Here is a 40604-nt window from a genome sequence, read left to right as displayed (position 1 = left end):
TCAGGAGTTTGTTATTATTTCATGAGATTGCCACGCAGCCTACGGCTGCTCGCAATGACGACTATCCTACAATGAAACTGTGGCTGCTTTCTCTACTTGCAATTCCTTATCAAGCTTAACATTTAAAGTTTTTATTTCTTTTTTAAATTGTTTAAATTTCTCTAAATTTTTTCCGTTTAATTCTATACCCGGTGTTGTTTTAACTGACATAGGATTAACATGTTTGCCGTCAATTTTAACTTCATAATGTAAATGTGGACCTGTAGCTCTGCCGGTACTTCCGACATATGCGATGATTTGTCCTTGTTTTACGATACTTCCCACTTTTAAATTTTTTGCAAAATTTGAAGCATGAGCATAAGCAGTAGATAGCGTACCGCTATGTTTTACCTGAATAAATTTTCCATAACCCGACTTCCAACCTATTTCCGTTATAACTCCGTTTCCTGCGGAATATATAGGCGTACCGGTTGGAGCTGCAAAGTCAACTCCCTTATGCATTTTAGTATAACCGAATATCGGGTGCTTTCTATTACCGTAATGTGAAGAAACTTTTATAACTTTTAGCGGAGTTTTAAGTAAGCTTCTTTTTACGCTTTTACCGTCTTCGGAAAAAAATGCATGATTATTTGCGTTATTGTCATGGGAATAACGATATATATTATATTCTTTCCCTGAAAGATTTAATGAAACATATAGAATTTTACCGTGGTGGGAAAATTTACCGTCTTCCGTTACGTATTTTTCCGTTATTACGGTTGCGGTATCACCGCTTTTTATTTGACGCTGAAAATCGATTTGATAAGCATAAGCATTAATCAGCTCTATTATACTATTATTCGATAAGCCCAGTTTTTTAAGGGCTGACATAAAATTTGATTCAATACTTACCGACGATTTGGCAACTTTTTTACTTAAAGGTACTACAATTTCTTCAACTTTAAAATTATCACCTTCTCTAATTACTTCAATAGTTTTTAGCTTATCGATAATTATAACGATTTTATTTAAGAATGTTACCTCTGAGGTTAAATCTTCATCTTCGTTTTCGGTAATTTTTGTTTCATATTCAAAAGTAATTTGCTGCCCTATTTTAAGAGCAGAAGATAATTTACCTTCTTTTACTAAACTTACAATTTTTTCTATTTCATTTTTAGGGATATTTTGTTCTATCAAAATTGACTTTATAGTATCGCCTTTTTTCACTACTACTTCTTTAAAGGAAATTGTTTCTTCTTCACTACTATCAGGTTGTACTAAAGTTATGGATAAAGTGTCGTTAACATAATTATTAACAGCAAAAGAGACAAAAATAACTAATGCTATAAATAATAATAAGGAGGCAGAGGTGAGGATTTTCCTGAGACGTGCACTAATAAAAGATGATGGTAATATGCCATTAAAATCATAAAATAGTGCAGTATCATTCATTAAAATTGCTCTGAAGATTATTTGAATCAATTTTTCATTACTAATAATAATATGAACTATATACGAACAAATTACAATAGAAAATTGTAATTTTTTTTATTTCTGTTTTATTAGTTTTTTATTGCTTAAAACTAAATATATATAAGTTAATTTTCGTTAACTTATATAGATGAAGATTATGCCTAGACTTTTCCTATTTTTATAAATCTTATGTCCTGCTCATCTAACCATAATGCTGTCAAATTACCCAAAATAGAATATTATGAGAATATTTCTTTAAATAAAAACTGTCCTATAAATAGCGAAATAGTTCTAGTAGGCGGTTGTTTTGATTTATTACATTACGGTCATATAAAATTTCTACGCAAAGCTAAAAAACACGGTAAATACTTAATCGTTGCTTTGGATGAAACAATTATTAAATATAAAAAACGTCAACCTATCCATAATCAATTACAACGAGCAAAAATTTTAAGTTCTTTCACATTTGTTGATAAAGTACTTATATTACCTAAATATTACCTAAACTAAAAGATTTTAATGATTACGCTCGGTTAGTGCAAAATATTTGTCCTTCTGTAATCGCTGTAACAAAGCACGATCCTCAGTTAATAAATAAGCAAATTCAAGCAAAAATAAATATAAATGCGAAAGTAATAGAAGTTATTGACTTACTGCAACATCCTAATATAGGCACACTTTCTAGCTCAAATATTATTAAAAATATGTAGTTTTTATAAAAATTTATCGATTTTTACTTTAATAAAACTGTATATACATTTATATTAATATATAAATAACTTTATATGTGCTATGAAAAATATTATTAGACATCTTTCCAAACGAGGATTTAGAGAGGAATTTAAAGAAGACACTTCACCTCGAACCGCAACGTACACAAGCGTACGTGAGGATTCGAGTACCGGATCGACTTATAAATTACCTCTAGAAACGAAGTTTGGGAAGATGTCTATTACTTTAATTTGTTTTTTGATTGTTAGTAGTAGCTGCTTTGCTTCCGAGCCGTTACCTTGGCAAATAACGTTCCAGCCGCCGGCAAGTCCGATTATGGAGGAATTACATCATTTTCATAATTTTCTGCTTTATATCTCAACAGCTATTGTTTTATTCGTTGCCGGATTACTTGGCTTTGTATGCATTAGATTTAATGCAAAAAATAATCCCGTACCGGCAAAATTTTCACATAATGTTTTAATAGAAATAATTTGGACTGTAATACCTATAATAATTTTAGTTATTATTGCAATGCCGTCTTTTAGAATATTGCGTCATGCCGAAAAAATACCCGAAACGGATTTAACTATTAAAGTAGTAGGTTATCAATGGTATTGGCATTATATATATCCTGATCATGATAATTTAGAATTTGATAGCGTAATGATCTCTGATGAGAATTTAAAACCTGACCAAAAAAGATTATTAGATGTTGATAATCGAATTGTTATCCCTGAAAATGCTACCGTAAGGTTTCTCATTACCGCAGGTGACGTAATACATAGTTTTGCCGTTCCGTCGCTTGGGTTTAAAATAGATGCAGTGCCTGGAAGAATTAATGAAACGTGGACAAGAGCTGCCAAGAAAGGTGTATATTACGGGCAATGCTCCGAACTATGCGGTATCAATCACGGCTTCATGCCGATTGCTATAGAAGTAGTAAGCAAAGAGGATTTTGACAATTGGGTTGCAAATAAAAATAAGGTTGCCGAGAATAACGGGAATCAGAAATTGGTTGCTAATTAATTATATGATAATGAGTGAGGAAGAATATAGAAATCAACCGGATGTAATTGATCTACCTGAATGGGAAAAAACTTTTTATTATCTTATATATGTAGGGCATTATAAGGATTATGACGATGCACTAGACATTCTAACACAAAATTTAAGAAATCCGGAAGAATTAATACAAGTTGAAGCAGTTGAAGCTATAGGTCGTTTGGTTGAAAGATTTTATAATATTAAAGAAGATTTAATATTGCCTTTATTGTTTGAAAATTTGAAAAGCACCAGTGAAAAAATTTTAAATGCAACTAATTTAACATTATTTAGCATTGTTATTTGTATACCAAGATTAGAAAGAAAAGTTTATTTAGAATATTTTAAAAATAATTTGAAATTTTTAAGCCATAAAAAATTAAAAATATTTATAGATAAAACATTAATAAATTCTTTAAAAAATGAGAAAGAAAAAATAGAGTTTATTTTAGGCTTTTGTCAAAATTCTTTAAATTACCAAGAAGCTTTAGAAATTTGCTTATACTTTCTTAAGAAAAATGAAAGTACAGAAATAAACAGTGTTGCTTTTGTTGGGCTTACTTATATAATAGCAAGATTTCAAAAAATAGAACTTAAAGCTATATTACCTTTTATCACAAAATATTTAAAACATTCTTCTATAGGTTCTGATTTATGGATGGATGCACGGATCTTTATTAGGGAACATTGTAACTATGATACCAAAATTACGCATACAAATAATTCCACCTTTGAAAAAATACTATTCTGTTCACTTAAAGACTTCGTCAATTATAGAGTATATAATGACTAAAAATAAACCAAAGAATCAAATAAAGCTTGAGAAAATGCTAAAATTATATGTAAATAACCTTAAGAGACAAAAAATTAAACTTAATGTTTCTAGTTTTCAAAAATCAACGTAAATTTTAAGAAATTAATTTAAATAAAAATTACAATTGCTATGCACTTACTTACAAATACAGAAGACCTAAACCACGATGACCACCATACCCCACACGGTTGGAGGCGGTGGCTTTTTTCTACTAATCACAAAGATATCGGCATTATGTATATCATATTTGCCGTTTTTGCCGGAGTTGTCGGCGGTTTGTTCTCACTGCTTTTTAGGTTAGAGCTTGCAATGCCCGGCGGCACTTTCTTAAATCATGATTTCCAGCTATATAACGTGCTTATCACGGCACATGCGGTTATTATGGTATTCTTTATGATTATGCCGGCTTTGTTCGGTGGCTTTGGTAACTATTTCGTACCTTTGCTAATAGGAGCTCCCGATATGGCATTTCCACGCCTTAACAATATCAGTTTTTGGCTACTAGTTCCTGCTTTCATCCTGCTTATGGGTTCGGCATTTGTTGACGACGGTCCCGGAACGGGCTGGACGCTCTACCCTCCTTTAAGTAATTTGAGCGGTCACCCGGGAGCAGCAGTCGATATGGCTATTTTCAGTTTACATTTAACCGGTCTATCGTCAATCCTCGGATCAATTAATTTAATTGTTACTATCTTTAATATGAGAGCTCCAGGGATGGGGCTTTTCAAAATGCCGTTATTCGTTTGGTCTATATTAGTAACTGCATTTTTAATAATTCTAGCTATGCCGGTACTTGGCGGAGCTATCACTATGCTACTTACCGATCGTAACTTTGGAACTAATTTCTTTAAACCGGACGGCGGCGGTGATCCTGTATTATTTCAGCATTTATTTTGGTTTTTCGGTCATCCTGAAGTATATATCGTAATACTTCCGGGCTTTGGTATAGTAAGTCAGGTTATTTCAACTTTTTCACGCAAACCTATATTTGGCTATCAAGGTATGGTCGGAGCTATGGTAATAATCGGTTTCGTCGGATTTATTGTATGGGCTCACCATATGTTTACTGTTGGGCTTTCTTATAATGCACTTATATATTTCACTGCCGGAACAATGATTATAGCAGTTCCAACGGGTATTAAAATATTTAGCTGGATAGCAACTATGTGGGGTGGCTCAATTACCTTCCCAACTCCTATGCTGTTCTCTATAGGGTTTATTATATTATTCACGATCGGCGGCGTAACCGGCATAATCCTATCAAATTCGGCACTTGATAGAGTTCTGCACGATACATATTATGTTGTTGCACATTTCCATTATACAATGTCGCTCGGTGCTTTATTTACAGCATTTGCAGGCTTTTATTATTGGTTCGGCAAAATATCCGGTAAACAATACCCGGAAATTTTAGGCAAAATCCATTTTTGGATTACCTTTATAGGCGTTAATTTAACTTTCTTCCCACAGCATTTCTTAGGTCTTGCGGGCATGCCAAGAAGAATACCAGACTACCCTGAGGCTTTCGCCGGCTGGAATATGGTTTCGTCGATAGGAGCAGGTATCTCTATGTTTGCTGCTCTTTATTTTGTATTTATCGTTTTCTATACTTTAAAGTACGGCAAAAATTGTCCAAACAATCCTTGGGGAGAAGGAGCAGACACATTAGAGTGGACACTTACCTCACCACCACCGTTCCATACTTTTGAAACACCACCACATATTGAGGGGTAATAGTGGCTTTGCTGCGTGGATACCAAGTCGTCATTGCGAGGAGTTGCGTTAGCAACAACGCGGCAATCTCATAAGATAATATAAAAAAAACTCCTGAGATTGCCACGCCAGCATAAATGCTGGCTCGCAATGACGGGACCTTTATGAACTGTCCGGTACTATGAGGAATGACATAGCTGAAAGAAAAATAGTAAAACGATAATAAAATGCATAAAAAACCGATAATAGGTGTTACACCTGATTTAGCTCAAAATTGTGAAAAATATACTTACGCTGCTTTTCCATGGTACGCCTTGCGAAGAAACTATACCGATGCGATTATTGCAGCCGGTGGTATACCGCTATTATTACCTTATCAAAGTGATACAATAAATCAGCTTATGGAACTTGTTGACGGTGTTGTAGTACCAGGCGGTGATGAGGACATACATCCTAAATTTTATGAGCCGGAATACGCCGAAGATGTAGTAGTTTCCAATGAAGAACGTGATAATTTTGAGATATTAGTTTTAAAGAAAGCATTAGAGAAAGATATTCCGGTTTTAGGAATATGCCGAGGTATGCAGCTATTAAACGTTATTTTTAAGGGTACGCTTATTAAACATATTCCTGATTATATTGAAACTATAATTAATCATACACAACCTTCGCCTAAAAACATAGTTTCGCATGCAATTAATATAGAAGCAAATACTAAACTTGTTAAAATGGCTAATAATCAGCTACAAACTATGGTTAATTCGACTCACCACCAGGCTGTTAAACAACTTGGTAACGATCTTATCGTATCTGCAAAAGCAGAAGACGGTATAATTGAAGCCATTGAATCAACTAAACATAAATTTGTTATCGGCGTTCAATGGCATCCTGAATATCTTAACGATAATGGAGTAGATTTAGAATTATTTAAAGAACTCGTAAAAGCTAGTACAGTATAACCGCCTAGCTTTTTACTTTAACTAAAACTCCATTCTATACCTATCTCGCCTAAAACTTTTTCAGCCTTATCAATATCAGACTTAAGAGTCTGATAGTTGTTATCATATTCTTCAAATACAGAGGCAATAAGAGAAATATTTAAAAAGTCTTTTACCTCCTTACATAATAAAGTAATATTTTTAACATTTTCTACCTCAGAACTATGTAAGCTTTCTTTCATTTTATCTGTTAATAGAGGTAATTTATCTACTAAATTTTGTTTGTCTAATGTTATATCTAAATCTGCTATTTCTAAACTTTTTAAATATTTCTGCCCATCTAAAATAACATTCAAACAAACTCCCACTGTCGATTTAGCTTTTATATAATGATTATTTAAAATATCTTTTATTTTAGAAAGCTTTACTTCATCATTTGCAGTTTTTAATAATACTAAATTCGGTACTAGATCTTGGTTATTTTTATAATACGCAATAGAATTTTCAATTATATTCAGGAACTTGAAATGTACTTGAAGCAGTAAAGAATTTCAAATTATTCTCTAGTAACTTCTTATCATTTTTATTAACTTCTTCTTCTTTTTTATTATCAATGGACCTTAAAAACACATTTTTAGGTAATATATTTTCAAGATTTGGATTTAATAATTTTTCAATTTCATTAGTTAATAGATCTACATTATCTTCGAAATTTTTTCCCCAATCTAAAAACTTAGATACTAATTTATCCTCAAATTTAATTATTTCCCTTATTTTATCACTAAAAGTATCTAATATTTTCTTAAAATTTTCATAAGTTTTACATTCTTCTACTAAGTATTTTTTTAAATTATTGTAAATATCATAATTGCTATTATTAAAACTAATAACCTTTAATAAAGCTTCTGCTTCTGAGTCTTTAGATATTTCAAGCTTTTCATTATTTGCTACTAAAAAGCAAAATCTTTTTAATGCTAAATCTTTTACAGTTACTATATCTTCATCTTTATAACTTAATAATTCCGATGGGTTATGTGCCAAAATAGATAATATCTTACTACTTTTAATAATTTGTAATATTTTTTCTTTAGTAGATTCTAACATTGCAACACCGTGAGACACAGGTGGAGTAGAACTTATGTCCTTTAAGGATATTAAAGAATTAATAAAAGACTTGTACTTATATAAACTAATTCCACTAACTAATATATAATAATTCAGTAATTGGTGCATATACTTCCTCATTTAAAATAATAATATGAGAATCATTAGGTAGCAAATATAAATCGTTATTAAAAATTTTAGCTACTAAACCTTTAATTTTACCTTTAGATAGCTTAGATAAGATTTCTTTATTTAAAACTAAATGTTGATCTTTTTCTCTCTTGTCCCTAATATATATGTTATATTAGACATATTACATACTCCTTAATTTAGATTAATAATTTTTGTATAGAATAGTTAATAAAAATTAATAATCAAGAATTATTATCATGAATTATGATTTTTAACAATATTTGTTTCATTTTACAAATGTGTTATACTAAGCATAAAACAAATATTTATGGCTTATTTAGAGATATTTGCTCAGTACATTATTGATAAATTAGGGAAAGGTACAGAAGTTCAAATAATATTGCCTAATAATTTCTCATGCCTAGAATTAAAGAAGATTTTAACCGATAAATATAAAATTAAATTACCTATCATTATTCCTTTTAATTCTCTTATTTCAAAAAAAACCGATTCGGATTATGTATCTAAAATAGAAGAACTTCTTATTATATCAAAAATAATTACAGAATATAAAGACTTACCATTTAATAAAAATGAATCGTTAAAAGCTGCAGAAATTCTAAGAAAATTGTTTAATGACCTTATAATAAATAATATCGATATAAAATTAATTGAAGTCTATAACAATTCTAACTATTGGCAAAAGATTTATAAATTTCTAGAATATTGCTTTTTAAGATGGCAAGAAGAAATATCGTTTACTCAAAAACAAACTAAAGCAGTTTATAAATTAAAGCTATTACAAGAAGAAATAATAAGGATAAAGAATAGGAATAAGCAAATAATACTCGCCGGAATATTCAAGCCTAATGTTTTTTTAAAAAGATTTGAAGAAGAATTAAAGGATTACATAATTTACTATAACCCCGCCTCCAAGCAGATTAGCAATGGTATATCTTATTTAGAACCCGCAAATATTTATGAAGAAGCTAAACAAATAGCTTATATATGTAGCCGTAATAAAGATAAACGGATTGCAATCATTACAAATAATAATAAGCTTAAGAGAGTATATTGTAATTTTTTAGATAAATATGAAGATCTACTAGGTAATGACTTAAGGCTTACTAATATCAGCGAATTACTAACTTCCATTATTAAAATATTATGTAATAATTTTGATTTAAAACTTCTATTTTTATTACTTAAAAATCCTTTAATTAATTGTCCTATAGGACAATTAAATTCACAAAGCTTCAGACAAGATGAATTTAAGAGTAAGTCTGCACAGCGCACAATAGTACGTGAGCACAGACTTAACTCAAAAAATTTGCCTGTATCAAGCTTTGTGAATGACGCTGTGAAAAAGTTAGAGTTAATGCTCTCTAATAAAAACCGTTTTATATCCTCGCCGAAATATTTATTGCAATTACAATTTGATAACGAGAATACAAAGGAGTATTGCCGTAACTTAATAGATATTTTATTTACCAATAACCCGCATAATATACCAGGTATTCTAATAGCGGCTAAAGGAATAGCTGAAAAACTTTTACCTACTATTTGGGAGGAAGAAGGAGGAGTAGAACTACTTGAATTTTTAACAAATTTAACCACATATCTCTCTACGTCATTCCCGCAAAAGCGGGAATCCGGTAAATATATAAATTTAACGGATAAAAAGGATTTTCCTAAAATTTTCTCTTTTCTACTTTCTAATATCAAATATTACAAAAATACCGACTCTGCTAGTATAATTATCGGTTCACCAGAAGCTTTAGCATTATGCGAATTCGACTTAATTATATTACCGCATTTTAATAATGAAAACTGGACACCTACCGCTAAAGCTCACCCATGGCTTAGCAAGAAAGCCTTGCAGATACTAAATATAGATTACAATGAAATCGCCCCTACTCTATATTCAGATTACTTCAATTTATTTCTACAAAATAAACAAATAGTTATACTGAATGCTAAAAAATATGATGGGAAGTTGTTAGTGCCGAGTAATTTATTTTTGAAACTGCGACTTAAACATGTCATACCGTGGCTTGACCACGGTATCCATACGATTAATAGAAGTAACAATATTTTTCTGGATCCCACGATCAAGTCGCGGGATGACAAAGTAGCAAGCAGCACCTTTTTTCCAGCCGTCTTATCAGTAACCGACATAGAAACATTAATAAGAAACCCATACGGTTTTTATGCTAAGAAAATTCTTGGACTACGTAAAAAAGATAATATATGGGAAGAGCCTAAAGTATCGGATTTCGGTAATTTTATTCATAAAGTTTTAGAGGAATATTCTAAAAATTACGACAAACAATATATTAATTTAAATTTGCTTGATAAACAAAATACTTTAATAAATATCGGTAATCATATTTTATATAGCACTATTTTACCAAGCTACACAAAAAAAACTTGGCAAATAAAACTCACGGCTTTCAGTAAAGCTTTTATTTTATTTGATATAGAACGCCGAAAAAACTGCAAAGAAATCTATTTTGAAACTAAAGGGGAATTACAGCTAAATATTGCAGGTCAAGATATAAAAATAATCGGTATAGCTGACCGAATTGAAATAAGTAAATCAAATAATATAACTATACTGGATTATAAAACCGGTACTATCCCAACTAAAAAAGAAATAGAACTAGGACTCTCTCCACAACTTATTATAGAAAGTTTAATGTTACTAGAAAACGGATTTAATACAGCGTCGTTCAGAAAGCTTGATACAAGCGAATTTTCTGACATTCGCCTTTGCTCACGTACTTTTGTACGCTCTGCAGGCTCAGTCGTCAATTCATCTTGTCTAAAGCTCTCTGAATCTAGCTGTATAAATAAAGAAATCACTATTGCTTATGTAAAAATAACCAGTACCGAACCTTATGTGCAAACAACGGAAATAGCTTTAAGCATCGAGACTTTAAATAGACATAAAGCAGGATTAGTAAAATTACTTGAACATTATATTACAAATAAGTTCTTTTCTTATGATTTGAATTTATCAAAGTATAATGATTATTTGCATTTGATGAGGTAGAGTTAACTGTAAAAATCGTCATTGCGAGGAAATTGCATAGCAATTGACGAAGCAATCTCAGGAGTTTGTTATTATTTCATGAGATTGCCACGCAGCCTGCTCGCAATGACGAGGTGGTATCCATGCAATAAACCTAGCCACGGGATAGCATAACGTTTATAGCCCCATTACTAACTTAAATCCTTTATTTTTAATAATCTTACTACTTGTATTATAAATAATCGGATCGTTAATTTTTTCATGACCGAATCTATTTGTTTTAAATACCGGTACATCTAAACTATCTGCAAAATTATGAAGCACTAACATTGTGCTTTCAGAATTTTTATCAAATGAACCAAATATTATGGCCTTAACATCCTCAAATAACCCTGCTTGCTTTAAGTGTAAAAGCTCACGATCTAATCTAAAAGCAACTATATTCACATCTTCTAAAAAAAGAATTTTGCCTTTAGTTCTTATCTGCCAATTTGTACCGATACTAGTCTGCACCATAGTTAAGTTACCGCCTGTTAGTTTGCCGTTAACAAGATCACTTGATTTTGCTATATCGTTAAGAGGCACTAAATTATCTATAGTAACCTGCTTTACTTTACCTTTTAATATTTCAGCAAGCTTGGTAAAATTACCTTGATCTTTTTCCGGCTTTAAGAGATCGGCTATATTACTGCCGTGAATAGTTTTCCATCCCCATTCTTGTGATAGAAAAAGATGTAAAGCCGTTACATCGCTATACCCTATAAAGAATTTCTCTTTATTTGGTTTTGGTAGCTTTAGTAAATCGGGAATTATTCTAGCAGAGCCGTAACCGCCTCGTAAACTCCATACTACATTATCAGACTTATCAAATAATGCATCCCGCAGGCAATTAAACCTTACTTCATCGCTACTTGCAAGAAAGGATAACTTACCTTTAGCAAAACACTTAGAAGGAATTTGTAAATTTAGTCCATTAATATTTTTTAAATCCGACAAGGTTTTATTATCCGCTCCTGTTGCCGAAGCAACAACAGTAATAGGGATATTTTTTAGACTATGACCAGCAGAAAAAGCTGATATTGAAAAGAATAATATTATTAGTAAAGATATATTTTTAAGAATCATGGAATTATATATTCAGTGTTATACCGTGGTCAAGCCATGGGGTGACACAGTGGATTTTATCGATCCACACAACAATGGCTACTCGCAATGACGACTTGATATCCACGCAGGCAATGCCTTACGAGAATGACATAAGAAACGAGAACAACATTAAAAAACCAGTCTAAATAAGAAGCGCCGCCAGTAAGTTCTACTTCTTTAGCTTTTATTTCTTCAATATTAAGGTCGCTATATTCTACAAACCAACTTAATAAGGTTGGTGCATTACTAAAAGAATTAATTACCTTAACAGTACTTGACTTATCGACACGACCTTCCTGTATATTATTATATACAAGCTGTAATGCTATTTCTTTTTGTAACAGTGTTCACTAGTATTAGGTTCAACTCTTTTTAAAGCCATATTCACAAACTCTTTATCAGATAGGTCTTTTAGAATAGCCTTAACTTCAATTTCAGTACCATTATTAAGCTTTACTTTTTCTCCAAGTTTATTCGCCGAAGCCTCTGATATTTCATCATCTTCAGATTCATCAGTTGAATTTTCGCTTATTCTAAGGTTTTCTATTTTAGTCCATAGCTGCTCAGCTGAATCACAACCACTATCAGCTAGATATTTGTTACTTTCCTCTCTAGGTGGTACAAAAGTATTATCAATAAATTCTTTAACTATCCACTTATTGTTAAATTTGTTATAAGCAGCTTTTATGAATAGTTCTAAATTATTAGAACCTAACTCTAAGAATTTTTGCTTAAGTTCTAGAGGGATATGACTTTTTGTATCTAGCCATGTTTGCATTCCTGATAATATTTCTGATACTACCTTATTAGTGTCTTGCGTCGGTACAGTAATATTATGCTTCTTAATATTAACATCAAGTGCATTTTTAGTACTAGCATCCAAGTTAGATATTAAGTTTTCTACTGGGCTGGGTTACGTTTAGCTTCTTTTAAAGTTCTTACTATTTTCTTAAATATTTGTACTATTTCTGAATGACTGACTACCCGTAGTGCTTGTCATCCAATCCCATTTAAAATATTCAAACCCGCCGGTAGCATGATTTGGAACTTCAACATGTGCAGATTTACGGTCATATCTAATGCCGATTACATCAAGATCTTTTTTATATTTCTTTACTTGAGTATCGGTATCATTACGCTGTTTCTTAAAGTGTTGCTCTAATTTTTTCATAATCTCCTCCTTAATTCATATTTTTAATTAGTGTCCATATCATACTTATTACTATATGTCAAAATAAAACACTAATAGAAATTAACTTTTTGCTATATCACAAGCATGTAAATCACGCTTAAAGTACAAGCTACTATTCTTATTTAAGATTACCCGATAAATCTGAACATTTTCAAGTACTCTTTGAACGTAATCTCTTGTTTCTCGATAAGGTATAAGTTCTATCCAGTCAATAACTTTTCTTGTATCTTTTATATCCCTTGGATCACCAAACCTATCTATCCATTTTACTACATTATGACTTCCGGCATTGTAAGAAGCAATGGATAGAATATAAGAACCTTTATGATCATCTAATAATTTTTTGAAATGATGCGAACCAAGTTTAATATTATATACCGGATTTTTAGTTAAGTCTGCTACATTACATTTAACATTTATAGATCTTGCGGTATCACAAGCAGTACCTTTAATAAGTTGCATGAGACCCATAGCATTTGCATAACTTACTGCTTTATGATCAAAAACCGATTCTTGTCTAATTATTCCATAAGTTAAATGAGGTGGGATAGGCAAACCTGCTAGATTATAAGGCGTTGGAAAAGCACAATCCGGAATAAAAGCATTATTTTGGGCGGCAATTTTTGCTACCTCAACCATATGATTAGTATTATTATTTGCTTTAATAATATTCGCAATTATTTGAATTTCTGCAGGATTTTTAGTGTTTTTAATCACTGCTTTGGAATATATCATGGCTAAGTAGTTTTTATTATATTTAACCAATAACCTTATTGCTTTAATAATCTCTTTATTTTCTATAGTTTTCCTTTCTTCAGAAGTTATTACGGGAACAGGAGGTAAAACTAACTTTGTCCTATTTAATTCAATATTTGCTACCTGCCCATAAAAGGTAAAAGAATATTTGGCTGCCTGCTCGTAAAATCTTCTAGCCGTTTGCTTATCGCCTTTTGCTTCATAAGTACGACCGAGCCAATAAAATCCACGTGCCAAACTAATCGGAGTCTTAACAACTTTAATAAATTTATTAAAATGCACTAATGCTTGATCAGGCTTTTTTAAAAAACTTAAAGAAAGCCAGCCCGCAAACCACTCCTGCTCCCTTATAGTTTCAGGACAAGTAGCAAAAGGAAGCGTTGCCATTCTATAGCTATTAGCAAAATCTTTGTAATCGATGAATTCACGAGCATAATAGGATTGAATACGACACCATTTAGCAAAATGTTTACGGTTATTTTTAGCTTTCTTAAACAAAATAATAACTTCCTTTGTCGGCTTTTGTGTTTTTTTAGAATCTAAATAACGATATAATAAACCGGAAGTATAGTATTTTTCAGGAACGCTTCTAAAAAGCTTTTCGGCATTCGGTGATTTACCTATAATAGAAATTTGTGCTTTAAAAGAATTACGATAGCCTTGATCTACATATTTTAACGATTGCTCAGCAGACCTAATATCATTTTTCCATAAATGCTCTTCTATTCGCTCTAAATGATCATTTGCAGTTAAATATTTATGCCACTTATTGTAATATGCATTTTCTTCTTCAGGAGTGAAATTGGCATATACCCAAGCTTCCTTAATAATGGGTAGTAATATTTTCTGATCTTTGATTAAACTACTTGCAGCAATTGCATAAAATTTATAACCTTTGCCGGTAAGAGGCGGATGTTTATTAAACCAATCAAAAATTATTTTTTTATTCGTACTATTACTTAGATACTCTTCCGCTCTTTCTTCAAGCAGCTTATTTTGAGGCCAACCCGGATTATTGCGTAAAAACCTTATTACCTGCTCAAAACTATTATCTGAATATTTATTATCTAAATATTTCTGAGAAAGTACAATTTTTGTTAAAACTTTACTATTTACTTCTAGAGCTAAATCTTCAGCTTGCGACCAATTTTTTTGATCGATATAGGTAAAAACTTGCTTAACATTATCTACAGGATCAGAATTAGCATTTACTTTTAAAGCTAATAACAGAAATATAGCAATTAATAATTTTATTTTCATAAGTTTTATGATTTGTTGCAGTTGTCATTCCGTGGTCAAGCCACGGGATGACAACTGTCAAACACCCGTAGAACCAAAGCCGCCGCTACCACGCATTGTTTCCTCAAGCGTGCTACTTTCTTCCCATAATATACGTTCGTACTTTGCGATTATCATTTGAGCAATTCGCATGCCTTTTTCTATAATGAAATCTTCTTTACCGAGATTAATAAGAATGACCTTTATTTCACCTCGATAATCTGCATCAATAGTACCAGGTGAATTAGCAACCGTAATACCGTGTTTAACGGCAAGACCCGAACGAGGTCTTATCTGTGCTTCAAACGAATCCGGTAGTGCTATAGCGATGCCTGTTGGAATTAGCTGTATTTCTCCTGCTTTTATTGTTATAGGTTGCTCGTTTGCGGCTATTAAATCCATCCCCGCACTATGCTCTGTAGCATATTCCGGCAGACTGTCGGAAAAATTTTCTAGTTTTTTAATTTTAACTTGTGTTATTGTCATATTATTTCATATCAAATTTATCGTTAATAATTTTATTTTCAACTGCATCAATTAAAGAATTAGCAAAATTATCTGCCAATATTTTACTTGACATACCGAGTTTCTTTTTAAGCCAAGGCTGCTTAGCACACAGATATTGAAACTTTATGTTATCGCCGAATTTTTCTTTCATTACGCTATACATATCACCTATGCCGTCAATTAAACCGTAATCAAGAGCCGTTTGTCCTGCCCAAAATTCACCGTTAAATAAAATCTCGTCTTGCTGTGTTAACTTCCCTACCCTTCTTGTTTTTACATATTCTACAAAATGCTCGTAAACCTGCTTTTGCAAATCTTTAATAATTTTAAGGTCATCTTTATTAATAGGTTTAAACGGATCCAAAATTGCTTTATTCTTTCCTTCCGTATAAACTCTTCTCTCTATTCCAAGTTTATTAATCGCTTCATGAAAACCGAATCCGCTTGACACTACTCCGACACTACCTATAACTGAGCTATAAGAAGCATATATATGGTCTCCACTGCAAGCAAGCCAATATCCGCCTGAAGCCGCCATATCTTCAATAAAACTATAAATTTTTATTTTATTTTCTTTAGCAAGGTTACGAATACGTTTTGCAATAAGTTCAGATTGTACCGGAGATCCACCTGGAGAATTAATAATTAAACATAACGCTTTTAATTTCTTTATTTTAAAAGCCTTTTCTATTAGTTCATTTAATGATTCTAACGTAAGTCCCGATTGCATAGTACTTACTTTACCGATAACGCCGCTAAGGCGTAAAACGGCAATCACCTCTTTAGAATCACCAAAAACCGAAGCAACTAATTGATCTAATTTACTTATCTGCCGTTTGGTTATTATCTGATCAAATTCTGCATTCGCCATAGTTGATTTATTCACTTCATTCATTAATTTTACTCATTTTTAATTTGTGCTGTACTTTCCTTAATTATATCCTTTTTTATCGGCGGCAAAGGCTTAGCCGGTTTATTCAGAGATTGCTCGTTATAACTATTTTTAGGTTCAGAATAATTTCCGGGAATGGCAGATAAAATAGTATCTCTAACTTTTTCGTCATACCAATTTGTATTGCCGACAAAGCTAGTTACTATTTTGCCGTTTGGGTCTATTAATATACTAGTCGGTAAACTAACAACCCCTAAGGCTTTAAATAATTCATTTCTATAATCATGATAAATCGGCAAATATCTTATTTGATAGCTTTTAAAATATTCTTTAACAACTTTTATGTCTTGATAATCTTCTGAAATCGGAATTACTGAAAAAGGTAATTTCCTAAAATCTTTTTGCAACATATCAAGGTCAGGCATTTCTTTGACACAAGGAGCACTCCAAGTAGCCCAAAACACTAACAATATAGTCTTTCCTTCAAACTGATCAAGAGAATATTGATTTTTTTCTTCATCAAAAAAAATTATATTATCAGGAACGCTTGAACCTCTTAAAAATTCTAATTTATCCTGATGCTTAGCATAAATTTTAGGAATAAAGATTGTTATAGATAATAAAAATACTATAATATATATAAGATATTTATTATAATTTCTTAAGGTCATATAATAATTTATAGTAATGAAGACATTTTATTTATTCGTATTAACACTTACATTATGTAGTTGTGGTATAAAAAAGCCTTTAGAAGCACCGCAGAAAGAGGCAAAACGTCATTGCGAGCAGTCGTAGACTGCGTGGCAATCTCGTCAAATATCCTGAGATTGCTTCGTCAAATTACTTCGTAATTTTCCTCGCAATGACGTACTGTATCAATACCTCTTAAGCGTCGTACCTTGCAAAACTAAGTCAAAACAATAAGACGGCATATTTTCCTGCGGTTCGATTAATATCGGATTTACTTCACCGCATTCATTATCACACATATTTTTATCAGATAAATCTAAGCGTGTTTCGAGAGTCGTAAGGCTAAGATGCTCTATTCTTATATTTGCACTTCTTAAATAACGAGAAGATTTATAAGGTAACATACTAATGAAGTAATATTCTCCTTTATTATTAGTAGTAGCAGTACCGGAACCGGTAAAGCTTGAATCGCTTTTACTTGTAAATCTTCTTTTATCAACTCTAGTTTTTAAAGGTTCGTAAGGATATTTACCTCCGCTTCCTGCTTGCCATAAATAAACTTTAGCATCTGCAACCGGCACACAATTTTGATCCAATATTTTTCCTTTAATTAATATCCTTTCACCGTAAAATTTTGATAATCTTCCTGTTTTACGTAATAAATTATTAGTAGTCTCAAAAACTTTTGGTTCATAATCATTAAATATATTTCTAGTAACTTTACAATGATTAAGCTTATTAGGGTAAGTTTTAGAAGCAGCAAATATGTTTAATGTCCATAAACATAAAAAACAAAATATAAATTTTTTCACTTTTCACCACTATATTTATAAAATTCTGCATCTAAATTTAAATCAATTATTTTTATTAATCAAATTATTTTTATTCTCATTTGATTATTAAGTAATTGATTGTTATAGTAAACTTTGTTGTACTAAAACATATACTCCTGATAAATGACAGAGTAGATAGACGAAGTTTAATTTGGAAAAGAGCAAGGAGTATATAAGGCAAGGAGAGGAACGTAGATAAGCTACGTGAGCACCGCAGCCGCAGACTTAGTAATACAACGTAGCCAATTTTTCAAATTAAACTGAGTATACATGCAAAAATTTTTATCTTTAATAATTGTAATTCTAATACTTTACAATATAGTAAAGTTAAAAATATCTCCCGACAACAATAATCCTACAACTGTAGAGCAAACGGCTTTAAATAATTCATCTACCAATGAAAACCAAACTAGTATAAATAATGAACCCCCTATTTCATTAAACGGTAATTTATTTGAACGTACGGTTTCAAAAATAGTAATAAATGCTCTTAAAACCGAAGAAGGGAAAGCATTCTTTGAAAATATTTTACAACCGTTAAATGGACCTATCAATCCTAATGATTACACTATTGAAGTACGTAAGGATTTAGTAAAAACACTGTTCAAAATTAATACGCTCGGTAGCGGTAATATCGGTCCCGCTTCTTGCGGACATGTAGTTACCGTATTTTATCAAATATCAGATATGAACAATATTTTAATATCTGAAGATACTAAGACTTTTACTTTAGGCTCTGCTCCTATAATGCTTGGCTTAGATAATGTAATAATCGGTATGATGGTAGGAGAAGCACGAGAAGCTATTATTCCGGCAAAATACGCCGTTAATAATAGTAATAATATTATCTTCGATGATGCTTATAATTATAAAGTTAATGTAATTTTAAAATCCATATTACCGCAAAATTTTGTTAAAAATAATGAAGTGAAAATTTATGATGATGAGATAGCTTATCGTGTTCCTTTATTATGTGGTGAAAAAGTAAGCTTTAATGCTAAAATTACTCGATTATCAAACGGTAAAATATTATATGATTCTAAAGAAAAAGGACAACGAATAGATATGAAAATCGGCGATATTACATATCCTTTAATTTTTTCTTATGCCTTGCAAGGTAAAGTAACGGTTGGAACACGCAGTGTTATTGCTGAAGGTAAAACATTTAAAGCCTTAGGTTCTAATATAAATAAAATTATTTCTCATGAATCATTACCGATAAATGAATATCTTTTACTTGAAATTAACGATTTTAAATAAATATGAAACAAAATAAAATATCGGATATTAGCCCTATTTTCAAACTCGCTTATAGAGAGGAATTTAAAGGAAACATAGAACGCAGCACCGCAGCGTACAAAGAAGTACGTGAGGATGCGAGTACCGGATTGACGCATAAATTACCTCTAGAAGTAGAGTTTCAAAATAGGGCTAACAAAAAACAAAAAAATTATATTTTATTATCTATCCTTGTCATAATGATAATAATTGTATATCTTATAGCATTAATAAAAATTGCAGGATAAATTTTGTTAAAACTCAAATTAAACGAGTATATAAGAATCTTACTTTAAACTTTAATTAAGCTAGGAGTTTAGTATGGAAATTATTAAAAAAAACAAAAATATCATTATAATAGTAGGTTTAATATTTCTAGCAACAATCATTTATATCTCTACAAATAAGAGTTCCGATAATAAAACAAATGATAATATATTAGAAGTAAAGATAGCTATAAAAGATCATAAATTTGTTCCGAATATAGTTGAAGTACCAAAATCTACTAAGATAAGGTTAATTGTTCATAATGAAGATAATACGGTAGAAGAATTTGAAAGTCATGATTTACATCGTGAAAAAATAGTTATGCCAAATGAGTCAATAAATATTATACTTGCACCTCTCAAGTCCGGAAAATATGAATTTTTTGGAGATTTTCATCAAGATACGGCTCAGGGTTTTATAATTGTTAATGATTAGATAAAAAATATGTTTAAAATTGCTTTAGTAGTGTTTCGTGAATGTTTAGAAATATCTTTATTACTTGGTGTAATACTCGCCGTAACAAAACAAATAGAAAAATCTCGTCTTTATATTATTGCCGGAGTAATGCTTGGAGTAGTATTTGCTTCAATTTTTGCATTTTTTACACGTAAATTATCTTTATCTTTTGGCGGAATAGGCGACGAGTTATTCAATTCCGGAATTATGATACTAATAACAATTCTGATTAGCTGGACAATAATATGGATGCAAGGTTACGGTATAAAAGTAAAGCAACATATAAACGACTTATCGGTAAAAATTCATGAAGGTAATGCCAGTTATTTCATGTTGGTTTTTTTAGTTGCCACTACCATATTACGAGAAGGTGCAGAAATTATTATTTTAGTATATAGCATATCTTCAGTTGAAACAATACCAAGCAGTATTTACTTGCAAGGAGTGATAATAGGTGCTACAAGTGGCTTCTTACTTGGTTTAGTAATATATTTCGGTTTAATTAAGATTGCTAATCAAAAATATATTTTTAAAATCTCTACCGTATTATTAATGCTAATAGCAGGTGGATTTGCAGCAAGTGCTGCAGGTATTTTAACCTCTTCCGGTCTAGTTATGTTTTTATCCGATCAACTTTGGGATAGTTCATGGTTAGTAGCAGATAGAAGTATGATAGGTAAAATCTTACATATTGTTACCGGTTATATTGCAAGACCTAACGGGCTACAAGTACTTGCCTATTTTACTATTATATTACTGATAAATATTTTCATACAAATAAAATTAAGATATTCAAAAAATACCTTAATATCAGTACAAAAAAATGAATCAAATTAATTTGATCAAAAAGAACAATTAAATTAAATATGTTAAAACTTTTATCAGAAATTGGTCCAGTAATAGCATTTTTTGCGGGCTTTTTTTATGGAGGCGGTATACAAAACGCTACTCTTTATATGCTTATTACCTCTGTTATTTGTATTACCCTTTGTTATGTTATAGATAAGAAAGTATCCAAGCTTTCTATTATTTCTACGATTGTTTTATTAGTTTCGGGAAGCATTACTTTAATTAGCGGCGATTCAATGTATATAAAAATCAAACCTACTATATTATATGTTATTTTTGGAATAATATTTCTCATGAGCGGTATAAGAAAAAATCCCTTTATCAAATATGCTTTAGAGAGTATAGTACGTCTTAAAGAAGAAAGCTGGATAACTTTAAGCTATAGAACAGCGGCTTTTTTCTTTTTTATGGCTGTAGTTAATGAAATAGTTTGGCGTAATTTCTCAGATGAAACATGGGTAAAATTCAAAGTATTCGGCGTAATACCTATTACTTTTGTTTTTATTTTACTGCAATTACCTCTTTTATTAAAGAATAAATTACCGGATAGTAAGATATGATATATAATACCTTACCATTTTTACTCGATGTCATTCCCGCGTGACACTGTTGCGTGGGAATGACATCGAGTAGGTTTTTCGATCCATGCAACAAGGCCCGGTACTATAGGGAATGACATAAACAAACAGTTAATTCTTGAACAAATACAATCTTTTTAAAAATCGTAGGGTACTATTGTTATGATATTACGAGTTCTAATTTTTATAGCTCTTTCTTTTAGTCTATCTGCTTGTTTACCTGCCATTTTTACCGCAGCAACCACTACCGGCATTGTTGCTTCAAAAGATCAACCAATGTCTGAAACATTAAATGATTCAAGGATTTCTGCCGGTATTAAAGCTGATTTAGTAAAAAATAATTTTAGAGATTTAGGTACTAAAATAAAGGTCGAAGTATCACAAGGAAGAGTATTATTAACAGGAAATATTCAAAAAGAATCTGATGCGTTAAAAGCCGTAGAAATTGCTTGGAATCAAAAAGGCGTAAAAGAAGTTATTAATGAGTTAAAAGTAAATAAAAACAGTAATCATTTTGACTTAGCCCAATATACTAAAGATAGTATGATAACCACGCAAATTAAAGCTAAAAACTTAGTCAGAAAAGACATTAAATTTGCTAATTATACTATTCTAACTATAGATAATATTGTTTATTTATTTGGAGTTGCAAGATCAGAAGAAGAGCTAGAAAAGCTTGCTTCTATTGCATCAAAAATAAAAGGTGTTGAAAAAGTTGTGTGTTACGCTAAAATAATGAATAACTTTAACACAAATAATGATAATAGTGAAGAATCATAAATTCAAATTAGACCTCTTGCATAACGAAGCTAATAAAGAGGAATTTGAAGGAAACACGGAACGCAGCACCGCAGCGTACACTTTAGTACGTGAGGATGCGAGTACCGGATTGACGTACAAATTACCTTTAAGAGCAAGTTATGCAAGAGGTCTATTACTTTTGTTAATTTTTTGTTTTGGTCTAAGCGGTTGTAATACCTCAAAAAGATTACCTTATTCCCGTAAATATTCATACAAAGAATTATCAAAAGATGATCCTCATAATCTAACTTATAAAGGACATTATAAAGTTGGAAAAAATTATAAAATAAAAGGAAAGACTTACAAACCTCACAACCCTAAATCTTTTACCGAAACAGGTTATGCCTCATGGTACGGTGGACGTAAAGACGGTTTTCATGGTAAAAAAACAGCTAACGGTGATAGATTTAATAGAAATTTATTAACTGCCGCACATAAAACTCTTCCGCTTCCTTGCTTAGTTAAAGTTACCAACAAAGCCAATAATAAATCAGTAATTTTAATGGTTAATGATAGAGGTCCTTTTAAGAAAAATCGTATAATAGATGTTTCTCAAAAGGCGGCTGAAATTTTAGCATTTAAAAATCAAGGTATAACTAAAGTAAAAATAGAATATTTACCTAATGAAACTGAGAAATTTCTAAAAAATATTAATCTAAAAAAACCACAAAGTAAAACTTTAGCTAAAAAATCTTCATCTACTAAAGTTACAAAAAACAATAAATGTAGCGTTAATTGTCATATAAAACTTGTAAATCTGAAATATAAGCTAGCCATAAATCCTTAAAAGATGAGTGAATATTAAATCGTCATTGCGAGTAGTCGTAGGCGTTGTTGCATGGCTCGGAAAGCACGTTCGGTGTCATACCGTGGCTTGTCCACGGTATCCAGTAAAACAAATAAAAATACTATTTTAACTAGACCCCGTGGACAAGCCACGGTATGACAAACGTTTTTTGATCCATGCAACAATACCCGCTCGCAGACGATGCATATCAACTACGTATATTCTTTTTCTTTATTGTTTTTGATTTAGCTTTTGTAGTAGATTTATTATTAGAGGCAAGCTTGATTGAAGATTTAGGGACTATAGGCTTAATATTAAAATGCTGATCTAGTAGCCCTATCATTTTTTGATCACGAGATGCGGCACTTTTGCCTCCTGTAACAACGGCAATCAATGATTTACCGTTCCTAGAAGCGGTAGTTACTAAATTATAACCTGCCGGTGTATGAAAACCTGTTTTCATGCCTTCTGCACCTTGATAATTTTTAGTAACTCTATTATGTCCGTTTACTATGTTTCCACGAAATACAAAACTGGTTTTAGCAAATAACGGATAATATTTTGGATAATCTCTTTTCAGGGACATAGCAAGTTTAGCCATATCTCTTGCGGTAGTTTGCTGCAATGGGTCATGCCAACCTGAAGCATTTTTAAAATAGGTATTCTTCATACCGAGCTGTTTAGCTTTAACATTCATTAAATGAGCAAAAGCTTTCTCTGAACCTTTCATATTCTCAGCAACCGTTACAGCAGCATCATTAGCGGATTTTATGATTAACCCATTAATTGCCTCTCGAACGGTTATAGTTTCCCCTGCTTTTAAACCCAACTTACAAGGCGGCATTTTTGAAGCTTTTGCTGATACAAGTAATTTTTTATCTAAAGGCAATTTACCGGCTTCAATTGATTCAAACATTAAGTATAGAGTCATTAGCTTAGTTAAAGAAGCGGGATAAATCCGAATTTGTGAATTATGGGCCTGCAACACTTTACCGCTTTTTGCATCAATTACTAAACTAGTTTGAACAGGAGGTTTAGGTGTATTTTTTACAGCTTTCTTCGCTTCGCTTATGGGAGCAAAGAAAAATGTTGCAATAAAAATATAAGGTAATAAAAATTTACTAAACATTTTAAATAAATAAAATATTATTCAAATTAAATCAAGTGAAATACTGTGTCATCCCGCGACTTGTTCGCGGGATCCAAATACTAATAATTAGTATTTTTAGTTATATTTCTAGATACCGTGGTCAAGCCACGGTATGACAGCTTACTTTTTTGCCTAATACAACAAATATTACTACACATTAACCCTTTTATTAAGATACATTAATATAAATAAAGCAGGCAAGGCTAAAATTATAGTAAAGATGAAAAAACCGTCCCAGCCCATCATATTTACGAGTTTTCCGGCATAAATAGTGACAGTATTGTTACATAAACTACTAGCACTACTAAGTAAAGCATATTGTGTTGCCGAATATTTTTTATTACATAAATTACCTATATATCCGACTAAAGCAGTAGCCCCCATAGCAGCAGCAAAATTCTCTATAGTAATAGCAATTAATAAAGCTTCAAAAGAAGGAGGTTGGTAATTAAGCCAAATAAATGCAAAATGCGTTAAGCTTTGGGCAATACCGGTAATAATCAAACCTTTAAAATTTCCCACTCTATACATTACAATACCACCGGCAAAACCACCGACTAAGGTTGCAATCAATCCATAAAGTTTAGCAATTATTGCTATTTCGCCTTTTGTATAACCAAGTTCTATATAAAAAGGTGAGGCAACCGCTCCAAGCATAGCATCGCCTAATTTAAAAAATATTACCGCAAGTAAAATAGTTACGGCAAATTCTCTTTTGAAAAAATCCTTGAAAGGATTAATTACTGTAGAAATCCATGAAGTAATAGAAGTAATATTAATTTTTTCTCTTACTAATTCTTTTTCGTTTACGGTTATTATAAATATCGTTGCAACGGCAAATATTATAGCTATAACAAAGAAAGTTAGTTGCCAATTATTTCCGGTTATTTCTGCAAGATATAAAGCACCTGCCCCTGTAATAAGCATACCGATTCGATAACCGAATACGGCAGTTGCACTAGCTATGCTTTGTGTTTCCTGATCAAACTTATCTATACGCAACGCATCAACGGCAATATCGAACGTGCTAGATAAAAAGCCTAATAATATAGTCAAAAAATATAAAGAAGTTAAAGAAACTTCAGGATTTTCCTTGCTCATAGCAATTAGTACTAAAGCCATTAAAGAGCTACATAATATAAGCCAGCTTTTTCGATGTCCCCACCTACTTAAAAAAGGTATTTTAAAATTATCGACTAACGGTGACCAAAATACTTTTAACGAATATGATAACCTTGCAACCGCAAAAGTAGTAATAACAGCGATATCTATTCCAGATTCTTTTAACCATACCGAAAGAGTAGAAAAAATTATAACCAGCGGCATACCGCTAATTATTCCTAAAATAAATATTTCAAATAATCGATAGTCTTTAAAAATTTTGGTAATGAGCATTGTGGTATTCCTTGTGTTGATGTCATTCCTGCGTAGGCGGGAAAGCGTTGTTGCGTGGATCGAAAAACGCATTCGGTATCCAGTCTTTTTTTATTTTTTACTGGATCCCGCGATCAAGTCTCGGGATGACAGTGAGTGCCTCAATAATAATTAAGAAATATGAGCTATTTACTTTTATAAATCAACCATTTTCTCTTAACTCCTTATTATACAATCTATAATACTCATCCTTATTCTTAAGTAATTGTGTGTGAGTACCCTGCTCACAAATCTCACCGTTTTTCATGACGATAATGTTATCAAGATCGGTAATACTGCTTAAACGATGCGTAATAATTAAAGTGGTTTTTCCTTGGCGTAATTTCTTTAAAGATTCTAGAATTTTCTGTTCGGAAGCTTGGTCTAAGCTGCTTGTTGCTTCATCCCAAATTAAAATAGGTGCGTCTTTTAAGAAAGCCCTAGCAATAGATAAACGTTGACGCTGACCGCCTGAAAGAGTCGTCCCTTGCACTCCTATCTGCGTGTCGTAACCGTTCGGCAGATGCATAATAAACTCATGAGCATCTGCATATTTCGCTGCTCTAATTATTTCTTCTCTTGTAGCGTTTTCCTGACCGTATGCTATATTTTCTGCAACGCTTGTATCAAATAAATGAGTATCTTGAGTAACTAAGGAAATCTGACCTCTAAGTGAAGTAAGCTTAATATCTTTAATATCATGATTATTAATTAAAATTCTTCCTTCATTTGGATCATAAAAACGCACTAATAAATTACTAAGCGACGTCTTACCGCTACCTGAGCACCCGACAAACGCAATCATTTTATGAGGCTCTAGCTTTAAATCTATATATTTTATAGCTATTTTACTCTCAAAACTTAAAGCCAGTTTTTCAAAAGTAATTTGTGGATTATATAAATCTACTTCTTTAGCATCTTTATGATCTTTAATAAGAGGTTCGGTATCCAAAATACTAAATACCCTCTTAGCTGCTGCTATTCCTTCTTGTAAATTAATATTTAACGATACCAAACTTTTAAACGGTCTATAAGCTGCAGCAAAGGCAGCTAAAAAAGCAAATAATGCACCGGGTGTTGTTTTACCCTCAAGGACTAAATTACCTCCGTACCATACCATCCCTCCGACTGCAAGACCGCTTAAACCCTCCATAATCGGTGAAACCATCGCATCTAGCTTAGATGTTTTTTTGTAGAACTCTAAAATATTATTAATAATCAACGATGCTCTATTACTTTCTATTTTTTCGCCTATAAAAGATTTAATAATCTTAATTGACTGAAATGTTTCATCAAGCCTAGAAGTATAATGCCCAAGCTCCTCTTGTGATTGTGAAAATATTTTTCTTATCTTTCTGCCCATCCTTTGCACCGGATAAACGGCCAAAGGGAAAATAAGAAAAACTACGCAAGATAATAGCGGTTCTAAATGAAACATCGTTATTATTAAACATATTACAGTTAGAAAATGTTTAGCACATCCGACAAGTAAATTAGAAACAGCCCCACGCATCAAAGAAATATCATTAGTAAGACGAGATATTAAACGTCCTGAAGATTGGTTTTGAATAAAAGAAATATCGGCAAATAACAAATGCTCATACATTTTTATCTGTAAATCGTTTAGTACCCTCTGCCCAACAAATTTTATTAGGTAATTCTGATGGTACTCTGAAATTCCTTTTATGAAAAAAGTAGCAGTCAGCACTATAGGCATTATTATAAGCATTTTCTTATCATGTGTTAAAAAAATCTTATCAATAATAGGTCTAACCGCATGTACAATCACTGCCGTACAAAGTGCTGCAATAACCATACAAAATATCGAAAAATATATTTTATTTGCGTAAGGTTTAACATGATCTTTTATCAGCCTCTTTATAACATCTGCGGTTGTATAATCATGATTCAAATTATTATTATTCATTCTCATTAAAAATATTAAATTGATGATGTGATTGATTCGGTATCGGCATTTTCAAATGCTCAAAAGCGGCAATCGTGATTACCCTACCTCTAGGAGTTCTTTGTAGTAAACCTATCTGTATAAGATAAGGCTCTATGGTTTCTTCAAGTGCGTCACGCTGTTCAGATAAGGCAGCGGCGATCGTTTCAATTCCGACAGGACCGCCGTTATAATTATCCGCTATGAATTTCAAATAACGATAATCATTGCTATCAAGTCCTATGCGATCAACTTCCAAACGATTTAATCCAAAATCAGAGATTTCTTTATCTACTCTTGATTTACCGTCAACTGCCGCAAAATCTCTTATACGACGAAGCAATCTTAATGCAATTCTTGGCGTTCCTCTACTTCTCTTAGCTATTTCTTCAGAACCCGAATCGGTCAAATCAATATCAAGTAGTTTACTTGCTCTATTTAAAACTTTCTTAAGCTCCTCGGTATTATAAAAATTTAGCCGCATAGGAATACCGAACCTATCACGCAAAGGATTACTAAGCAGCCCAAGGCGTGTGGTAGCCCCGATTAAGGTAAATTTCGGCAAGGTTATTTTCACTGACCTTGCGGCAGGTCCTTCACCAATAATTATATCAAGCTCAAAATCTTCCATAGCAGAATATAAAACCTCTTCAACCGCAGTATTTAAACGGTGGATTTCATCAATAAATAATACGTCGTTCTTTTCAAGATTAGTGAGAATAGCAGCAAGATCAGCCGCCTTAAGTATAGCAGGACCAGAAGTAGATTTGAAATTACCACCGATTTCATTAGAGATAATCTTAGCAAGCGTAGTCTTACCAAGACCGGGTGGACCGTAAAATAAAGTATGATCAAGATGTTCACTTCGAGATTTTGCAGCTTTAATAAATACCGAAAGATTTTCTTTAATCTGCTGTTGACCGACAAATTCTTGCAAATATGACGGTCTTATCGGCAATTCTTGATCATTTTCACTTTTTTCGGGTGATAATATATTAGTCATTAATTTAAATCGAATATAATGACTAATAATAGCGGAAAAATAGTTTTATGCTATAAATTATTTTAGACTTTTATATTAGCCCTCTTCACAGAAACTAGTTACCCCTTCTCCAAGTTTATCTACGGTTTCAAAAAATTTTTCTGTATCAGTAACTCCTAAGTTTTTTAATTCTTCTTTAAGATAATTTTTATTTAATCCTTTATATACCTTTAAATAATAATCAAATATCTCATTTGATAATATCATATTAGGATTTTCATAATAATTTTTTAAAACTTCTGCTACATCTTTTAGAGTAAGATTATTTTCATCAGTTATTTCTGTAATTTGTGCATCTAATGCTTGTCTATCTTGAGATTTCATTCCTATCTTATAACCAAAATATTACATCCAATTAAGCTTTTATTCTCTTTTATAGCATCCGATAAGGCTTTCTTTGATTCCTCGCTTACTTCTGTACTTAATGAAAAATTCAATCCGGCAAGTTTAGTATTTTTAACAAATGAGGATAAGGCAGGAACATTAACATTATCAAAAAATATCCCACTTATATCTAAATCGCTTATTTTTGTTTCTTTTATATCTTCGAGTAATTTTATTAAATTTTCTTGTGTTATAGGATTTGATGAAATATCAAGAGCTTCAGTATTAGATTCTTTAAGGAATTTAATAAAATTATTTATTATTCCGTTGTCTAATCTTATATTTGTATTTTGCAATTCTAAAGTTTTTATAGATTTCTTAGATAAATTATCTATTAATCTATCTAATCCCTTATCTCTTAAATAATTATGAGCTAGTTTAATATTTTCTATAGTTCCGTTTACTCCTAAGGCATCTAAAAGAACATCTATTTTATTGACATCATTTAAAGCATTTATAAAACTAATGCCGGTAATTCGGCATAGCAGGTCTTTAAAAAATTCAGCAAATGACTTTATTGATTCTAAACTCCACGAGAAACTATCAGCTCTTAAGTACTTTATAGTAGCGTCTACTTTTAAAGCATCAAATAACCTATTTAAAGCATCTTCAGGAATTTTAGGAGTATCCAGCAGCTGCAAATATCGGTGATTGTGGTACAAAATTAACCTCGGTAATACTTAAAGTAGTAGGGTCTTTCTCTAGCTCTTTTAATATTTCTTCAGCCTTTATTTTTTCTAAATATTCTATTAACTTTGACATAAATTTATCCTATATAATTTTAGTTACTAAGATTAATATAAAATAACTGTTAATTTATCAACTAAAAATTAGCATTTCGATTTTTCAGGGCTGTTTTGATTAACTCATCAATAGAGATTTCGGGATTTTGGGTAATGATACTTTGAACGGCGTGTTGAGCTTCAAATCTAGAAAAGCCTAGATTTACTAGAGCTTTTATTACTTCATTGCTTGCGACGGGTGTAATATTCTTAATATTTAAGCTATCTTTAATAATAGTTGAGCCGCTTGATATTTTCGCTACTTTACCTTTCAGCTCTAACACTATACGCTCAGCAAGTTTAGCTCCCACTCCGGATATTGCTTTAAATATATTTTTATCTTCATTATTTATAGCAATTTGAATATCCGAAGGTGTAAGACTTGATAAGATAGATAAAGCCATTCTTGTACCGATACCGTTTACTGATTGCAGCAAATTAAAAAAACTCTTCTCTTCTAGAGTCAGAAAACCGTAAAGATGAATATGTTCCTCTCTAACATGGGTTTCTATAAATAGTTTATAAAACTCCCCTTCAGCAAGTTTACCTAAAGTTTTACCCGAAGCATAAACAAGATACCCTACCCCGTTTACGTCAATTATAACATAATCATCGCCTTGGGAATCAACTTTACCGCTTAATTTACCAATCATATATTTACTTTTTCTTTTTACTATATATTAAAATTAGTGTCGGTAAAGCGGTAATAATTGCTGCTAAGATGTAATGAATAACAAGCGGTCTATCCATCATATGACACTGCCCATCATTAGGAATAGTTTGAGCCAAAACCATATAAGCAACTATTATCATCACTACTAATATATAGACCGGTAAAAAACAAATATTTTATAAAATTTTTTATGTTAATCCTTTTTTTGTCATCCCGTGGCTTGACCACGGGGTGATAATGACACGTTGTAACCGTATAACAACTACACAAACTTGTAATAAGTCTGATTCTTATCACCTTTGCTTATTAAAAATTTATGCTCTAAACCATATAACAAATCTCTACTAGCCGTTGCCGTAGAAATATTTTTATGTACATTAATATAATCTTTTCTAGAAAACCATTTATCTATTAAATTAACCTTAGCAAATTCCATTCTAGATAAAGGCGTATTTGCATCATATGTAATATTATTACTATATAATCTTAATGCTGCAACTATTTTATCAAGCATAAACTCGATAAATAACGTCGATTCACCAAGCTTATCACACCTGCATAAAACATTATAATACTCACTTTGATTATTCCTTATCAAACTTTCAACGGAAATATATTCAAAAACTTTATTAGTTTGCATTAGTAATAATTGTTGCCATAACCTACCGATTCGTCCGTTACCGTCTGAAAAAGGATGGATAAATTCAAACTTATAATGAAATATACAAGCCTTAATTATTCCGGAAACATTCTTATCTTGTATTATAAACTCAAATAAATCCTGCATTAATAAAGATACACGGCTTGCCGGAGGTGCAAAATGTATAATCTCCGTGCCTTTAAATATAGCGGCATTACCTTTACGCCACTTTCCGTTATCTTCTACTAATCCTTGCATTAATATCTCATGTGCTTTTAATAATGATTCAACCGAAAAAGGATCAAACATGGTTAAATCATTATATAATTTTATAGCATTATTTACTTCTAAAATATCTTTTTCAGGTGCAAGTACACGCTTGCCGTTTATTATATCGGTTATCTGCTCTACACTTAAACTATTTCCTTCAATTGCTAAAGAAGAATGGATGGTTTTAATTTGATTATTTTTTCTAAGTTTTATAGGTTGAGAGTAAAGCTTGCTACCGGCTAAAATACCAAGCTCATAAGAAATATCTTGTGATAACTCCAAGATTTTATTAGTTATTTGAAAAGGCGGTTTACTATTCATTATATGATAGTATCATATGATACTATCATTGTCTACGAAGAAATTTTTCTATATCATTCCCATAGGGTATTAGCCTTGTTGCATGACTCTAAAATCGTCATTGCGAGCAGCCGTAGGCTGCGTGGCAATCTCATGAAATAATAACAAACTCCTGAGATTGCTTCATCAATTGCTATGCAATTTCCTCACAATGACGTATATCTCTTTATTTTACAATACACTCATTAGACTACCTATCTCAATATCTTCTATCACCCCACTTTTACGGTTTTTCAGCTCAACAATATTATCTGCTGCTTTTTTAGGACCGATTATAATTTGATAAGGTGAACCGATAAGATCGTGCGTAGCGAATTTACTGCCGGCACGTGCTTCGGTATCGTCATATAGTACTTCTATGTTTTGAGCAGATAGCTCTTTATAAGCTTTTGCCGCAAGCTCTACACATTTACTATCATGAATATTTAAATTAATTAGAGAAACTTTAAAAGGAGCAATACTAGAAGGCCATATGATACCTTTCTCATCGCAATTTGCTTCTATGATAGCTGCAACTAACCTTGAAATGCCTATGCCGTAAGAACTCATTTCTACAGGAGTTAGTTTACCATGCTCATCATTAATTAGAGCATTCATATTAACCGAATATTTTGAGCCGATATAAAAAATATGCCCCACTTCTATCCCTTTACTGCTAGTTATTTCTTGTTCAGATATAGGTAATTTATTTACGTCATGCTTTTCTTCAGCTGCCGCATACCAACTTTTAATTTCCTCTACATCGATATCAGGATTATCTTTTAATGTCTTAAATCTTTTATCGTAATAAATAGTACTTTCACCGGTTTCGGCGATTATATGAAACTCATGGCTTAAATTGCCGCCAATTGGACCGTTATCGGCAATAACAGGAATAGCAAACACGCCTAAATCCCGAAAAGTATTAATATAAGCCTGATACATTTGATTATAGGTCTTAACAGCATTTTCTTCATTTATATCAAAAGAATAAGCATCTTTCATAAGAAACTCCCGACCTCTCATAACGCCAAAACGGGGTCTAATCTCATCACGAAATTTCCATTGGATATGATAAAGATTTTTCGGCAAATCCTTATATGACTTAATATTATGACGAAAAATATCCGTAATCATATCTTCGTTAGTCGGACCGAATAGTAAAGTATTATCGTGGCGATCTTGAAATTTCAGCATTTCTTTACCGTAATTATCAAAACGTCCCGATTCTATCCATAAATGTGCCGGTTGAATGCAAGGCATTAGAACTTCCAAAGCTCCTGCTTTATTCATATTTAAGCGTACTATATTCTCGATATTCTTCAATAGTTTTAAGCCGAGCGGAAGCCATGTATAAATCCCTGCCGCTTGCTGCCTAATCATTCCGCTTCTAAGCATTAATTTATGCGAAGTTACCTGAGCTTCACTTGGCTCTTCTTTTAAAACAGGTAAAAAATATTTTGATAATAACATAGAATTTTTTCAGTTTAATATATTTTTCCATCATTGCGAGGAAAAATTGAAAATTTTGACGAAGCAATCTCGTGCCAAAGTCCTGAGATTGCCGCGCTCCTTTCAGTCGCTTGCAATGACGACCCGGCTTATCCAATCCATACAACGCCAGCAGGATGACAACAAAAACAATATTTTACCTTTTCGAGGTAAGGTTTAAAAACTCATGGCGATATTTCTGCTGCTCCGCAAATATACCTGTATAATGCATAGTGTTCATTACGCTGTTATCTTGCATCACTCCACGCATCGACATACAACTATGCAAGGCAGAAATCTTAACGGCAACGCCAAGCGGCTTTAAATTCTCCTGTACGCTTTCTGCTATTTGTACCGTCATTTTTTCTTGAATTTGTAGCCTTCTAGCAAAAATATTTACTATTCGTGCTAGCTTACTTATACCAATAATACAATTATCAGGAATATAAGCTATATGTACCGTACCATTAAAAGGTAACATATGATGTTCACAAAAAGAGGTAAATTTTATGCCTTCCAGCGAGATAAAGTCCTGAAAATTACAAATATCGTAAAATTTGGTACTTAATACTTCAGCTATATCTTTTTTATAACCGGAAAATATCTCTTCATAGCTATTAATTACTCTCTCGGGGGTTTTAAGTAACCCTTCTCTATTAGGATCTTCACCAATGAATTTTAGTAATGTTCTTACTGCTTCTTTAGCTTCTTCTCTAGTTGGTTTACTCATGTTCTAGTTTTATACTTTTAAAAAACATTACTTTAACACAAATATATACAAACATCAAGCCGCCTACTATAGCAATAAGCCCTCCTCCGCCCATCATTCCCATTAATAGCTTAGCTGACATCGGCATTACGCTATTTGGGTCTTTCCGCATAACACCATAACCACCGGCGAGTGCTAGCCCCAGTATGTGCAGAATCTGCCCGAATGTTAGGAGGTAGATTACAATGTCATCCCGCGGCTTGACCGCGAGATCCAGCTTTTCTTTGTTTTTTTTTTGGATCTCGCGGTCAAGCCGCGGGATGACATTGTAATTTTTAGACACTATAATACCCAAATAACTATACCCCATACAAGCAATGCTAATCCCTACTATAGACCCGTGATAATGAGCAGGGATTACTACATTTATACCTGAGATATTCATTGCTATAAGTCCGCCAAGTAGGAATAAAGTAATGGAGCAGAGTAAGATGGTTTTGATGATAGAGTATGTCATGCCTACGTAAGCAGGAATCCATTCTTTTTTTTCTGGATTCCCGCCTTCGCGGGAATGACATAAAAATACCAACTCAAACCCCATACCGACCAAACATAAAACAGGAGCAAGACCGCCTAGATATTTCATATGATTTGTATAGAATTCTTTGAAGGCTCCATCGATAATGTCATAAGACGCATGACCGAATATAGCAATAATGCCGAAAATAAAATTTAAATAAAGTAAGAAAAGATAGAATTTTTGAAATTTCAATTCTCTAGCTATTAACTCTCTAAATAAACTAACCCAAATAAATATTAATATTTGAGTATATATAAATTGTAGTAAATGACCTCCGCTCCAAAAAAGTAATTCATAATAAAATTCTATCTCGATAGGAATAATTTGGATAATGTTTTGCAAACCATTATAAGACCATCCAAAACAAACAAAGCTTAAAATAAACATTATAATAGTCGATAATACGGTAAAATTAACTAGACTATTTAAGTTCATCCAATCGAAGAAATATAAAATATTTATAGCATATAATAGTAGTGTAACGCCAAATAAGCTTAACCCCAAAATAAATACGATATTTTCAAGCATCGGTATATAATTATTCATCACCGGATTATGCCCTGCTATTGGGGAGATGGCTATAAGTATCGTGCTTAGGAAAGCAAGTTTGCACAGTATGTCATTCCCGCTTTCGCGGGAATGACAAGAGGGTTGCGAGAATGACATAGACCAAACACTAGCCGTAACGGACAACAACCAAATTAATACCGATAAATTAACATGAATAATTAAAGCAGATTTGAAAATATGAGGATTTGGAAAAAAGCTTGATAATTGCGGGGTACGTAATACTACCAAAATAATTGAATATAAACCCGCAAACCCCAAGGATAAAATACCAAGCTTAAGCCAAGAGATAGTTAAGCTATTATTTTGTGATTGATTGGTAGAATTCATAACTACAGGTAAATATTAAATATAATCTACAAATAGCTCACGGTATTTAAATAAGCAATATTTTTTATTTGCTTTAGAAATTAACATACGATATTAATAAGTCAATCAAGAGTTAATAGTTAGACATGACTAACAACCCACGCATCGGTATAGGTGCTATAGTTTTTAATAGCAAAAATGAGATTTTACTAGGCAAGCGTATTGGTTCTCACGGTGAATCTTAGTTATGCTCCTGCCGGTGGACATTTAAAATTTGGAGAAACATTTGAAGAATGTGCTATCCGTGAAGTCTTAGAAGAAACAAATCTAATCATTGAAAACCCACAATTTATAGACGGTGACTAACGATTTTTTTGAAAAAGAGCAAAAGCATTATGTCTCGATTTTTCTTAAAGCTCATTGTTTAAATGAACATGAATTACAAAATCTTGAACCTGACAAGGTAGAAAGTTGGCATGTTATTTATATAAAGAAATTATTGATTAACCCAATTTATCTAATTTTAAATATCCGGATGCGTATTTGTGTAAAACACTAGCAATAAGAGTTTGATAAGGCATCCCCTCCTGTGCTGCAATTCTTTTTATATGATTTAAATCGTATAACGGCAATCTAATATTAATTCTTTCCGATTTTTTAAAAAAATTAGCTGCTGCGATTTTAGCTATATTTTTTTGGTTCTCTAGTTCTTTTCCAGGTAACTCTAAAAGTTCACCTTTTTCAAAATAATCTAATATTTCTTGTTCTTCTTCAGTCAATTTGTATTTTTTCATAATCTAAACCTTAGTTTGACAATATAATCCTAACTTAGCAATATTAATAAATGATCACCTTATTTAAATTATGATAATACAGATTTTGTTGTTGCGGTGGATTTAGTGGTGGGTTTGAGAAGACTTGAACTTCCGACCTCACGCTTATCAGGCGTGTGCTCTAACCAGCTGAGCTACAAACCCACAATATAGAGATGTGGTGAGCTCGCCGGGATTCGAACCCGGGACCCTTTGATTAAAAGTCAAATGCTCTACCGACTGAGCTACGAGCTCTTAAATATATTTATGCTTTTTCTGTGTGTCATCCCGTGGCTTGACCACGGGATGACATCTAAGTATAAAATATATTCAAAAATTATGTTTTACTTTATCGCCGAAAGAGGCTAATCTGTCAACAATTATTTTTTAATTTAAATATAGGCAGTTTATGCAGCATCAGGACGTGGCTATAATTATCCCCTCAAGGCTAAGTTCAACTAGGCTTAAACAAAAACCTTTACAGCTTATCGGCTCTATAACTTTAATCGAGCGGGTATTCAAACAAGTAAATCAGGCTAACCTTGAGCATACATACGTTGCGACCGATTCGGAAGAGATAGCAAAAATTATTAAAAAAGTCGGAGGGAAAGTAATATTTACCGATAGCAATATCCCTACCGGCACTGATCGTACTTATGAAGCTTTTAAATTAATTCCAAATAATCAAAATATTAATTACATAGTTAATGTACAGGGAGATATGCCTTTCATTGAACCTAGCTCTATTTTGAAAATTATAGAATATTTAAAAAACAGCGAATACGATATTGTTACACCGGTAGTAAAAGTAGATAGGGAATCAGTGGAAGCTAGTAGTAATGTTACCGTAGCGGTTGACTCAGCGGGGAAAGCATTGTATTTTTCGCGTAGTCTTATTCCAAACGGTGCAGAAGAATTTTTATATCATGTAGGCATGTATGGTTTTCGCAAAAACGCTTTAGAAAAATTTGTATCTCTTAAGCCAACTTTTTTAGAAAAAACAGAACGTTTAGAACAATTACGTGTCCTTGAAAACGGTATGACTATAGGTACATGTTTAGTTAAGAATGTTCCTATTTCCGTAGATACGGAAGAAGACTTAAAAAAAGCAGTAAAATTTTACGAAAATATTAGTAAACTAGGTTTATAATAAATAATGGCACGTTTCATTTTTGTTACCGGCGGCGTTGTTTCATCACTCGGTAAAGGTCTAACGGCAGCATCTCTTGCTATGCTATTACAGGCGAAAGGATTTAAAGTTTGCGTACGAAAACTAGACCCTTATCTTAACGTCGACCCTGGGACTATGAATCCTCACGAACACGGGGAAGTATATGTAACGGATGACGGAGCAGAAACCGATCTAGATCTTGGCCATTATGAACGTTTTACCGGAGTTTCCTCGTGCAAGTTTGATAGCATCACGACAGGAGCGATATACTCAAAATTACTTAAAGATGAACGTTTAGGAAATTACACCGGCGTTACCGTTCAAATCATCCCGCATGTTACGAATATAATAAAAGATTTTATACTTTCAAACACCAAGGGTTTTGATTTTATTATTTGTGAAATAGGCGGTACAGTCGGTGATATTGAAGGTCTACCGTTTTTTGAAACTATAAGGCAAATCGGTAACAAATTAAAAAGCGAAAATTGTTTATTTATTCATTTAACATTATTACCTTATGTTAAAACCGCCCGTGAATTAAAAACAAAACCTACCCAATACTCAGTTAAAGAATTACGTGCTATAGGTATTTCACCTAATATACTAGTCTGTCGTGCAGAACGTAATATTTCAAAAAGCGAAATAGATAAAATAGCTTTATTTTGTAATATAGAATCTGAATATGTTATTCCGGCAATAGATCAAAAAAATATATATTTAGTACCGATTGCGTATCATAATTCAGGTCTTGACAATAAAATATTAAAATTTTTTAATATTAATGTCGTGCCGTCCAAATTAGATAAATGGCATGATATAATTGGTAGGCTAAAAGATTCTAATTCAAAAGTAAGAATCGCTATAATAGCTAAATATCATAAATTAAAAGATGCTTATAAATCAGTAATCGAGGCACTTGATCATGCAGGTATTTATTACAAATACAAAATTGACTTAGTATGGATAAATGCTGAAAATCTAACTGAAAAGAATATTAATAAAAAATTATTAGATATAGACGGGATTTTAGTACCGGGCGGATTTGGAGAACGGGCAACTGAAGGAAAAATTATAGCAATAAAATATGCCCGTACTAATAACATACCTTTTTTTGGAATATGTTTCGGTATGCAACTTGCGACAATCGAAATAGCTCAGAATTTAATCGGTATTAAAGATGCAGTAACGGAAGAATTTAAAGTAGACGGTACAAAAATTATTGAGAAAATAAATAAAAACCGTGAAGACTCAAAAATAACAATTGAAAATGTAAAAAAGACTATGAGGCTTGGCTCTTATCCTTGTAGTTTGGTCGCAAGTACTATTGCAGCTAATGCTTATAAAAGCCTTGAAATAAATGAGAGACATCGTCATAGATATAAATTTAATAATGAATTTCAAAATATTTTTGAAAAAAACGGAGTAGTATTTAGCGGTTTTTCAAAAAATGAAGAGATTGTAGAAATAATTGAACTACCGGCACTTCGTTGGTTTGTAGGAGTACAATTTCATCCAGAATTTAAATCTAAACCTTTTGAAGCTCATCCTTTATTTATTGAATTTGTTAAGGCTGCAATTGAGTATAATAAATGTAATTAACAACAATATATGAGACTATTTTAAAAAATCTTGATATAGTTTTTATTATAGTCTAGGTTGCATAAAAAATAATATAACCGGACAGTTTTTGAAAAGCGTTTGATGTCATTCCCGCGAAAGCGGGAATCCAGTAATAAAAAGGTATAAATATATTGAATTTTTAATATTAAAAGCTTATTTCGCTTTTTTCTGGATTCCCGCCTACGCGGGAATGACATATAAAGCTCTAAGCCTTGCAAAAACATAACATTTTTAAAAACTATTCGGTACTAAAAAAAATAAGCTCATAGTAAATCAATGGATGCCGTGGATTCTAACTTCACAATTTGGAATAAAGCCAGAAACAGTAAATTTAGGCATATAGTATGGCCGATTAGATCGTATGAATTAACCAAATTCATCCCGATGGCTTTACTAATGTTTTTTATTCTACTTAATCAAAACTTAGTTCGTAGTATTAAAGATAGTTTTGTTGTTACCTTAATTAGCTCGGAAGTATTGAGTTTTATCAAACTTTGGGGCGAAATGCCGATGGGAATTTTATTTGTTATCCTTTATTCTAAACTCTGTAATATTATAACAACAGAGCAGGTTTTTAGGATAATTACCGGTACTTTTTTATTTTTCTTCGCAATTTTTGGTTTTATTTTATTTCCGTACAGAGAGTTTTTTCATCCCGATCCCGAATTAGTTAAACATTATATAACCCTTCTTCCCCATTTAAAGTGGTTTTTAATAATCTGGGGACAATGGAGCTTGGTATTGTTTTATATTATGGGCGAATTATGGCCGGTTATAGTTTTTACTCTTTTATATTGGCAGCTTGCGAATAAAATTACTAAAGTCGAAGAAGCACCGAGATTTTACTCATTTTTTACTTTATTTGGACAAACTAATTTACTCATCTCAGGAACCGTAATTATTTATTTTGCTAAGAGCGAGCATTTCTTATTACCTTTATTTTCTCATCTAAACGATACAAATGAAATCCTTTTAAAGTCTTTTATTACGGTTATTTTAATATCCGGATTAATTTGTCTAGCTCTTCATAAATTTATTGATAAATCAGTCGTAGAAGCTGACAAAAATATTAAATTTAAAAATCAAAGAACGGATATATTAAAATTAAGCTTGGTCGAAAGTACAAAAGTAATATTGACTTCTAGATATCTCGGTTTTATTTGTCTTCTTGTAATGTCTTATTCTATGAGTATTAGCCTAATAGAAGGATTATGGATGTCAAAAGTAAAACAACTCTATCCTGCTACAAAGGATTTTATATCCTATCACGGTGAAGTGTTTTTTTGGACGGGAGTACTCACGTTAGTTAGTGCGTTTTTAGGAAGTAGTTTAATTAGAATATGCGGCTGGTTTTGGGGAGCTATTATAACACCGATTATGATGTTTGGAGCAGGTGTTATGTTCTTTTCATTCACGGTTTTTGAAAATCATCTAGGAAATATCGTAAATACT

37 protein-coding genes, 2 tRNA genes and 4 pseudogenes (1 of these 43 only partly in view) are annotated in these 40604 nt (G+C 31.9%); 17 read left to right on the top strand and 26 right to left on the bottom strand.

The window, feature by feature from the left end; genetic code table 11:
- Positions 1-66: 66 nt before the first annotated feature.
- Entirely contained in the window at positions 67-1431 is a 1365-nt protein-coding gene (locus tag MB29_RS07165) for a M23 family metallopeptidase (RefSeq protein ID WP_032139646.1), read from the bottom strand.
- A gap of 210 nt (positions 1432-1641) precedes the next feature.
- Between MB29_RS07165 and MB29_RS14385 the strand changes: the two are divergent.
- The 5 genes and pseudogenes from MB29_RS14385 (at position 1642) to MB29_RS07140 (ending at position 6693) form a co-directional block, all read left to right on the top strand.
- A pseudogene (locus MB29_RS14385) lies at positions 1642-2162 on the top strand (adenylyltransferase/cytidyltransferase family protein).
- An 82-nt stretch (positions 2163-2244) separates the two neighbouring features.
- Entirely contained in the window at positions 2245-3192 is a 948-nt protein-coding gene (gene coxB / locus MB29_RS07155) for a cytochrome c oxidase subunit II (protein WP_032139645.1), read from the top strand.
- Positions 3182-4000 (top strand): hypothetical protein, encoded by an 819-nt coding sequence (locus MB29_RS09245; protein ID WP_233419018.1) that lies wholly within the window; start codon positions 3182-3184, stop codon positions 3998-4000. The genes coxB and MB29_RS09245 overlap by 11 nt, the downstream gene beginning before the upstream one ends.
- A gap of 150 nt (positions 4001-4150) precedes the next feature.
- Positions 4151-5755 (top strand): cytochrome c oxidase subunit I, encoded by a 1605-nt coding sequence (gene ctaD / locus MB29_RS07145; protein ID WP_032139644.1) that lies wholly within the window; start codon positions 4151-4153, stop codon positions 5753-5755.
- A 206-nt stretch (positions 5756-5961) separates the two neighbouring features.
- Entirely contained in the window at positions 5962-6693 is a 732-nt protein-coding gene (locus MB29_RS07140) for a gamma-glutamyl-gamma-aminobutyrate hydrolase family protein (RefSeq protein ID WP_032139643.1), read from the top strand.
- Between the two features lie 17 nt (positions 6694-6710).
- Here the strand turns inward: MB29_RS07140 and MB29_RS09240 are convergent, their stop codons facing one another.
- Both MB29_RS09240 and MB29_RS09235 read right to left on the bottom strand, forming a co-directional pair.
- Positions 6711-7028 (bottom strand): hypothetical protein, encoded by a 318-nt coding sequence (locus MB29_RS09240; RefSeq protein WP_051965338.1) that lies wholly within the window; start codon positions 7026-7028, stop codon positions 6711-6713.
- Between the two features lie 148 nt (positions 7029-7176).
- Positions 7177-7905: a hypothetical protein gene (locus MB29_RS09235; RefSeq protein ID WP_051965337.1), complete on the bottom strand. Its 729-nt coding sequence runs from the start codon at positions 7903-7905 to the stop codon at positions 7177-7179.
- 331 nt (positions 7906-8236) lie between these two features.
- On the opposite strand from MB29_RS09235, the gene MB29_RS14520 reads away from it, so the two are divergent.
- Positions 8237-10963 carry a PD-(D/E)XK nuclease family protein gene (locus MB29_RS14520; protein WP_032139642.1) on the top strand — a complete coding sequence of 909 codons (2727 nt, stop codon included), beginning with the start codon at positions 8237-8239 and terminating at the stop codon, positions 10961-10963.
- Positions 10964-11119: 156 nt separating this feature from the next.
- Here MB29_RS14520 and MB29_RS07125 read toward each other — a convergent pair whose 3' ends face one another.
- From MB29_RS07125 to MB29_RS07095, 7 genes and pseudogenes are all read right to left on the bottom strand, one after another.
- Positions 11120-12067 carry an LD-carboxypeptidase gene (locus tag MB29_RS07125; protein WP_032139641.1) on the bottom strand — a complete coding sequence of 316 codons (948 nt, stop codon included), beginning with the start codon at positions 12065-12067 and terminating at the stop codon, positions 11120-11122.
- A 161-nt stretch (positions 12068-12228) separates the two neighbouring features.
- A pseudogene (locus MB29_RS08860) lies at positions 12229-13259 on the bottom strand (hypothetical protein); the annotation flags it as partial.
- Between the two features lie 81 nt (positions 13260-13340).
- On the bottom strand, positions 13341-15296 hold the full coding sequence (locus tag MB29_RS07115) for a lytic transglycosylase domain-containing protein (RefSeq protein ID WP_032139640.1): 1956 nt from the start codon (positions 15294-15296) through the stop codon (positions 13341-13343).
- 57 nt (positions 15297-15353) lie between these two features.
- Positions 15354-15800 carry a dUTP diphosphatase gene (dut, locus tag MB29_RS07110; protein ID WP_032139639.1) on the bottom strand — a complete coding sequence of 149 codons (447 nt, stop codon included), beginning with the start codon at positions 15798-15800 and terminating at the stop codon, positions 15354-15356.
- A gap of 1 nt (position 15801) precedes the next feature.
- Positions 15802-16716 (bottom strand): S49 family peptidase, encoded by a 915-nt coding sequence (locus MB29_RS07105; protein ID WP_032139638.1) that lies wholly within the window; start codon positions 16714-16716, stop codon positions 15802-15804.
- A 5-nt stretch (positions 16717-16721) separates the two neighbouring features.
- Entirely contained in the window at positions 16722-17384 is a 663-nt protein-coding gene (locus MB29_RS07100; protein ID WP_023508243.1) for a TlpA disulfide reductase family protein, read from the bottom strand.
- A gap of 207 nt (positions 17385-17591) precedes the next feature.
- Positions 17592-18218: a dioxygenase family protein gene (locus MB29_RS07095; protein ID WP_032139637.1), complete on the bottom strand. Its 627-nt coding sequence runs from the start codon at positions 18216-18218 to the stop codon at positions 17592-17594.
- 291 nt (positions 18219-18509) lie between these two features.
- Between MB29_RS07095 and MB29_RS07090 the strand changes: the two genes are divergently transcribed.
- The 7 genes from MB29_RS07090 (at position 18510) to MB29_RS07060 (ending at position 23255) form a co-directional block, all read left to right on the top strand.
- Positions 18510-19499, top strand: coding sequence for an FKBP-type peptidyl-prolyl cis-trans isomerase (locus MB29_RS07090; protein ID WP_032139636.1), 990 nt, complete (start codon positions 18510-18512; stop codon positions 19497-19499).
- 2 nt (positions 19500-19501) lie between these two features.
- Positions 19502-19765 carry a palindromic element RPE1 domain-containing protein gene (locus tag MB29_RS07085; protein ID WP_032139635.1) on the top strand — a complete coding sequence of 88 codons (264 nt, stop codon included), beginning with the start codon at positions 19502-19504 and terminating at the stop codon, positions 19763-19765.
- Positions 19766-19838: 73 nt separating this feature from the next.
- On the top strand, positions 19839-20219 hold the full coding sequence (locus tag MB29_RS07080; RefSeq protein WP_032139634.1) for a cupredoxin domain-containing protein: 381 nt from the start codon (positions 19839-19841) through the stop codon (positions 20217-20219).
- A gap of 9 nt (positions 20220-20228) precedes the next feature.
- Positions 20229-21077, top strand: coding sequence for an FTR1 family protein (locus MB29_RS07075; RefSeq protein WP_032139633.1), 849 nt, complete (start codon positions 20229-20231; stop codon positions 21075-21077).
- Between the two features lie 29 nt (positions 21078-21106).
- Complete coding sequence (locus MB29_RS07070) at positions 21107-21649, top strand: septation protein A (RefSeq protein ID WP_032139632.1); 543 nt, start codon at positions 21107-21109, stop codon at positions 21647-21649.
- 180 nt (positions 21650-21829) lie between these two features.
- Complete coding sequence (locus MB29_RS07065; protein ID WP_032139631.1) at positions 21830-22447, top strand: BON domain-containing protein; 618 nt, start codon at positions 21830-21832, stop codon at positions 22445-22447.
- Positions 22425-23255, top strand: a complete 831-nt coding sequence (locus MB29_RS07060; RefSeq protein ID WP_032139630.1) for a septal ring lytic transglycosylase RlpA family protein — start codon at positions 22425-22427, stop codon at positions 23253-23255. Before MB29_RS07065 ends, MB29_RS07060 begins: the two co-directional genes overlap by 23 nt.
- A 208-nt stretch (positions 23256-23463) precedes the next feature.
- Here MB29_RS07060 and MB29_RS07055 read toward each other — a convergent pair whose 3' ends face one another.
- The 13 genes and pseudogenes from MB29_RS07055 to MB29_RS07005 all read right to left on the bottom strand — a co-directional run bounded on the left by MB29_RS07055 (position 23464) and on the right by MB29_RS07005 (position 35570).
- Positions 23464-24384, bottom strand: a complete 921-nt coding sequence (locus MB29_RS07055; protein WP_032139629.1) for a D-alanyl-D-alanine carboxypeptidase family protein — start codon at positions 24382-24384, stop codon at positions 23464-23466.
- A 171-nt stretch (positions 24385-24555) separates the two neighbouring features.
- Positions 24556-25800 (bottom strand): AmpG family muropeptide MFS transporter, encoded by a 1245-nt coding sequence (locus MB29_RS07050; RefSeq protein WP_032139628.1) that lies wholly within the window; start codon positions 25798-25800, stop codon positions 24556-24558.
- Positions 25801-25981: 181 nt separating this feature from the next.
- Entirely contained in the window at positions 25982-27745 is a 1764-nt protein-coding gene (locus MB29_RS07045; protein WP_032139659.1) for an ABC transporter ATP-binding protein, read from the bottom strand.
- Complete coding sequence (ruvB, locus tag MB29_RS07040; protein WP_032139627.1) at positions 27738-28766, bottom strand: Holliday junction branch migration DNA helicase RuvB; 1029 nt, start codon at positions 28764-28766, stop codon at positions 27738-27740. The genes MB29_RS07045 and ruvB overlap by 8 nt, the downstream gene beginning before the upstream one ends.
- Before the next feature lie 75 nt (positions 28767-28841).
- Entirely contained in the window at positions 28842-29129 is a 288-nt protein-coding gene (locus MB29_RS07035; RefSeq protein ID WP_032139626.1) for a Rho GTPase-activating protein, read from the bottom strand.
- Between the two features lie 2 nt (positions 29130-29131).
- Positions 29132-29830 (bottom strand): leucine-rich repeat domain-containing protein, encoded by a 699-nt coding sequence (locus MB29_RS11985; RefSeq protein WP_215426288.1) that lies wholly within the window; start codon positions 29828-29830, stop codon positions 29132-29134.
- Positions 29808-29951, bottom strand: a complete 144-nt coding sequence (locus MB29_RS11980) for a hypothetical protein (RefSeq protein ID WP_215426287.1) — start codon at positions 29949-29951, stop codon at positions 29808-29810. Before MB29_RS11980 ends, MB29_RS11985 begins: the two co-directional genes overlap by 23 nt.
- A 61-nt stretch (positions 29952-30012) precedes the next feature.
- Positions 30013-30624, bottom strand: a complete 612-nt coding sequence (gene ruvA / locus MB29_RS07025) for a Holliday junction branch migration protein RuvA (protein ID WP_032139625.1) — start codon at positions 30622-30624, stop codon at positions 30013-30015.
- 4 nt (positions 30625-30628) lie between these two features.
- Positions 30629-30836 (bottom strand): annotated as a pseudogene (locus tag MB29_RS11975) (Holliday junction ATP-dependent DNA helicase RuvA).
- Between the two features lie 70 nt (positions 30837-30906).
- Positions 30907-31875, bottom strand: a complete 969-nt coding sequence (locus MB29_RS07020) for a Fic family protein (protein ID WP_032139624.1) — start codon at positions 31873-31875, stop codon at positions 30907-30909.
- 210 nt (positions 31876-32085) lie between these two features.
- Positions 32086-33366 (bottom strand): proline--tRNA ligase, encoded by a 1281-nt coding sequence (proS, locus tag MB29_RS07015; RefSeq protein ID WP_032139623.1) that lies wholly within the window; start codon positions 33364-33366, stop codon positions 32086-32088.
- A 175-nt stretch (positions 33367-33541) separates the two neighbouring features.
- Positions 33542-34114, bottom strand: a complete 573-nt coding sequence (folE, locus tag MB29_RS07010; protein ID WP_032139622.1) for a GTP cyclohydrolase I FolE — start codon at positions 34112-34114, stop codon at positions 33542-33544.
- Positions 34107-35570, bottom strand: coding sequence for a heme-copper oxidase family protein (locus MB29_RS07005; protein ID WP_032139621.1), 1464 nt, complete (start codon positions 35568-35570; stop codon positions 34107-34109). The genes folE and MB29_RS07005 overlap by 8 nt, the downstream gene beginning before the upstream one ends.
- Positions 35571-35695: 125 nt before the next feature.
- On the opposite strand from MB29_RS07005, the pseudogene MB29_RS08855 reads away from it, so the two are divergent.
- Positions 35696-36024, top strand: a pseudogene (locus MB29_RS08855) (nucleotide triphosphate diphosphatase NUDT15); the annotation flags it as partial.
- Between the two features lie 28 nt (positions 36025-36052).
- On the opposite strand, the gene MB29_RS06995 reads toward MB29_RS08855, so the two are convergent.
- From MB29_RS06995 to MB29_RS06985, 3 genes are all read right to left on the bottom strand, one after another.
- Positions 36053-36343 carry a CopG family antitoxin gene (locus MB29_RS06995; RefSeq protein WP_032139620.1) on the bottom strand — a complete coding sequence of 97 codons (291 nt, stop codon included), beginning with the start codon at positions 36341-36343 and terminating at the stop codon, positions 36053-36055.
- 106 nt (positions 36344-36449) lie between these two features.
- A tRNA-Ile gene (locus MB29_RS06990) sits at positions 36450-36526 on the bottom strand.
- Positions 36527-36540: 14 nt separating this feature from the next.
- Positions 36541-36616: transfer RNA gene (locus tag MB29_RS06985), tRNA-Lys, on the bottom strand.
- Between the two features lie 154 nt (positions 36617-36770).
- Between MB29_RS06985 and MB29_RS06980 the strand changes: the two genes are divergently transcribed.
- The 3 genes from MB29_RS06980 to tlc2 form a co-directional block, all read left to right on the top strand.
- Positions 36771-37511 (top strand): 3-deoxy-manno-octulosonate cytidylyltransferase, encoded by a 741-nt coding sequence (locus tag MB29_RS06980; RefSeq protein ID WP_032139619.1) that lies wholly within the window; start codon positions 36771-36773, stop codon positions 37509-37511.
- Positions 37512-37517: 6 nt separating this feature from the next.
- Entirely contained in the window at positions 37518-39131 is a 1614-nt protein-coding gene (locus MB29_RS06975) for a CTP synthase (RefSeq protein WP_032139618.1), read from the top strand.
- 297 nt (positions 39132-39428) lie between these two features.
- Positions 39429-40604: the 5' portion of a nucleotide exchange transporter Tlc2 gene (tlc2, locus tag MB29_RS06970; protein ID WP_032139617.1), read on the top strand. 348 nt of this gene lie beyond the right edge of the window; the window shows 1176 of its 1524 coding nt (coding positions 1-1176); it begins with the start codon at positions 39429-39431; its stop codon lies beyond the right edge, outside the window.

This window comes from Rickettsia tamurae, assembly GCF_000751075.1.
GTDB classification, from domain to species: Bacteria; Pseudomonadota; Alphaproteobacteria; order Rickettsiales; family Rickettsiaceae; genus Rickettsia; species Rickettsia tamurae.
The sequence above is the reverse complement of the archived record's forward strand: the minus strand, read 5'-3'. Positions and strand labels throughout refer to the sequence as shown.

Excerpts from the sequence above, each read along its gene's own strand:
- MB29_RS07165 (WP_032139646.1), bottom strand. The coding sequence starts at position 1,431 with ATGAATGATACTGCACTATTTTATGATTTTAATGGCATATTACCATCA.
- coxB (WP_032139645.1), top strand. The coding sequence starts at position 2,245 with ATGAAAAATATTATTAGACATCTTTCCAAACGAGGATTTAGAGAGGAA.
- ctaD (WP_032139644.1), top strand. The coding sequence starts at position 4,151 with ATGCACTTACTTACAAATACAGAAGACCTAAACCACGATGACCACCAT.
- MB29_RS07140 (WP_032139643.1), top strand. The coding sequence starts at position 5,962 with ATGCATAAAAAACCGATAATAGGTGTTACACCTGATTTAGCTCAAAAT.
- MB29_RS09235 (WP_051965337.1), bottom strand. The coding sequence starts at position 7,905 with ATGCACCAATTACTGAATTATTATATATTAGTTAGTGGAATTAGTTTA.
- MB29_RS14520 (WP_032139642.1), top strand. The coding sequence starts at position 8,237 with ATGGCTTATTTAGAGATATTTGCTCAGTACATTATTGATAAATTAGGG.
- MB29_RS07125 (WP_032139641.1), bottom strand. The coding sequence starts at position 12,067 with ATGATTCTTAAAAATATATCTTTACTAATAATATTATTCTTTTCAATA.
- MB29_RS07115 (WP_032139640.1), bottom strand. The coding sequence starts at position 15,296 with ATGAAAATAAAATTATTAATTGCTATATTTCTGTTATTAGCTTTAAAA.
- dut (WP_032139639.1), bottom strand. The coding sequence starts at position 15,800 with ATGACAATAACACAAGTTAAAATTAAAAAACTAGAAAATTTTTCCGAC.
- MB29_RS07105 (WP_032139638.1), bottom strand. The coding sequence starts at position 16,716 with ATGAATGAAGTGAATAAATCAACTATGGCGAATGCAGAATTTGATCAG.
- MB29_RS07100 (WP_023508243.1), bottom strand. The coding sequence starts at position 17,384 with ATGACCTTAAGAAATTATAATAAATATCTTATATATATTATAGTATTT.
- MB29_RS07090 (WP_032139636.1), top strand. The coding sequence starts at position 18,510 with ATGCAAAAATTTTTATCTTTAATAATTGTAATTCTAATACTTTACAAT.
- MB29_RS07085 (WP_032139635.1), top strand. The coding sequence starts at position 19,502 with ATGAAACAAAATAAAATATCGGATATTAGCCCTATTTTCAAACTCGCT.
- MB29_RS07080 (WP_032139634.1), top strand. The coding sequence starts at position 19,839 with ATGGAAATTATTAAAAAAAACAAAAATATCATTATAATAGTAGGTTTA.
- MB29_RS07075 (WP_032139633.1), top strand. The coding sequence starts at position 20,229 with ATGTTTAAAATTGCTTTAGTAGTGTTTCGTGAATGTTTAGAAATATCT.
- MB29_RS07070 (WP_032139632.1), top strand. The coding sequence starts at position 21,107 with ATGTTAAAACTTTTATCAGAAATTGGTCCAGTAATAGCATTTTTTGCG.
- MB29_RS07065 (WP_032139631.1), top strand. The coding sequence starts at position 21,830 with ATGATATTACGAGTTCTAATTTTTATAGCTCTTTCTTTTAGTCTATCT.
- MB29_RS07060 (WP_032139630.1), top strand. The coding sequence starts at position 22,425 with ATGATAATAGTGAAGAATCATAAATTCAAATTAGACCTCTTGCATAAC.
- MB29_RS07055 (WP_032139629.1), bottom strand. The coding sequence starts at position 24,384 with ATGTTTAGTAAATTTTTATTACCTTATATTTTTATTGCAACATTTTTC.
- MB29_RS07050 (WP_032139628.1), bottom strand. The coding sequence starts at position 25,800 with ATGCTCATTACCAAAATTTTTAAAGACTATCGATTATTTGAAATATTT.
- MB29_RS07045 (WP_032139659.1), bottom strand. The coding sequence starts at position 27,745 with ATGAATAATAATAATTTGAATCATGATTATACAACCGCAGATGTTATA.
- ruvB (WP_032139627.1), bottom strand. The coding sequence starts at position 28,766 with ATGACTAATATATTATCACCCGAAAAAAGTGAAAATGATCAAGAATTG.
- MB29_RS07035 (WP_032139626.1), bottom strand. The coding sequence starts at position 29,129 with ATGAAATCTCAAGATAGACAAGCATTAGATGCACAAATTACAGAAATA.
- MB29_RS11980 (WP_215426287.1), bottom strand. The coding sequence starts at position 29,951 with ATGTCAAAGTTAATAGAATATTTAGAAAAAATAAAGGCTGAAGAAATA.
- ruvA (WP_032139625.1), bottom strand. The coding sequence starts at position 30,624 with ATGATTGGTAAATTAAGCGGTAAAGTTGATTCCCAAGGCGATGATTAT.
- MB29_RS07020 (WP_032139624.1), bottom strand. The coding sequence starts at position 31,875 with ATGAATAGTAAACCGCCTTTTCAAATAACTAATAAAATCTTGGAGTTA.
- proS (WP_032139623.1), bottom strand. The coding sequence starts at position 33,366 with ATGTTATTATCAAAATATTTTTTACCTGTTTTAAAAGAAGAGCCAAGT.
- folE (WP_032139622.1), bottom strand. The coding sequence starts at position 34,114 with ATGAGTAAACCAACTAGAGAAGAAGCTAAAGAAGCAGTAAGAACATTA.
- MB29_RS07005 (WP_032139621.1), bottom strand. The coding sequence starts at position 35,570 with ATGAATTCTACCAATCAATCACAAAATAATAGCTTAACTATCTCTTGG.
- MB29_RS06995 (WP_032139620.1), bottom strand. The coding sequence starts at position 36,343 with ATGAAAAAATACAAATTGACTGAAGAAGAACAAGAAATATTAGATTAT.
- MB29_RS06980 (WP_032139619.1), top strand. The coding sequence starts at position 36,771 with ATGCAGCATCAGGACGTGGCTATAATTATCCCCTCAAGGCTAAGTTCA.
- MB29_RS06975 (WP_032139618.1), top strand. The coding sequence starts at position 37,518 with ATGGCACGTTTCATTTTTGTTACCGGCGGCGTTGTTTCATCACTCGGT.